At 61.0% G+C, this 57,671-nt stretch carries 34 protein-coding genes, 1 rRNA gene and 1 pseudogene (1 of these 36 running past the window's edge); 11 read left to right on the top strand and 25 right to left on the bottom strand.

What is annotated here, in order from left to right; translation table 11 throughout:
* From AC0Z5Z_RS21535 to AC0Z5Z_RS21440, 20 genes are all read right to left on the bottom strand, one after another.
* Positions 1-1,193, bottom strand: the 5' portion of a protein-coding gene (locus AC0Z5Z_RS21535; protein ID WP_016772258.1) for a YdgA family protein. Its footprint begins 313 nt before the window's first position; the window shows 1,193 of its 1,506 coding nt (coding positions 1-1,193); its start codon is at positions 1,191-1,193; its stop codon lies beyond the left edge, outside the window.
* Positions 1,194-1,442: 249 nt separating this feature from the next.
* Entirely contained in the window at positions 1,443-2,078 is a 636-nt protein-coding gene (locus tag AC0Z5Z_RS21530) for an NADH:ubiquinone oxidoreductase subunit N (protein ID WP_150637846.1), read from the bottom strand.
* Positions 2,079-2,171: 93 nt separating this feature from the next.
* Positions 2,172-3,614 (bottom strand): efflux transporter outer membrane subunit, encoded by a 1,443-nt coding sequence (locus tag AC0Z5Z_RS21525; protein WP_150742986.1) that lies wholly within the window; start codon positions 3,612-3,614, stop codon positions 2,172-2,174.
* Positions 3,611-4,498: an efflux RND transporter periplasmic adaptor subunit gene (locus tag AC0Z5Z_RS21520; RefSeq protein ID WP_056786955.1), complete on the bottom strand. Its 888-nt coding sequence runs from the start codon at positions 4,496-4,498 to the stop codon at positions 3,611-3,613. Before AC0Z5Z_RS21520 ends, AC0Z5Z_RS21525 begins: the two co-directional genes overlap by 4 nt.
* Positions 4,495-4,704 (bottom strand): DUF1656 domain-containing protein, encoded by a 210-nt coding sequence (locus AC0Z5Z_RS21515; RefSeq protein WP_016772264.1) that lies wholly within the window; start codon positions 4,702-4,704, stop codon positions 4,495-4,497. The genes AC0Z5Z_RS21520 and AC0Z5Z_RS21515 overlap by 4 nt, the downstream gene beginning before the upstream one ends.
* Positions 4,701-6,764 (bottom strand): FUSC family protein, encoded by a 2,064-nt coding sequence (locus tag AC0Z5Z_RS21510; protein ID WP_150637842.1) that lies wholly within the window; start codon positions 6,762-6,764, stop codon positions 4,701-4,703. Before AC0Z5Z_RS21510 ends, AC0Z5Z_RS21515 begins: the two co-directional genes overlap by 4 nt.
* A complete protein-coding gene (locus tag AC0Z5Z_RS21505; protein ID WP_016772266.1) occupies positions 6,761-7,189 on the bottom strand; it encodes a MarR family winged helix-turn-helix transcriptional regulator in 429 nt (142 codons plus the stop codon). Before AC0Z5Z_RS21505 ends, AC0Z5Z_RS21510 begins: the two co-directional genes overlap by 4 nt.
* Positions 7,190-7,552: 363 nt before the next feature.
* Positions 7,553-7,834, bottom strand: a complete 282-nt coding sequence (locus AC0Z5Z_RS21500) for a type II toxin-antitoxin system RelE family toxin (protein WP_071174010.1) — start codon at positions 7,832-7,834, stop codon at positions 7,553-7,555.
* Positions 7,824-8,069 (bottom strand): type II toxin-antitoxin system Phd/YefM family antitoxin, encoded by a 246-nt coding sequence (locus AC0Z5Z_RS21495; RefSeq protein ID WP_041477418.1) that lies wholly within the window; start codon positions 8,067-8,069, stop codon positions 7,824-7,826. The genes AC0Z5Z_RS21500 and AC0Z5Z_RS21495 overlap by 11 nt, the downstream gene beginning before the upstream one ends.
* An 89-nt stretch (positions 8,070-8,158) precedes the next feature.
* The gene (locus AC0Z5Z_RS21490; protein WP_252887101.1) at positions 8,159-8,404 is read right to left on the bottom strand and encodes a DUF2789 domain-containing protein; all 246 of its coding nucleotides are present in this window, start codon (positions 8,402-8,404) and stop codon (positions 8,159-8,161) included.
* A gap of 77 nt (positions 8,405-8,481) precedes the next feature.
* Positions 8,482-10,077, bottom strand: a complete 1,596-nt coding sequence (locus AC0Z5Z_RS21485) for an efflux transporter outer membrane subunit (protein WP_485611609.1) — start codon at positions 10,075-10,077, stop codon at positions 8,482-8,484.
* The gene (locus tag AC0Z5Z_RS21480; protein ID WP_150637840.1) at positions 10,074-11,141 is read right to left on the bottom strand and encodes an HlyD family secretion protein; all 1,068 of its coding nucleotides are present in this window, start codon (positions 11,139-11,141) and stop codon (positions 10,074-10,076) included. The genes AC0Z5Z_RS21485 and AC0Z5Z_RS21480 overlap by 4 nt, the downstream gene beginning before the upstream one ends.
* A gap of 27 nt (positions 11,142-11,168) precedes the next feature.
* Entirely contained in the window at positions 11,169-12,707 is a 1,539-nt protein-coding gene (locus tag AC0Z5Z_RS21475; RefSeq protein WP_485611608.1) for an MFS transporter, read from the bottom strand.
* Positions 12,708-12,931: 224 nt separating this feature from the next.
* The gene (locus tag AC0Z5Z_RS21470; protein ID WP_016772273.1) at positions 12,932-13,849 is read right to left on the bottom strand and encodes a LysR family transcriptional regulator; all 918 of its coding nucleotides are present in this window, start codon (positions 13,847-13,849) and stop codon (positions 12,932-12,934) included.
* A 174-nt stretch (positions 13,850-14,023) separates the two neighbouring features.
* Positions 14,024-14,890, bottom strand: a complete 867-nt coding sequence (locus tag AC0Z5Z_RS21465; protein WP_041477414.1) for an ABC transporter permease — start codon at positions 14,888-14,890, stop codon at positions 14,024-14,026.
* 20 nt (positions 14,891-14,910) lie between these two features.
* A complete protein-coding gene (locus AC0Z5Z_RS21460) occupies positions 14,911-15,771 on the bottom strand; it encodes an ABC transporter ATP-binding protein (RefSeq protein ID WP_095181150.1) in 861 nt (286 codons plus the stop codon).
* Between the two features lie 17 nt (positions 15,772-15,788).
* Complete coding sequence (locus tag AC0Z5Z_RS21455; protein ID WP_095181151.1) at positions 15,789-16,685, bottom strand: TauD/TfdA dioxygenase family protein; 897 nt, start codon at positions 16,683-16,685, stop codon at positions 15,789-15,791.
* Between the two features lie 333 nt (positions 16,686-17,018).
* On the bottom strand, positions 17,019-18,386 hold the full coding sequence (locus AC0Z5Z_RS21450) for an HlyD family type I secretion periplasmic adaptor subunit (protein WP_024011116.1): 1,368 nt from the start codon (positions 18,384-18,386) through the stop codon (positions 17,019-17,021).
* Positions 18,376-20,532, bottom strand: coding sequence for a type I secretion system permease/ATPase (locus AC0Z5Z_RS21445; protein WP_051600365.1), 2,157 nt, complete (start codon positions 20,530-20,532; stop codon positions 18,376-18,378). Before AC0Z5Z_RS21445 ends, AC0Z5Z_RS21450 begins: the two co-directional genes overlap by 11 nt.
* A 33-nt stretch (positions 20,533-20,565) precedes the next feature.
* Complete coding sequence (locus tag AC0Z5Z_RS21440; RefSeq protein ID WP_095181152.1) at positions 20,566-21,918, bottom strand: TolC family outer membrane protein; 1,353 nt, start codon at positions 21,916-21,918, stop codon at positions 20,566-20,568.
* A 361-nt stretch (positions 21,919-22,279) separates the two neighbouring features.
* On the opposite strand from AC0Z5Z_RS21440, the gene AC0Z5Z_RS21435 reads away from it, so the two are divergent.
* Both AC0Z5Z_RS21435 and AC0Z5Z_RS21430 read left to right on the top strand, forming a co-directional pair.
* Positions 22,280-39,118, top strand: a complete 16,839-nt coding sequence (locus AC0Z5Z_RS21435; RefSeq protein ID WP_485611607.1) for a LapA family giant adhesin — start codon at positions 22,280-22,282, stop codon at positions 39,116-39,118.
* A 149-nt stretch (positions 39,119-39,267) separates the two neighbouring features.
* Positions 39,268-39,606 (top strand): hypothetical protein, encoded by a 339-nt coding sequence (locus AC0Z5Z_RS21430; protein WP_016772279.1) that lies wholly within the window; start codon positions 39,268-39,270, stop codon positions 39,604-39,606.
* Between the two features lie 209 nt (positions 39,607-39,815).
* Here the strand turns inward: AC0Z5Z_RS21430 and lapD are convergent, their stop codons facing one another.
* Positions 39,816-41,762, bottom strand: a complete 1,947-nt coding sequence (gene lapD, locus AC0Z5Z_RS21425; protein ID WP_485611606.1) for a cyclic di-GMP receptor LapD — start codon at positions 41,760-41,762, stop codon at positions 39,816-39,818.
* Positions 41,763-41,776: 14 nt separating this feature from the next.
* The gene (gene lapG, locus AC0Z5Z_RS21420) at positions 41,777-42,469 is read right to left on the bottom strand and encodes a cysteine protease LapG (RefSeq protein WP_056786901.1); all 693 of its coding nucleotides are present in this window, start codon (positions 42,467-42,469) and stop codon (positions 41,777-41,779) included.
* A 196-nt stretch (positions 42,470-42,665) separates the two neighbouring features.
* On the opposite strand from lapG, the gene AC0Z5Z_RS21415 reads away from it, so the two are divergent.
* The 5 genes from AC0Z5Z_RS21415 to AC0Z5Z_RS21395 all read left to right on the top strand — a co-directional run bounded on the left by AC0Z5Z_RS21415 (position 42,666) and on the right by AC0Z5Z_RS21395 (position 49,671).
* Positions 42,666-43,376 carry a GntR family transcriptional regulator gene (locus AC0Z5Z_RS21415; RefSeq protein WP_056786898.1) on the top strand — a complete coding sequence of 237 codons (711 nt, stop codon included), beginning with the start codon at positions 42,666-42,668 and terminating at the stop codon, positions 43,374-43,376.
* A 699-nt stretch (positions 43,377-44,075) separates the two neighbouring features.
* Positions 44,076-44,852, top strand: a complete 777-nt coding sequence (locus AC0Z5Z_RS21410) for a DUF3050 domain-containing protein (protein WP_348970407.1) — start codon at positions 44,076-44,078, stop codon at positions 44,850-44,852.
* Positions 44,849-45,778: a diiron oxygenase gene (locus AC0Z5Z_RS21405; protein WP_310219486.1), complete on the top strand. Its 930-nt coding sequence runs from the start codon at positions 44,849-44,851 to the stop codon at positions 45,776-45,778. The genes AC0Z5Z_RS21410 and AC0Z5Z_RS21405 overlap by 4 nt, the downstream gene beginning before the upstream one ends.
* Positions 45,779-45,788: 10 nt before the next feature.
* Positions 45,789-49,181, top strand: a complete 3,393-nt coding sequence (locus tag AC0Z5Z_RS21400) for a non-ribosomal peptide synthetase (protein ID WP_485611605.1) — start codon at positions 45,789-45,791, stop codon at positions 49,179-49,181.
* Positions 49,182-49,203: 22 nt separating this feature from the next.
* Complete coding sequence (locus AC0Z5Z_RS21395; protein ID WP_485611604.1) at positions 49,204-49,671, top strand: SRPBCC family protein; 468 nt, start codon at positions 49,204-49,206, stop codon at positions 49,669-49,671.
* A 127-nt stretch (positions 49,672-49,798) separates the two neighbouring features.
* On the opposite strand, the gene AC0Z5Z_RS21390 is transcribed toward AC0Z5Z_RS21395, so the two are convergent.
* Together AC0Z5Z_RS21390 and AC0Z5Z_RS21385 are read right to left on the bottom strand one after the other, a co-directional pair.
* Positions 49,799-50,584: a methyl-accepting chemotaxis protein gene (locus tag AC0Z5Z_RS21390; protein ID WP_370593577.1), complete on the bottom strand. Its 786-nt coding sequence runs from the start codon at positions 50,582-50,584 to the stop codon at positions 49,799-49,801.
* Positions 50,585-50,653: 69 nt separating this feature from the next.
* Positions 50,654-51,679: pseudogene (locus AC0Z5Z_RS21385) on the bottom strand (HAMP domain-containing protein); the annotation flags it as partial.
* 311 nt (positions 51,680-51,990) lie between these two features.
* On the opposite strand from AC0Z5Z_RS21385, the gene AC0Z5Z_RS21380 reads away from it, so the two are divergent.
* From AC0Z5Z_RS21380 to AC0Z5Z_RS21365, 4 genes are all read left to right on the top strand, one after another.
* On the top strand, positions 51,991-52,491 hold the full coding sequence (locus AC0Z5Z_RS21380; RefSeq protein ID WP_041479723.1) for a sigma-70 family RNA polymerase sigma factor: 501 nt from the start codon (positions 51,991-51,993) through the stop codon (positions 52,489-52,491).
* Positions 52,491-53,492 carry a FecR domain-containing protein gene (locus AC0Z5Z_RS21375; RefSeq protein ID WP_375122952.1) on the top strand — a complete coding sequence of 334 codons (1,002 nt, stop codon included), beginning with the start codon at positions 52,491-52,493 and terminating at the stop codon, positions 53,490-53,492. The genes AC0Z5Z_RS21380 and AC0Z5Z_RS21375 overlap by 1 nt, the downstream gene beginning before the upstream one ends.
* Before the next feature lie 87 nt (positions 53,493-53,579).
* Complete coding sequence (locus AC0Z5Z_RS21370; protein ID WP_150637821.1) at positions 53,580-56,081, top strand: TonB-dependent siderophore receptor; 2,502 nt, start codon at positions 53,580-53,582, stop codon at positions 56,079-56,081.
* Positions 56,082-56,156: 75 nt separating this feature from the next.
* Positions 56,157-57,335 carry a PepSY-associated TM helix domain-containing protein gene (locus tag AC0Z5Z_RS21365; RefSeq protein WP_150637819.1) on the top strand — a complete coding sequence of 393 codons (1,179 nt, stop codon included), beginning with the start codon at positions 56,157-56,159 and terminating at the stop codon, positions 57,333-57,335.
* Positions 57,336-57,401: 66 nt separating this feature from the next.
* Here the strand turns inward: AC0Z5Z_RS21365 and rrf are convergent.
* A 5S ribosomal RNA gene (gene rrf, locus AC0Z5Z_RS21360) occupies positions 57,402-57,517 on the bottom strand.
* Between the last annotated feature and the right edge of the window lie 154 nt (positions 57,518-57,671).

The following is a 57,671-nucleotide window of genomic DNA, read 5'->3' as shown; positions in this document are numbered from 1 at the left end:
CCGAGTTGATCCGGCGGCAGATCCATCGATTGCGGCTTGGTCAGGTCGATCACCAGATTGGCGCGGCTTTCACCGTTGGCGGTGTTGAACGACAGGTTCTCCAGCGCCAGTTGCGGGCCGGCCGCCAGCAACTTCTGCAGATCGGCTTTGACCTGGGCGTTTTCCGCTTCGGTCAGATTCAGCTCCGGTGCCGGCAAACCCTGCGCGGCGGCCTCGGCGGCAGCTTTTTCGTATGGCTGCAATTTGGTCTGGTAGATCTGCATCAGCGACATGGTCGACGGAATGTCGAGGTTCTTCAGGCTCATGGCCATGGCCGCCGAACCGACTTTCTTGTCGTTGAGCGTCACTTCGCCGATTTTGTAGTCGGCACGCCCCGAGGCGTTGCTGCCGCTTTCTTCGGTGCGGTTCTTCATTTCGAAGTTCTTCACGCCCAGCACCATCGGCTTGGCACCGAAGGTGGTTTTGCTGCTGGTCACTTCCAGGGTGTTTTCCCCGGTGTAGTAGCCGTAGCTGCTCTTGGCGAGGTTGCTGGCCAGGGTCAGACCGTTGAGCTCAACCTGCACCGGCGCCTGGTCTTCCGACACGGTGACCAGTTTCAGGTTGTCCATGTAGCCGTCGGCCTTGACCTTCTGCGCCTGGGCGCTGGCGGCGATGTCCATGCTCAGACCGGAAAACTTCAGGCTCGACTGCTCATCCAGCGCGGTTTCGAACGGCACCAGGTTGAGGGTGCTGGTGGTCGATTCGTCGTAGCCGATGTTGGTCACGCCCTTGAGCGGCGCGGCGCCGTTGGTGGCGGCGAACCATTTTTCCGTGGACGGGCTCTTTTCCAGCTCGTAGTTGCTGGTGGCCATGACCGGCAGCCACTTCAGCGAAACCAGGCGCGAGAACGGCAGCGGGCCGTGTTCGATGTGGTCGACGAACAGCAGCTCGACCGGCGCATCGCCGAACATCTCGCCCTCGCCCTTGAGACGATAGTGCGCGGTGCTGGTGAAGGTGTGGCGCTCCAGCGATACCAGTTCCAGCGACGCGGTGCCGTTGGAGCCGGCCATGGCGGTCTGCAGCTCTTTGTTGGCGTTGGTCACGGCGTTGTTCAGTACGCCTTCGATCTTGGTCCCGGTGTACCAGGCCCCGCCTGCGCTGATCGCGCCGATGGCAACAACAATTCCGAGAAGCACGCCTGCTGATTTATTCATGAATGACCTGATCGGTTTCCGTGGCTGTGGATGAAGTCGTCTTCCTTGAACCCGGGATCGGGTCGCGGCTCGACTGTGCGCAATTAAGCGATGGAGATTAGCACCGGGCGCGGGCGACGGCCCAATGTTTAAAGGTTAAAGAGTGTCTATGGACACTTGGGAGAGCAAAAAGATCGCAGCCTTCGGCAGCTCCTACATTTGCAATCCGATTGTCCTGTAGGAGCTGCCGAAGGCTGCGATCTTTTGATTTCAGGAATACTGAACCTCGATTTCATCCAGCTGATGATCAAAGCTCTTCAGCCGCGCGGTCCAGGTATACACCAGCACTTCGAAGTCACGATCGATCACCGCTCCGCCGGTGGTATCCGCCCGCACATCGCAGAAATCCAGTTGATAGCGTTCACGAGCCATGGCCGTGGCGACGTCGGACAGCTCGCGGGCGTTGCTCAGCCAGTGCCAGCCGTCATCGGCGATCTGCTTGTCGAGTTCCAGGCATTGCTTCTTCAGCGCTTCGAGGCTTTTTTCCAGCGGCGTGCCGGTGAGCTCGCCCATGACTTCGGCGAAGGTTCGCCCGGGCTGCCAATAGCTACCCCAGAAGTAGCGGTCGAACACGGTTTCGACCCGGCGCAGGGCGACTTTGGTGTCCCAGATCAGGACGAGCATCCTGCCCCGTTCGAGCTGGCGCTTCTTGACCCGTTGCAGCTGAATCGAGGTCCACGCGACGACGACGATCGCCATCACCGCGATCAACGCAACGGCGCTGTCGAGGAAAACCATTGCCGTGTCGATCTGGTGGGCCAGCATGATCCCGTAGAAATACGTGGCCGAGAGCAGCACCAGTGCGACCAGAGCGCACCAGAAGCCGAGAGCGTAAGGGTTTTTCATTATTGGTTTCCCCTGGGCCAGCACGAGCAATGTGCATTGCAGGAGCGCTTGGCATGGGGCGCCCCTCCAACACTTCAAAGCATAGCAACGGCCTCAGGGTTTGCTGGCGCTCGAGGTGTTCGTTCGTCCGCTTTCCCAGCCACCGCCCAGGGCGAGGAACAAATCGATCTGGCTCATTGCGACCTGGGTGTTGGCGGCGGCCAGTTGCGCGGTGACATCGGTGTAGGTGCGGGTTGCCTGCAGGTCGGCGAGGAACGACTCGCGGCCGGCCTGGAAGAAGCGGTGCGTCTGCTCGGCGGCGAGCTTGGCCGACTGTTCGGCTTCGGCTAGGGCATCGCGGCGTTGCAGCAAGGCGCTGTACTGGGCCAGACCGGTCTGCGTCTCGCGGATCGCGTTGAGCACCACGCCGTCAAAATGCGCCAGCGCGCCTTGAGTGTTGGCCTCGGCTTCACGGATGCGCGCGCGGGCGCCGTTGGTCGGTACTTTCCAGCTCAGCGACGGGCCGAAGCCCCAGCGGTTGGTCGACGGGTCGCCAAGGTCATCAATGATGCCGACGGTGCCGATGGTCGCGCCGATGCTGATGTCCGGGTACAGCTCACCGGTGGCGATGCCGATGCCGGCGGTTGCCGCAGCAAGACGCCGCTCGGCCTGACGAATATCCGGGCGGCGCTTGAGCAGCGCAGCGCCGTCACCGACCGGCACCAATTGCGCGATCTTCGGCAACTCGGCGCAACTGGCGGTACCTGCCGGCAACTGCTCGACCGGTTTGGCCAGCAGCATCGACAGACGGAACAGCCCGGCCTGACGCGCCGCTTCATAACGCGGCAAGTCGGCGCGCAGGGATTTGAATTGGGTCTGCGAACGGGTGACCTGGGTCTCGTCACCACGCCCGGCGTCACGTAGACGCTGGATCAGCGTGGTGCTCTGCGATTGCAGGTCGAGAGAATGCTCGGCGATTTCCCGCTCTTCGTTGGCTGCGCAGACCTGGGTGTAAGCACGAACCACGTCCGCCACCAAGGTAATACGCGCAGTGTCGGCTGCGGCCTGAGTAGCATCGGCATTGGCTTTGGCCGCTTCGATGCCGCGCTGCAAGGTGCCCCACAGGTCGAACTGATACGAAGCGCTGATGCCGATATCGGCGATGTTGGCCACCGGGACTTTTTCCGGCAGCAGGAACGCCTGACCGGACTCCTGCAAACGTTGCGCACCCATTTTCACCCCGCCGCTCCAGCCGCCAGCGGCCTCGGCTTCATCCACCTGAGCGCGCGCCCGCGACAGGTTCGCCGCCGCTACACGCAAATCGGTGTTGGAAGCCATGGCCTGCTGTACCAGTTGATCGAGGCGCGGGTCTTTATACAGCCGCCACCAGTCCGCTGGCACCGGCGCCGAGACCACCGGTTTGCCGGCGACTGCCAGCTCACCCTGAATATCCTTGCGCTGCACCGCCGCGTCGGCGGGCACCTGATAATCCGGGCCGACCATCTGACAGGCCGAGAGCATCATGCCCAACCCGGCGATCAACCAGGCCCTGCTCATGGCTGCGGCTCCTCATGCTGATCGTCGATGATCGACACAGTGGCGGTACGCCCGGCAATCATGCGGAAGTCGGCCGGTACATCATCGAATGCGATGCGCACCGGAATCCGCTGCGCCAGGCGCACCCAACTGAACGCCGGGTTGACGTTGGGCAGCAGGTTGCTGCCGCTGGTGCGGTCGCGGTCTTCGATGCCGGCGACGATACTTTCGACATGCCCGCGCAACCTGGCGCGGTCGCCGATCACGCGGATATCCACCGATTGCCCGACGTGGATGCCGTCGAGTTTGGTTTCTTCAAAATAGCCGTCGATGTGAAAGGAGTTGCTGTCGACCACCGACAACACCGGGCGCCCGGCGGTGACGAATTCCTGCGGACGCGGCGCGCGGTCGTTGACGTAACCATCGACCGGGCTGCGGATCACCGAGCGATCGAGGTTGAGCTGCGCACTGTCGACCGCCACCAAGGCTTCGGCCAATGCCGACTGCGCACGGGCGACGCGCGACTGGCTTTCTTCCAGTTGTTCGGCCGGCACCAGGTTGCCGAGGCCACGGTTACGCTTGGCTTCACGCTGCGCCTGGGCGAGGGTTTCTTCGCGATCGGCAACGGCGGCCTTGGCCTGGCGCAGAGCCAGTTTGAAGCGATCCTGGTCGATGCTGAACAGCACCTGACCGCGCTTGATCAACTGGTTGTCCTTTACCTCGACCTGCTGGATCAGCCCGGACACGTCCGGAGCGATCTGGATGATGTCGGCACGAATGTGGCCGTCGCGGGTCCACGGCGCGAACATGTAATACATCACCATGCGCCAGACGAGGACAACGGCAAAAGTCACGATCAGCAGGGTCAGAACCACGCGACCGATGGTCAGAAACGGTTTTTTCATGTCATCAGGTATCGACTGAGTGAGTCCACGCCGTACAGCAGCACGGCATAGAGCGCCACGTTGAACAATGCCCGGTGCCAGACCAGACGGTAAAAGTGCAGGCGTTGCAGCACGCCATGCACCAACAAAAACAGCACGTAAGTGATGCCCATCAGCACCAGCAGGGTCGGCAGGAAGATGCCGCTGATATCCAGATCACCGATCATAGGGGCGCTCCATCGGGCAGCGGTTCTTCGGGCTCGGCGCTGGAGACGAACTCGACGCCGGGCAGCAAGGCCAGACGCAGACCGCTCAAGGCGTGCAACAGGTGCAGACGGGTTTCATCGTCACCCTGGCCGTTCAGCGCTCGGCGCGTGCGATCGAGGGTCATCAGCAGACCGCTTGGCGCCGGCAGGCGTTCGTCGGCTTTGAGGCAGGCACGGAAATATTCGCCAACCTCGCCCACCACTTGTCGCAGCAGGGCATTTGGCACGCCGGTGACGCGCGGGGTGTAGGCAAGCAGATCGAGCATATTCAGACCGACACGCACTTCGCGCATGGCGATGCCGGTGTCCTGACCTGTCAGGGCCAGACGCGGCAGGTGCTGCATCAGCCGATCGAGCAGCTGCACGCCCAACTGCCGATGCTCGGCGAGGCTGGCCGGCTCGGTCATGCTGACGATGTCTTTCCAGCTGAATCGGGTCAGACGCTTGGCCGCCAGTTCGGCACCGAATGGCCGCGCCACCAGCGTCCAGATGAAGGCGAACAACAGCCCCAGCGGTCCAGCCAGATTGGAGTTGGCGAAGGCGAAAAAGTCCGCGTCGTAGGCACCCTGAATACTGATGAACGACGAGGTATTGACCAGCGTCAGCAGCATGCCGAGGTAGAAACGCGGCTGCACGGTCAGCGTACCGATGCAAATGAACGGCACGGCAAACGCCAGCACGAGCATCGGGAAATCGTGCAGGTTGGGCAGAATCAGGAACAGATAAAGACTGGCGAACAGCACCGACATCCCGGTCCAGAAAAAGAACCGGTAAATCTGCGGCGCCGGGTCGTCCATCGAGGCAAAGAAGCTGCACGCCACCGCTGCCAGGATCACCGCGCTGCCGCCGTCAGGCCAGCCGAGCAGGATCCACAGCACCGAAGCAACGATGATCGCCAGAATGGTCGAGGTCACCGAGTAGAGCATCAGCCCGCGATCGATGAACGGCGTCAACCGGCCCAGGCGCCAGTGCCGGTACACCGCGCGCCAGCTGTCCTGGCGCTCGCAAAGAATCGCATCCTGCAGGCTGCGGCAGTCCTGCCACAGATCGATGAATTCACCGAGGCGGTAGATCGCATTGGAGAACAGCAACTGTTTGCGCTCCTCCAGCGCTTCGGCGCTCGGTTGCAACGCGTCGAGTTGATCTCTCAGTGCTTGCCAGCGCTCGAGATTGGCGTCTGCGTGGTCCAGCCATTCCCGGGTCGCAGTCAGCAATGGCTGGAATTTCTCCACCAGTTCCGGGGTGCGGCGTTCGAGGGCGTACAGCGAATCCTCTAGGGCATCGATCACTGGCAACAGGTGAATCATCCGGCCGCGCAGTTCCTTGGTGTTACGCACGGTTTGTGGCCGCGCGCCTTCGTGGGGCAACTGGCCGATCATCAACTCGAGGCTGTTGAAATTGGCGACCATGGCCATGCGCAGCGCGGTGACCTCTTCCGGCTGCACATCGCGGCTGAGAAACTTCAGGCTGTAGCTCGTCGCATCGGCGAACCATTTGCTCACGGCATCATTGAACACCGGCGCCAGGCGTCGCGGCCAGAACATCGCACCGACCACCGCAGCGACGGCGATGCCAAGGAAAATCTCTTCGGTACGCGCCTCGGCCACGTCCCACACCGCCAGCGGATTATCGACCACCGGCAGGGCAATCAGCGGCAAGGTGTAACCGGCCAGCATCAGCGCATAACTGTTGGCGGTGCGCAGATGCAGGGACATGAACAGCAGAATGCCGGTCCACAACGCGATCACCACCACGAGCACATACGGGCTCTGCACGAACATCGGCACGAACAGCACCGCCGCCGCTGCGCCGAGAAATGTACCGGCCGCGCGGTACAGCGCTTTGGAGCTGGTCGGGCCGAGAAACGGGCTGGAGACGATGTACACCGTGGCCATCGCCCAATACGGACGCGGCATTTGCATGAGCAAGGCGATGTACAGCGCAATCATCGACGCGGCAAAAGTACGGACCCCGTAAAACCAGTCACGGGCCGGCGGCATGCCAGTGAAAAAACCGTTCAAGAATTGACCACCACAGGCGAACTCGCCGCCTCAAAAGCCCTGAGTACCCGAAGCGTAGCTTCCAGATCGCTGCGCTCGATGCCTTCCAGCACCTCATGCCGCAAGCGCACCAGCTCGGCCTCCACCGCTTGCACCAGCTCGCGGCCGGTATCGGTCAGGCTCAGGCACTTGGCCCGGCGATCCTGGGCATCTTCGGTGCGACAGACGTAACCGGCGTGGCACAGCTGATCGAGCAAACGCACCAGCGAAGGACTCTCCATCCCCGCAGCCTGGGCGACTTGCACCTGACGCACGCCCTCGCCCAAACGCCCGATCATCAACAAGGGCACGGCGCAGGCTTCGGAAATTCCATAGTTGACCAGCGTGGTCTGGCAGATCTTCCGCCAATGCCGGGCGGCCACCACCATGGCGCTGCTGATGTTCATCTGGAGACTGTCGAGGGAATCGGACACGGGATAACGGACACTGTTAGTTTGCTAACTATCAATATCGCATTGGAGGGGAATTTCAGTCAAGTTTTGAAACAAATCTCCCTACGCTTGGCCGAGGCGTACCACGAGTTGGATTTGTAATTTTTCGAAGAAAAAATCTAATGCGACGGACAAAACGAAATTTTTTTTACAGTAAGGAGGTTTTTTTTACATCTGAGCCTTTTCGCGCAATTTTTTTTACATGCTGCGCCTCATGCCAGACGATACATCAACTGATCCCGCACTTTGGTGGCCCAGTCCGGTCACTCAAGAATCTCATCGACAAACATCGGCCACTTGAATGAAGCGGGGGCTCGTTCAACGGTTCCTGGCAGCATCGTAAACGCTGCTGCGTTCGCGCTTGCCAACCGCTAGCACGGAAACCACGACTCGTTCGTCGATGACTTGGTAAACCAATCGATATCCCGAGGCTTTGAGTTTGATTTTGTAGCAGTCGGGCATGCTGTGGAGGGCGTCAGCCGGGATTCTGGGAAGCTTCAGCCTCTCACCCAGCTTCTTTTTGAACTGCTCCCGCAACGTATGACCCAGCTTGTTCCACTCTTTGTGCGCAGACGGCAGAAACTCAAGCTTATAAGTCATCCAGGCTTACCGAAATGGGCGTTTCGTGGAGGCGGGAACGAACAATGTCAGCCAGCTCAAGATCATCAAGCCGCTCCATCATTGCTTCATAAACTTCGGCCGGCACCATATAGCCCATGACGCGATTGTGGTTGAGGACAGCGACGGCCCCCCCATGTGCACCGTTCAACACGGCAGTAGGATTTTTCTTCAGTTCAGAGACACTGACAGCCATATCGGCGAGAACGCTTTGCATAATAAGAACCTCAAATTAGGACGTGATTTTGGTCTATTTATGCCATGTGGACAACTGTGGCGTTCAACGAGGATACAACTTCGCGATGATCACCCCACCCGCCCCTTCCGCAACATCACATTCAACTGATCCACCACCTCCGCCCAATCCGCATCATCCAGAATCTCCTCGCGCAGAAACTGCGCCTGACTTTCCGTCCAGAAAAACGCGTCAGCCAGATGCAAATCCGGTTTGAGCGGCGAATGGCTGGCGATGAATTGGTCGATGCCGGTCGGATCATCTTCGAGGCCGAGCTGTTTGAACAGGGCCGGTAGGCTGTGCTGCGGATTTTCCATGATGCAACTCCTCTGCAATTCAGGTCCGGCGTTGCGCCGTTGCTGCAATGGAGTTGATCATAGCTGGCGCTGCGGGTTCAGGGTCTGGCGACGTCAGGTGAGCCTGCGGCCAGTTGCGCTGCCGGATAGACCGATTGCCACCCGCCGCCCAACGCCTTGTACAAACCGACCATCGCCAGGGAGACGCCGGTCGAGCTTTCCACCCATTGCTCCTGCGTGGCGAGCAAGGCGCTCTGCACGGTGAGGACGTTGACGAAATCGACCACGCCTTCGACGTATTGCTGTTGCGCGGTGCGCAGGGCGATCTGGTTCTGGCGCACGGCTTCGGCGAGGCTGTCGCGCCGGCGCTGGCTGGCGTTGTAGGCGGTCAGTTGGTCGTCGATTTCATGCCAGGCGCGCAGCACGGTTTGCTGGTAGGCGATGGCCGCTTCTTGTTGCTGGGCTTCGCGCAGTTGCAGCATGCCGCGAAGGCGACCGCCGTCGAACAACGGCAAGCTGAATTGCGGGCCGATGGCAAAGGCACGCGAGCCCCATGAACCGAAATCGCTCAGCTGCATGGCCTGTGAACCGAGGTTGCCGGACAGGGTGATGCGCGGATAGAAATCGCCCTTGGCCACGCCGATGTTGGCGGTGGCGGCGTGCAGACGCGCTTCGGCCTGGCGGATATCGGGGCGGCGTTCGGCCAATTGCGACGGCAGGCCGATGGCGACTTGCAGTGGTGACTGCGGTACTGCCGCGTCTGTGGATAACGTTTGAGCGAGAGCTTGCGGTGGCTCGCCCATCAACAGACTGATCGCGTTGATCAGTTGCGCCTGACGCTGCTCGAGCGCCGGCAGCCGTGCCTCGATGGCGGCGACTTGCGCGGCGGCTTCGGCGACGTCCAGGTCGGTCGCCACGCCATCGGCCAGCCGCAGCTGCGAGAGTTTCAGGCTGTGGCGAGCGACGTCGAGGTTCTGCTCGGTGACGGCGCGGGTGTTCTGCACGCCGCGCAGCTGAATGTAGTTTTGCGCGGTGTCGGCGAGCACGGTCAGCAGTACGTCACGACGGTCGTTTTCTGCCACTTCGAGATTGGCATCAGCGGCTTCGGTTTCACGGCGCACGCGGCCCCAGAAGTCCAGTTCCCATGATGCCGAGAAGCCGGCATCCCACAGGTTGAAAGCCTCATCGCCGTTATTTCCCGATGGATCGTTCAAGCCTTTGCCACTGTTGCGTTTACGTGCGTAGCTGCCGCTGGCGGCGCTGTTCGGATAACGCTCGGCGGTGATCACCTGGCGCGCGGCGCGGCTTTGTTGCAGGCGGCTGCTGGCCAGTTGCAGGTCGAGGTTGCTGTTCAGCGCGCGCTGGGTGAGCGCGGAAAGTTGCGGGTCGTGGAAGGTTTCCCACCAGCGTTCGTTCAGGGGTTCGCTGACGGCCTTGCTTGGGGCAGACCGCGCCGGTTTGGCCCAGTCGGCAGTTTGAGGGGCTTCGGGTTTCTGGAAGTCCGGGCCGACGGTACAAGCGCTGAGGCTGACTGCAAGCAAGGCACTCAGGGTGAACTGCTGCCTATGCCCCCATCGCTGGCAAGCCAGCTCCCACAAGGATTGTGCAGATTGTGCAAAATGGTTCAGCCTGCCAATGACCCCTGTGGGAGCTGGCTTGCCAGCGATGAGGCCAACCGATTTAACACCGATCATCGCTGCGTCACCTCGCGCCCGGACGCCTTCGAGCTGGCGGTATCAATACTCGCCTCGACCGACATCCCCACCCGCAAGCGCTCGGCCAGTGGCTGGCCCGGTTCCAGCATGATCTTCACCGGAATCCGCTGCACCACTTTGGTGAAGTTACCGGTGGCGTTATCCGGTTTCACCGCAGCGAAGGTCACGCCGGTCGCTGGCGCAATGCTCTCGACGCGGCCGGTCAGGGCTTCGCCGCCCAAGCTGTCGACCCGCACTTGCACATCCTGACCCGGCTGCACGTCGGTCAACTGGGTTTCCTGAAAATTGGCGACCACATAAGCCTGCTGCAACGGCACCACCGCCAACAGTTTGCTGCCCGGGGTGACGTAGGCACCGACACGCACCGCGCGCTCGCCGATCATGCCGTCCTGCGGCGCGGTAATGCGCGTGTAAGAGAGGTTGAAACTGGCGATTTCCAGTGCCGCCTGCGCGTGTTTCAGATTGCCTTCAGCGGCGTTGCGCTGGGCAGTGAGGATTTCGACTTGTTTGCGTTCGGCCGCCAGTTTCGCGGTCGCGGTGTCGAGACGCGCCGAAGCCTGATCAATGCGCGTGCGCGCCTGTTGCGCGTTCTGCACGGTGCCGGCACCGACTCCGGCGAGATGGTTGTAGCGGTTCAGTTCCTGCTGCGCAAAAGCCATTTGCGCTTTGGCCGAGACCACGGTGGCCTGCGCCTGAGCGATCAGCGACGCCTGCCGCTCAAGGGTCGCATTGGCGTTCTGCAATTGCGCCCGCGCGACCAGGGTTTGCGCGTCCGCCGCTTCCGCCGCTGCGCGCAAATCACGGTCATCGATCAGCGCCAACAATTGCCCGGCCTTGACCTGCTGGTTGTCTTCGACCAGCACCTGCTTGATGAACCCGGCCACGCGGGGCACCACCAACGTGTAGTCGGCGGAGACGAAGGCGTCATTGGTGGTTTGCTCGGTGCGTTGGCCGAACAGCCCGGGCATCGCCAGGTACACCAGCACGCCCACCGCCAGCGCGGCAGCCACGGCCACCGCGAGTTTTTGCTTGGATTGAGTCATAAAAAACCTTCAGTTTCAGTACAGCGATCAGGTCGGCGCGCGCGGCGGATAAATCCGCGTCGGCAGCCAGAAAATCAGCAGGATCAACGCCACGGCGACGCCAGCCATGCACAGGTACAAATCGGACGAAGTCAGCACCACCGCCTGCTCGTGCACGCGGTGAGCGAGGCCCGGATCGCTGTGATCGGCCAGCGGCGAATTGCCCAGGCTGTCGACCAACATGGTCGAATGGAAATGCAGGCGCGCGGTGGTCAGCGCTTCGATCACGCCGGTGGCGACCACTGCGGCGAGACCTTTGACGGTGTTGAACCACGCCGACGCGAACGGCCCTTCCATCGGCGTGATACTGCCGGTCGACAACATCAGCAGCGGCAACACCGCCATCGGCTGGCCGAAAATCTGCAGCCATTGCAGGACGTAAAAGTCATCGCGAATCCACGCCGAAGTCAGGTGTGAACCGCCGAGGCAGGACAGCGCGAGCATGCTCAGACCAATGCCAAGCACCCAGCGGCAATCGACCCAGCGCAAGTTGCATAGCGCCGCCACCAATGGCAGCGCGATCAACTGCGGCAGCGCGGCAATGAGCATGATCGGCGCGGTTTGCGCCGGACGATAACCCTGCACCTGGGCCAGATAACTCGACGGAATCAACACCACCGCCAGCAGCACGATCAGCACCCCGGCGAGGGTGATCAGGGCGAACAGCAGGTTGCGGATGCCGAGCATCTGCAGCTTGAAAAACGGAATCGGCTGCGACCATTCATTGATCATAAAAGCCACCAGCAGCAGCGAACCGGCACCGAGTAATCCACAGATCAGATTCGACTCGAACCAGTCCAGTCGATTGCCCTGCAACAGACCGATCACCAGCATGCAGATCGCTGGAAAGCCCAGCAGCAGGCCTTTCCAGTTGAACGACTTGAGGCGCTCCAAGCGCAGCGGATCCTGGGGCAATCCGTAAGCCACTGCGGCCATGGCGATCAGGCACGGCACGATGATCTGCCAGAAGGTCCATTGCCAGCCGACGTATTCGGTCCACAGCCCGGCCAGCGGCGTGCCGAGTCCCGGGCCGAAAGTCGCAGTCAGTGCGTAGCCGGCCAGTCCGTAAAGTTTGATGTTCGCCGGGAGGAAGCGCAGTGCAACGGTCATCAGCATCGGCGGCAATGCACCGCCGGCGAGGCCTTGGAGGATGCGCATCAGCAGCAGACTTTCGTAGTTCGGGGCGAACGGGCACAGCACGCCGAGCACGGTAAACAGACCGATGACGCAGAGGGTGAAGCGACGCAGCGAGAAGGTCACCGAGCACCACGGCGCAAAGGCCATGGCCGCGACCGACGTGGCGGTGTAGCTGGCGACCAGCCAGGTGCCTTCGTCGTAGCCGATGTGCAGCGCGCCGCGAATATCGGCGAGTGCGACTTTGGTGACCATCTCGTTGAGGCCCGAGACCAGCACGGCCAACAGCACGCCGACCAGACCAATGATGATCCGCGCCCCGAACACCGGTGGCGCAGCCGCCGTCGCCGGGCTGGTCGCGGCGAGAGGCGCCGAGACCGTCAGGAATGTCATGAATGAAAAGCTCCGGGGGTGAAATACCGGAGCATTTTAGTGGGGCTTGATGCTGACGAAAATTGACTTATTGGCAGGTTATAAGTGCATCAGACACAACGGTGAATGCCTATGTGGGAGCGAGCCTGCTCGCGAAAGCGGTGGACCAGCCGCCATTGAGGTGACTGACTCGACGCCTTCGCGAGCAGGCTCGCTCCCACAGGGATTCGATGGTGCCTGATGATTTACGGCTGTGCCGCCAGCCATGTTTCATCGCAGCAGGTCTTGAGGGTTTCACGCAGCCAGCGGTGGGCCGGGTCCTTGTCGAAGCGCGGGTGCCAGGCCTGGGTCAGCATGAGCATGGGCAGCGGAATCGGCAGGTCGAACGAACGCAGTTTCAGGCCCAGCCGCCGCACGCTGAGCAGGGCTTCTTTGGGCACCGGCAGGATCAGGTCGGAGTCGGGCAAGGCAAACATCGCCGCGTGGAAGCTCGGCGCGATCACCGCCACCCGGCGCTCCAGCCCCAACGCATTCAACGCCGTGTCGATCGGGCCGCGAGCGATGCCACGCCGCGACATGCTGATGTGGGAAAAACCGGCGTAGCGCTCGGCCGTGATTTCGCCGTCGAGCAAAGGATGGTTCTCGCGCACCAAGCCGACGAAATGCGTGGAGAACAGGTTCTGTACCTTAACCTCCGGCGTGAGCGGACGGGTGTTGCTGACGCTCAGATCGATGCGTCCTTCGCGCAGCGCCTCATCGTCGCCATCGCCTTCCGGGACGAAGCGCAATTCGCAATGCGGGGCGAGCTGGTCGAGGGTGTCGAACAGCTTGCCGCCGTAAACGCCGACGAAGAAATCATTGGCGCGAATGCTGAAGCGCCGGCGCAAGGTGCCCAGCTCGACGCTGTCGGCGGAGCGGAACAGCAGCGCCGCCTGCTCGACCACGTCGCGCACCTGTTCGCGCAGTTCGAGGGCTTTGGGGGTCGGCACCAGGCCACGCCCGGCGCGCACCAGAATCGGATCGCCGATGGCTTCGCGAATCCGCGTCAGCGTGCGGCTCATGGCCGCCGGGCTGAGGTTCATCCGCCGCGCCGCGCCGACCACACTGCCCTCGTCGAGCAAGGCATCGAGGGCGACCAGAAGGTTCATGTCCGGGAGTTGCATGCTGAGCACTCTTGGCTGATCTGGATTGATCCGGGCGCAATGCTAGCAAACATCCCTAAAGAGTGACGATGCCAGCGCTGGCCTCTTCGCGAGCAGGCTCGCTCCCACCTTGGAATGCGTTCTCATGTGGGAGCGAGCCTGCTCGCGAAGAGGCCGGCCCAGCCAACGAAGATCTCAGCGCTGCATACCCCAGCGCTTGACGGTCACGCGCTCAAGGGTGGCAAACACCAGATTTTCCACCAGCAGACCAATCAGGATCACCACCGCCAACCCGGCAAACACCTTGTCGGTGTACAGCTCATTGCGATTCTGGAAGATGTACCAGCCCAGCCCGCCCTTGCCGCTGGTCGCGCCAAACACCAATTCGGCCGCGATCAAGGTGCGCCAGGCAAACGCCCAGCCAATCTTCAAACCGGCGAGAATCGACGGCAGTGCCGCCGGGATCAGGATGAACAACACAAGGCGCAAACCCTTGAGGCCATAGTTGCGCCCGGCCATGCGCAGCGTCTCGGACACACCGAGAAATCCGGCATAGGTGTTCAGCGCCAGCGCCCACAACACTGAATGCACCAGCACGAAAATCAGACTGTTCTGCCCCAATCCGAACCAGAGCAGCGCCAGCGGCAGCAGGGCAATCGCTGGCAACGGGTTGAACATCGAGGTCATGGTGCTGAGCAGATCACGTCCCAACTGGGTCGAGACCGCCAATGTCGTCAGGGCGAACGCGAGGACGATGCCGATCAGGTAGCCTTTGATCAGCACCACCAGCGAGATCCACACCTTGGCCAGCAGCTCGCCACTGAGCAGCCCGTCGAACAGGGCCTGCGCGGTTTGCAGAAAACTCGGCAGCATCAGGTCATTGTTCTGAATCCGCGCGACCACCTCCCAGATGATCGCCAGCACAATCAGGATCAGGCTTTTGCGCAACCAGCCCTGTTGCCACAGGCGCGTGCCAAGCGGCAACTCGCGCTCGACCGGCACTGCGGTCAGCGGCTCGAGCACGGTTTCGAATTCTTCACGCACGGATGATGAATGGCTCATCGGGTAGTCCTCCTGGCCGCTCAATAGGCGATGCGAATGTCGTTGAAGTCGTGATCACGTTCGGTCTCCGGCGTCTGGCCCTCATCGAACAGCAGACGATGAATGCGCCGCGCCGACGCCTGAAACGCCACGCCGCCGAGGCTGTGCAGGTCGTATTGATGGCTGTGCACTTCGGCGCGCACCCGGCCCGGATGTGGCGACAACAAGAGGATGCGATTGCCCACCACCAGGGCTTCTTCAATCGAATGGGTGACGAACAACAAGGTGAAGCGCACCTCTTCCCAGAGGAGCAGCAACTCCTCCTGCATCTTGCGGCGGGTCAACGCATCGAGTGCAGCGAAGGGTTCGTCCATCAAAAGAATTTTTGGTTGCATGGCCAACGCCCGGGCGATCGCCACCCGCGCCTTCATGCCGCCGGACAAGGTGTGTGGATAGGCGTCGGCAAACGCTGCCAGACCGACCTTTTCCAGGTAGTGCAGCGCACGCTCTTCGGCGTCTTTCTTGTTCAAGGTGCGCGAGGCCAGCAGCGGGAACATCACGTTCTGCTTCACGGTTTTCCACGGCGGCAACTGGTCGAATTCCTGAAACACCACAATGCGGTCCGGCCCCGGCGCATCGACGCGCTGGCCTTGCAGGCGGATCTCGCCTTCGCAGGGCTGGATGAATCCGGCGACCGCTTTGAGCAGGGTCGATTTACCGCACCCGGACGGGCCGAGCAGGACGAAACGATCAGCCGGGTCGACGGCGAAACTGACTTGATGGGTAGCGCGCACCACTCGCTGCGGCGTGCGGTATTCGAGGCTGACGTGATCGACGGCCAGCAACGCTTCGCTGTGGGCGATCGGGTTGCTGACCGCGCGGCCTGGCAAAGGGGCGTTCATGATCGATCTCCGGCAAATCAGAAAGGCGCGTCGCCCTGAATGGTCGTGCGATACAGCTTGCGGCGCAGGTGCGCAGGACAGCCGGCGGCGAGATGGATCAGCGAGCGGTTGTCCCAGAACACCAGATCATGCGGCTCCCACTGATGGCGGTAGATGTTTTGCGGCAGCACGCTGTGGGCGAAGAGTTCGCCGAGCAGCTGACGACTTTCGTCTTCCGGCAGACCGACGATGCGCGTGGTGAAGCCTTCGCTGACGAACAAGGCTTTGCGGCCGTTTTCCGGATGGGTGCGCACCACTGGGTGCACCACTTCGGCGACTTGGGCCAGTTGTTCCGGGGTCAGGGTCGGGCGCCAGTTACCTTCGAACTTGGTTTCGCTGTAGCGCGCGGTATAGGAATGCGCAGCGGAACGTCCTTCGACCGCAGTGCGCAAGGCAGCGGGCAAGTCGTCCCAGGCTTTGTGCATGTCGGCGAACAGCGTGTCGCCGCCCTCGGCGGGCAGCTCTTGGGCGTGCAGCATCGAGCCGAGACTTGGCAGCTCTTTATAGGAGAGATCGGAATGCCAGAACTTGCCGGCGTCACCGAGACCGATGTTCTGGCCGTTCTCGATAATGTTGGAAACGATGAGGATTTCCGGGTGATTGGCCAGCAGGAACTGCTTGAGCACATGGATCTGCAACACGCCGAAACGGCGGCTGAAATCGATTTGCTGTTGCGGGGTAATCTGCTGATCGCGGAAGACCACGACGTGGAAATCCAGGTGCGCGCGGTGAATCCGCGCGAAGTCCTGATCATTGACCGGCCGGCGCAGGTCGAGGCCAACGATCTCGGCGCCGACGGCACCGCTGAAGGGGCGAATTTCGAAGATTTGCGGCGCGGCAGTTGCGGCGCTTTCGGTGGCAGTAGCGGCGGACATCAATCATCTCCCACGCACGGCGCGCTCATGGCCGCGCTCGTCGATCAGACACTCACGCTGGATTGCGTGTCGGTTCAGGTCGTGCGGCGCGCCGATTGGTCGGCAGGTACGCAGGTGGGTGACTTTATAGCTATAAGAACTGGAGATTAAATACCGTTATTGAATAACGATATGGCGAATGGTGAGGGGGTGGGTGACCATTTGTGTCACTTACCGACGGATATGTAGCGCTTCGGAGGACGCCTTCGCGAGCAGGCTCGCTCCCACAGTTGGAATGCAATCTCCTGTGGGAGCGAGCCTGCTCGCGAATAGGCCGTCACCAGCGCCGAAGATCTAGCGCTCGTGCAACGCCTCAGCCCGCGCCCGAATGATCGGCTTGAGCAAATAGCTCAACACCGACTTCTTGCCAGTGATGATATCCACCGAAGCGACCATCCCGGGAATGATCAGCAAAGGCTTTTCATCCGTGCCCAAGTGGCTGCGCTCGGTGCGCACTTTGATCACGTAGTAGGTGGTTTTCTTGTCTTCGTCGGTGATGGTATCCGCACCGATCTGCTCCAGCTGTGCCTTCAGGCCGCCGTAAATCGTGTAGTCATAGGCGGTGAATTTGACGATCGCTTCCTGACCCGGATGCAGGAACGCGATGTCCTGCGGGCGGATCTTGGCTTCGACCAGCAGGGTGTCGTCCAGCGGCACGATTTCGACCATGTCGCTGCCCGGCTGGATCACACCGCCGATAGTGTTGACCAGCAACTTGTTGACGATGCCCCGCACGGGTGAGGTAACCAGCGTACGGCTGACGCGGTCTTCCAGCGCCTTGCCGGTGGCCTGGGCCTTGTTCAGATCGGTGCGCGCTTCGTTGAGTTGGGTCAGCGCTTCGCTGCGGAATTTGCCGCGGGTTTCGTCGATCTTGCGCTGCACTTCCTTGATCGCCGATTCGGCGCGTGGGATGGCCAGCGTGGTCGCGTCGAGCTGGCCACGGGTTTCCACTTCGGCACGCTTGAGGCGCAACACTTCCACCGGCGAGACCGCGCCCTGCGCCACCAGCGGCTCGGACATGTTGATTTCCTGACGCTGCAAACCGAGTTGCTGACGGTACTGCGCCTGCTTGGAGCTGAACTCACGCAGCTCTTGCTGACGCTGGATCAACTGCTCCTGCAAGCCGCCGATTTCATCGTGCAACTGCTGACGGCGGCTGATGTACAGCGACTCTTCGCTTTTCGCCTGGCCCGGCACGGCTTTGAGCACGTCCTCGGGGAAATTCAGCGGACGATCATCGACTTCCGCGCTCAGACGCTCGACCCGCAGCAGCATCGACAGGCGATCGGCCTCGGTTTCGCCGACGTTCGAGGCAAAACGTGTGTCGTCGAGACGAATCAGCGGCGCGCCGGCCTCGACGATCTGGCCTTCCTTGACGAACAGCTCGGAGACGATACCGCCCTCCAGGTTCTGGATTTTCTGAATCTTCGACGACGGAATCGCCTTGCCGTCGCCCTTGGTCACCTCGTCGATCACGGCGAAGTTGGCCCAGAGCATGAGGAACACGAAAAAGCCGATGATCGCCCAGATGGTCAGGCGCACGACGCGCGGGGCGTCTTCGATCAGCGCCTTGTTGACCTCCGGCAGCGGCTGACCCTGCAGCGAGGCAGAGCCCTTGAAGTAGCGACGGATCGACTCCTTGACACCGGACTTAAGCAACACTGATCTGCCCCTTCTTCAACGCTTCCATCACGGCGGCTTTCGGGCCGTCGGCGAGAATCTGCCCGCGATCGATCACCAGCAGGCGATCGACCAGCGACAACAGCGATGCCCGGTGCGTGACCAGCACCACGGTCTTGTTTTCAATCACTGCTGCGAGGCGTTGCTTGAGGCGTTCTTCGCCGGTGTTGTCCATCGCACTGGTTGGCTCATCCATCAGCAAGATCGGTGGATTGAGCAACAGCGCCCGGGCCAGGGCGACGTTCTGCCGCTGGCCGCCGGAGAGGTTTTGCCCACGCTCGCCGACTTGCAGCTCGTAGCCTTGCGGGTGCAGACGGGCGAATTCGTGGACGCCGGCCAGTTCGGCGGCTTGCAGCACCAGCTCGTCTTCGACGTAACGCGCGCCGGACACCAGGTTGTCACGCAGGGTGCCGGACAGCAGCTGGATGTCCTGCGGTACGTAGCCGATGTTGTAGCGCAGTTCGCTGACGTCGATCTGGCGGATGTCCACGCCGTCGACCAGCAAGGCACCGTCGTCCGGTTGGTACAGGCCCACCAGCAGTTTCGCCAGCGAACTCTTGCCCGAGCCGCTGCGGCCGATGATGCCGATCTTCTCGCCGGGACGGATGACCAGGTTGATGTTCTTCAGCGCAGGGTTCTGCTGGTCCGGATAGGTGAAGCTGAGCTGACGGCATTCGATCGCACCCTGCAAAACCTTGCGGCTTAGCGGACGCTCTTCGAAATTGCGCTCCTGCGGCAGCTCCATCATCTGGTCGACCGAAGTCATGGTCACCCGCGCCTGTTGATAGCGCGTGAGAAGGCCGGACAGCGACGCCAGCGGGCTCAGCGCACGACCACTGAGCATGTAGCAGGCAATCAGCCCGCCCATGCTCAGGTTGCCGGCGATGATCTGGTATACGCCGAAGACGATCATGATCACCCCGGCCAGTTGCTGGATCAGCAAGGTGATGTTCATCGCCAGACCGGAGAGCATTTTCACTCGCAGCTCTAGGCGGCTGAGGGTGCCGATGGTCTGCTCCCACTGATACTGGCGCTCGCTTTCGGCGTTGTTGACCTTGACCGCGTCCAGACCGGCGAGGGTTTCGATCAGGCTCGACTGGCGCTCGGCGCCCAGCGCCATGGTCCGTTCCATGGTCGCGATCAACGGCTTCTGCAAGGCGTAGCCGATCAGCAGGGCAATCGGGAAAGCCAGCACCGGAATCCACACCAGATGCCCGCCGAGAATGGCGATGACGATGAAAATCAGGATGGTGAACGGCAGGTCGATCAGGCTGGTCAGGGTCAGCGACGCGAGAAAGTCGCGCAGGCTCTGAAACTCATGGATGTTCTGGGCAAAGCTGCCGACCCGCGCCGGGCGGTATTTCATCGCCATGCCGACAATGCGCTCGAACAGCGTGGCGGAGATGATCAGGTCGGTTTTCTTCCCGGCCAGATCCAGGCACAGGCTGCGCAGGCTCTTGAGGATCAAGTCGAAGATGTAAGCGCCGGTGATGCCCAGCGCCAGCACCCAAAGGGTTGCTTCGGCCTGGTTCGGCACTACGCGGTCGTAGACGTTCATCACGAACAGCGGCGCGGCCATGGCGATGATGTTGATCAGGAAACTGGCGGCGATCGCATCGGCATACAGCCAGCGCGAACGCTTGAGGGTGTCGCGAAACCACGAGCGTGCGCGCGGGATCAGCGTGCCGTGGTTGACGTCGAACTTGTGCTGCGGCTGGGCGAAGAACACTTTGCCGGTGTAATCGTCGCTCAGCAGTTCGCGGCTGACCACCGATTCGCCGCCATCGCTTTCGCTCAGCAGCACGCGTGCTTCGTTGTCGCCCTGCCAGCCGAGCAGGACGGCGCTGCGGCCATCCTTGAGCAGCAAAAGCGCGGGCATGGCGATCGCCGGAATTTCTTCGAGTTTGCGCTGCAACACCCGCCCCTGCAGCCCGGCGCGAGCCGCTGCGCGCGGCAGCAACTCGACACTCAAACGTTGTTTGGGCAGCGGCAGGCCGGTGGTCAGCATCGCCGCGCTGGCAGGCTTCTGGTGCAGCATGCACAGGGCGAGCAGACCATCCAGCAACGGATCGTCATGCAACGCGCGTGGATCATGGCTGAGTTGAACTCGACTGACTTCTGATTCCACGCTCGACACTCTTTAACAGTTGGAAGGGATAACTCAGTTCATCCCAGGCAGCTGGACCTTGGGCTTCACGTCGTTCTGCACAACGGATGCCAACGGCGCGACCACTCCCTGGCTTTTGAGCAATTGGCCCATGGTCGCCTTGATTCGGTACTGAGTAAATAACTGAATGTTCTTGATTTCCGCCAGACGCCGCGAGGCGGTGAACAGCTCGTTCTCGCTGTCGAGCAAGTCCAGCAGGGTGCGTTCGCCGAGGCTGAATTGACGCTGGTAGGCGGTACGCACCGAGGTGCTGCGATCGACGTACTGCTGAGCGATCGGCACTTGGGCGTTGGCATTGTTCAGCGCGTTCCAGGCGAGGCCGAGCTCTTCATTCAACTGACGCAGGGCGTTGTTGCGGATGTCCAGCGCCTGGTTGGCCAGGTACGACTTGGATTCCAGATCGGCCTTGTTGCTGCCGCCGGAATACAAGTTAAAACGCATGCGCAGCATGGCCTGCCATTCGTTGTTGTGGCCGTTCTGACCATCGAGATCGTTGTCGGCGGAGCGGCCCAGTTCGGCGTCGAAACGCGGGTAGAAGGTCGATTTGGCGGTGGCGAACTGCTTCTCGGCAGCGGCGATGTCCGACTCGGCGGAACGCAGGATCGGGCTGTTTTCCAGCATTTGCGCGCGGGCTTCATTGAGGTTGGCCGGCATCATCGCCATGAACGGCGCCGGGCGCTCGAGCTGGTCGGGCATCTGGCCGACGGCGCTGAGGAAGTTGGTTTCCGCGTCGGCGAGGTTGGTCTGTTCGGTGATCAGGTTGTTGCGGGCCTGGGCCATGCGCGCTTCGGCCTGATCAAGGTCGGCACCGCTGCCGACGCCGCGCTGGGTGCGCAACTGGATCTGGTCGTAGATGCGCTGGTGGCTCTTGAGGTTCTCCTCGGCCAGACGCACGAATTCGCGACGGGTCAGCACGTCCAGATACACCTGGGCGACGGTCAGTGCAGTACGCTCGGAAGTGCCCAGCAGCGAGTAAGCACGGGAGCTGACGTTGGCTTGTTGACGCGCAACTTCGTTGGACGTCGCGAAACCGTCAAAAACCATTTGCGAGAGACGTAAACTTGACTCGCTGCGGTTCAACGTCTCCCAGTGATTGCTTCCACCGTTCGCTCGCGTGGTCACACTGTCAGTGCCTTCACGGCCATAACCGCCCAGCAGATCGACCTTGGGCAGGTATCCCCCTTTCGCAGCCTTTAACTGATAATCCGCCGCCAATCGACTGTTGACCCCCGCCTGAATCTCCGGATGGACATCCAGCGCCTGTTGCATGGCTTCTGGTAAGGATTGTGCTTGTACAAAAGAGGCGGCGAGAGCGAAGGGAGCGGCAAGGAGCAAAAGCGAACGCATGGTTGGAATTTTCCCGGAACTTCTTGTCTTGAATCACAGCAGAAACGTGGTGCTGCGTCGGATGATGGCAACCCGAAAGACCGTATGTCGGAAAGTTCAAAACAGGAACTGGATGACAGGCTGAAGGACAGGTCGCCGCGGAAATATCAATGTGACATTAGTGGGGCGATTGTTTAGGATGGCTCCCAGAAGGTCAATAGTTTGGCATAAAGTTAATCGCGATAATTTATAGCCAGATTATTGACGGAAATACAGCGTCAATAAGTTATCCATTTATAGAAAGTACGTCCAGACTGAAGTGGCGCCGACGCCCGTCAGGTCCATGGAAGTCAACTGAATGTGACACCCCGGAGAGTCTTCAATGAGCAGTGTTGTTGCCGTCGTCAAAAGCATTGTCGGTCAGGTTTTCGTGGTGTCCCCAGAGGGCGTGCGTCGCGTACTCGTTGAAGGCGATCGCCTGTATGTCGGCGACCAGATCGATACCGGTCTGTCCGGCGCGGTGTCGCTGGAACTGGCCGATGGCCGCATGCTCGATCTGGGCCGTGACACCCAGTGGAGCGCCAGCTCGCCTGACTCCAGCACTGACCTGGCCGAAGCCACGGCGCAGGCCGCGCCTTCTGTAGAAGAACTGCAGCAAGCCATCGCCGCCGGTGTCGACCCGACCACCGCACTCGAGTCCACCGCGGCCGGCCCGACCGCCGCAGGTACCGGTGGTGCTGCCGGCGGCGGTCACAGCTTCGTCATGCTCGACGCCACCGCTGGCCGCGTCGATCCGACCATTGGCTTCCCCACGGCGGGCATCAATTCTGCCGGGCAAGTCGCGCAGGACACCACGGGCGGCCTGACCACCGACACCACCACCAACGCACTGCGTGACTCGACCCTGAGCCTCAGCGCCACGCCGACCATCACCGAAGCCGGCGGCGTGCTGGTGTACACCGCGACCCTGACCCAGGCGCCGCTGACCGACCTGACTATCACCCTGTCCAACGGCGCAGTCATCGTCATTCCTGCCGGCGCCACCACCGGCACCGTCAACGTGCCGCTGGCGCCGAACGACACTGTCTATAACGACCCGACCCAGATCGACGTGACCGTCACTGGCACCAGCGGCGGCAACGGCATCACCGTGACCCCGCCGACTATCCCGGCGACCACGCAAGTCACCGACACCGTCGACACCACTACCGTCACGTTGACGGCTGGTTCGAGCGTGACCGAAGGCGGCCAGATTACCTACACCGCGACGCTGACTAACCCGGCGCAAACTCCGGTCACCGTCACGCTGTCGAATGGCTCGACCATTACCATTGGCGCTGGCCAGACTACCGGCACCGTCAACGTGCCGACCCCAGCCAATGACGTTTACAACAATGGCAGCACCGTTACGACCACGATCACCGGGGCTACCGGCGGCAACTTCGAAAATCTGGTGCCGAACCCGACACCAGCCGTTACCACCATCACAGACTCGGTTGATAACACCGGCCTCACGCTGACCGCGACCAACAACATCGTCGAAGGCGGCCAGATCACCTACACAGCGACACTGACTAATCCAGCGCAAACGCCGGTTACCGTCACCCTGTCCAACGGTTCGACCATCACCATTGCGGCAGGCGAAACCGTGGGCACCGTCAACGTGCCGACTGCGGTCAACGACGTCTACAACAATGGCGGCACCGTCAGCACCACGATCACTGGCGCTACCGGCGGCAACTTTGAAAACCTGGTGCCAAGCAACACGCCTGCGGTCACGACGATCACCGATTCGGTCGACAACACCGGCCTGACCCTGACTGCGACCAATAACATCGTTGAAGGCGGTCAGATCACTTACACCGCGACACTGACCAATCCGGCACAAACCCCGGTAACCGTCACTCTGTCGAACGGTTCGACCATCACCATTGCGGCTGGCGAAACCGTGGGCACCGTCAACGTGCCGACTGCGGCCAATGACGTCTACAACAATGGCAGCACCGTCAGCACCACGATCACTGGCGCTACCGGTGGCAATTTCGAAAATCTGGTGCCAAACACCACACCAGCCGTGACCACCATCACCGACTCGGTCGATGACACTGGCCTGACTCTGACCGCGACCAACAACATCGTTGAAGGCGGTCAGATCACTTACACCGCGACACTGACCAACCCGGCGCAAACCCCGGTAACCGTCACTCTGTCGAACGGTTCGACCATCACCATTGCTGCGGGCGAAACCGTCGGCACCGTCAACGTGCCGACTGCAGCCAACGACGTCTACAACAATGGCAGCACCGTCAGCACCACGATCACTGGCGCTACCGGTGGCAATTTCGAAAACCTGGTGCCAAACACCACACCTGCCGTTACCACGATCACCGATTCGGTCGACAACACCGGTCTGACCCTGACTGCGACCAACAACATTGTTGAAGGCGGTCAAATCACTTACACCGCGACACTGACCAACCCGGCGCAGACGCCGGTGACCGTCACCCTGTCGAACGGTTCGACCATCACCATCGCGGCTGGCGAAACCGTGGGCACCGTCAACGTGCCGACTGCGGCCAACGACGTCTACAACAATGGCAGCACCGTCAGCACCACGATCACTGGTGCAACCGGTGGCAATTTCGAAAATCTGGTGCCAAGCAACACGCCTGCGGTCACCACGATTACCGATTCGGTGGATGACACTGGCCTGAGCCTCAGCGCCACCGGTTCCGTGGCCGAGGGTGGCCAGATCACCTACACCGCCACGCTGACGAATCCGGCCGGCACCCCGGTAACCGTGACCCTGAGCAACGGCTCGGTGATCACCATTGATGCCGGCAAAACCACCGGCACCGTTACCGTTCCAGCGCCTGCCGATGACGTCTACAAGGACGCCGGCCAGGTCGAAGTCAGCATCAAGGACGCCACCGGCGGCAATTTCGAAAATCTGGTGCCGAACGCTACGCCGGCAGTGACCGAAATCACTGACACCGTCGATACCTCGACGGTGAAGCTGAGCGCAGACACCTCGGTTGCCGAAGGCGGCACCGTAACTTACACCGCCACCGTCGGCGCGCCAGTCACCGGCTCGCCTGTGGTCGTGACGTTGGCCAACGGCCAGAACATCACCATTGCCGTCGGCCAGACCACTGGCTCCATCACCTACACCGCACCGAACGATGCCTTGACCGGCAACGCTCCGCTGACCAATTCGATCACTGGCGTAAGCGGTGGCAACTACGAAAATCTGGTGGCGGACAAAACTCCAGTTTCGACCACCGTCACCGACGTTGCCGACACCACCAATCTGTCGCTGAGCGCGACCGCTTCCGTGGCTGAAGGCGGCCAGATCACTTACACCGCCACCTTGACCAATGCTGCTGGCTCGCCAGTGACCGTGACCTTGTCGAACGGCGCCGTCATCACCATCAAGGCAGGCGAAACCAGCGGTAATGTGACCTTCCCGGCTCCGTCCGACGACGTTTACAAAGACTCCGGCTCCGTGCAGGCCACCATCACCAGTGCCACCGGCGGCAACTTCGAGAACCTCGTCTCGAGCAGTGCTCCCGCCGTGACGACAGTCACCGACACCATCGATACCTCGACGGTCAAATTGACCGCCGACACCTCGGTCGCTGAAGGCGGCACCGTCACATACACCGCCACTGTCGGCGCGCCCGTCACCGGCTCGCCAGTTGTCGTGACCCTGGCCAACGGCCAGAACATCACCATCGCCGTCGGCCAGACCACCGGCAGCGTTACCGCCCCGGTATCGAATGACGTGCAGATCGGTCACGCACCACTGACCAACTCGATCACCAACGTCAGCGGCGGCAACTACGAGAATCTGGTCGCCGACAAGACCCCGGTCAGCACCACCGTGACCGACACCGTCGACACCACGAGCGTCGCGCTGACTGCCACCGGCAACGTCAACGAAGGTGGGCAGATTACCTACACCGCGACGCTGAGCAACCCGGCCGGCGCGCCTGTGACCGTGAATCTGAGCAACGGCTCGGTCATCACCATTGAAGCCGGCAAGACCACCGGCACCGTGACCGTTCCGGCACCTGCCGATGACGTCTACAAAGACGCCGGCAAAGTCGAAGTGACCATCAAGGACGCCACCGGTGGCAACTTCGAAAATCTGGTGCCGGATACTACGCCTGCGGTGACCAATGTTGCCGACACGGTCAACACCACGCACCTGACCCTCAGCGCAGAAAGCTATGTGCTCGAAGGCTCTACGATCACTTACACCGCAACGCTGACCAACGCCGCGCAGACGCCGGTGACCGTCAACCTGAGCAATGGCCAGACCATCACCATCGAAGCCGGCAAGACCAGCGGTTCGGTGACGATTGCCGCACCGAGCGATGACGTCTACAAGGACGTCAGCAAGCTCACCGTAACCATGACCGATGCCAGCGGCGGCAACTTCGAGAAACTCGACGTCAGCAAGACCCCGGTCAGCACCACGGTCAACGACACCGTCGACACAACCGCACTGACCCTGACTGCCAGCGATACCGTCAGCGAAGGTGGCCAGATCACCTACACCGCGACCCTGAGCAATCCGGCCGGCACTGCGATGACCGTGACCCTGGCCAACGGCGCGGTGATCAACATTGCCGCTGGCGCGACCAGCGGCTCGGTGAATTTCCCGGCGCCCGCCAACACCCCGTACATCGATGGCAGCAACGTGCGGACGGCGATCGCCAGCCACAGCGGCGGCAATTTCGAGCGCGTTGAGGCCGATCGTTCGGCTGTGGTGACCAAAGTCACCGACGCCGTCGACACCACCAACATCAGCCTGAGCGCCACCGGCAGCGTTGCCGAGGGCGGCTCGATCGTCTACACCGCCACCCTGAGCAATCCGGCCGGCACCGCCATGAGCGTGACCCTGAGCAACGGCGCGGTGATCAACATTGCCAAAGGCGCGAGCACCGGCAGCGCAACCGTCGCCGCCCCCGCCGATGACGTGTACAAGGACGCCGGCAAGGTCGATGCGAGCATCACCAAGACCAGCGGCGGCAACTTTGAAAACCTGGTGATCGACAAGACGCCTGCGGTAACTGATGTCACCGACACCATCGACAACAGCACGGTTTCGCTGACCGCCAGCGCCAGCGCGGTAGAAGGCGGTGTGGTTGTCTACACCGCGTCCGTGACCGCCCCGGTCACCGGTTCGCCAGTGCTGGTGACCCTGTCCAACGGCCAGACCATCACCATTCCGGTCGGCGCCAGCAGCGCCAGCGTCAACTTCACCGCGCCGAACGACGCACAGGCCGGCGGCAACACCCTGAGTGTGAAAATCGACGGCGCCAGCGGTGGCAATTACGAAAATCTCGTCGCCGACCAAACCCCGGCGGTGACCTCGGTAACCGACGTCGCCGACACCACCAACCTGTCGCTGTCCGCGACCGGCTCCGTGGCCGAGGGCGGTTCGATTGTCTACACCGCGACCCTGAGCAACCCGGCCGGTACCCCGGTGACCGTTAATCTGAGCAACGGCGCGGTGATCACCATCGAGGCCGGCAAATCCACCGGCAGCGTCACCGTTCCGGCACCTGCCGACGACGTCTATAAAGACGCTGGCAAAGTTGAAGTCACGATCAAGGACGCCACCGGCGGCAACTTCGAAAACCTGGTGCCAAGCACCACGCCAGCGGTCACCGATGTCACCGACACCGTCGACACCTCGACGGTCAAACTGACCGCCACCGAAACCGCGGCCGAAGGTGGCACCGTCACCTACACCGCCACCGTCGGCGCGCCGGTCACCGGTTCGCCTGTGGTCGTGACCCTGGCCAATGGTCAGAACATCACTATCGAAGTCGGCAAGACCAGCGGCAGCGTGAGCACCACCGCGCCGAACGACGTCCTCTCCGGCCACGCGCCGCTGACCAACTCGATCACCAACGTCAGCGGCGGTAATTTCGAAAATCTTGTCGCCGACCAGACCCCGGTCACCACCACCGTGACCGACACTGTCGACACCACCAACCTGTCGCTCAGCGCGACCGGCGCGGTGAACGAAGGCGGCCAGATTACCTACACCGCAACCCTGAGCAACGCCGCCGGCACACCGGTCATCGTGACCCTGTCGAACGGTGCGACAATCCTCATCGAGGCCGGCAAATCCACCGGCACCGTGACCGTCGATGCACCGAAAGATGACGTCTACAAAGACGCCGGCAGCGTTGAAGCGACCATCCAGAGCGCAACCGGCGGCAACTTCGAAAACCTCGTCACCAGCACAGCGCCGGCGGTGACCACGGTCAACGACACCATCGACACCACCACCGTGTCGCTGAGCGCCACTGCGAACGTCGCTGAAGGCGAAACCGTGGTCTACACCGCGACCGTGGGCGCGCCAGTGACCGGTTCGCCGGTCACCGTCAGCCTGTCCAACGGCCAGACCATCACCATCGCCGTTGGCGAAACCACCGGCAGCGTCAACTACGTCGCGCCGAACAGCCCGCTGGCGGGCGGCAGCTCGTTGAGCGTGACCATTGATGGCGCCACGGGTGGCAATTACGAAAAACTGGTGGTCGACGGCAAGTCCGCAGACACCGTGGTTTCCGACACTACCGACACCACCAATCTGAACCTGAGCGCCAGCGACTCGGTCGCCGAAGGCGGCCAGATCACCTACACCGCAACCCTGACCAACCCGGCCGGCACACCGGTGACCGTGACCCTGTCGAACGGCGCCACCATCACTATCGATGCAGGCAAAACCACCGGCACCGTGACCGTCGACGCACCTAAAGATGACGTCTATAAAGATGCCGGCAAAGTCGAAGTGACCATCGAGGGTGCGACCGGCGGCAACTTCGAGAACCTGGTGCCAAGCGCGGTTCCAGCGGTGACGAATGTCACCGATACCATCGACACTTCGACGGTCAAACTGACCGCCGATACCTCGGTCGCTGAAGGCGGCACGGTCACCTACACCGCCACTGTGGGTGCTCCGGTCACCGGCTCGCCTGTGGTCGTGACTCTGGCCAACGGCCAGACCATCACCATCGGTGTCGGCCAGACTACTGGCACTGCAACCGCTGTTGCTGCGAACGATGCGTTGACCGGTAATGCTCCGATCACCAACTCGATCACTGGCGTGAGCGGCGGCAATTTCGAAGATCTGGTGGCGGATAAAACACCGGTTTCGACCACTGTCACCGACGTTTCCGACACTACCAATCTGTCGCTGAGTGCGACCGGTTCGGTAGCCGAAGGTGGCCAGATCACTTACACCGCGACATTGACCAACGCCGCTGGCTCGCCAGTGACCGTGACCTTGTCGAACGGCGCTGTGATAACCATCAAGGCTGGTGAAACCAGCGGCACCGCAACAGTTCCTGCACCGTCTGATGACGTCTACAAAGATGCCGGCTCTGTGCAGGCGACGATCACCAGTGCTACCGGTGGTAACTTCGAGAACCTGGTACCGAGCACTGCTCCAGCCGTGACGACTGTCACCGACACCATCGATACGTCGACCGTCAAATTGACCGCCGATACATCGGTGGCTGAAGGCGGCACCGTGACTTACACCGCCACCGTCGGCGCGCCAGTCACCGGCTCGCCTGTGGTCGTGACTCTGGCCAACGGTCAGACCATCACCATCGGCGTCGGCCAGACTACTGGCACTGCAACTGCTGTTGCTGCGAACGATGCGTTGGCCGGTAATGCTCCGATCACCAACTCGATCACTGGCGTGAGCGGCGGCAATTTCGAAGATCTGGTGGCGGATAAAACACCGGTTTCGACCACTGTCACCGACGTTTCCGACACCACCAATCTGTCGCTGAGCGCGACCGGCTCCGTGGCCGAAGGTGGCTCGATCGTTTACACCGCGACACTGACCAACGCCGCTGGCTCGCCAGTGACCGTGACCCTGTCGAACGGTGCTGTCATCACCATCAAGGCTGGCGAAACCACCGGCACCGCAACCGTTCCGGCCCCGTCCGATGACGTCTACAAAGACGCCGGTTCCGTCCAGGCGACGATCACCAGTGCTACCGGTGGCAACTTCGAAAACCTGGTGCCGAGCACTGCTCCGGCCGTGACGACAGTCACCGACACCATCGATACCTCGACAGTCAAACTGACCGCCGATACATCGGTGGCTGAAGGCGGCACCGTGACTTACACCGCCACCGTCGGCGCGCCAGTCACCGGCTCGCCTGTGGTCGTGACTCTGGCCAACGGTCAGACCATCACCATCGGCGTCGGCCAGACTACTGGCACTGCAACTGCTGTTGCTGCGAACGATGCGCTGACCGGCAACGCCCCGATCACCAACTCGATCACAGGCGTAACTGGCGGCAATTTCGAAGATCTGGTTGCAGACAAAACTCCAGTTTCGACTTCTGTCACGGACGTTACCGACACCACCAACCTGTCGCTGAGTGCGACCGGTTCCGTGGCCGAAGGTGGCTCGATCGTTTACACCGCTACGCTGACCAACGCCGCTGGCTCGCCAGTGACCGTGACCCTGTCGAACGGCGCCGTGATCACCATCAAGGCTGGCGAAACCACCGGCACCGCAACTGTTCCGGCCCCGTCCGACGACGTCTACAAAGACGCCGGTTCCGTCCAGGCAACGATCACTAGCGCTACCGGTGGCAACTTCGAGAATCTGGTACCGAGCACAGCTCCGGCCGTGACGACTGTCACCGACACCATCGATACCTCGACAGTCAAACTGACCGCCGATACATCGGTGGCTGAAGGCGGCACCGTGACCTACACCGCCACCGTCGGCGCTCCGGTCACCGGCTCGCCAGTTGTGGTAACTCTGGCCAACGGCCAGACCATCACCATCGGCGTCGGCCAGACTACTGGCACTGCAACCGCTGTTGCTGCGAACGATGCGCTGACCGGCCATGCGCCGATCACCAACGCCATCACCAACGTCAGCGGCGGCAATTTCGAGAATCTCGTCGCCGACAAGACCCCGGTCAGCACCACCGTGACCGACACCGTCGACACCACCAATCTGTCTTTGAGCGCCACCAACTCGGTGGCCGAAGGTGGCCAGATCACCTACACCGCGACCCTGACCAACGCCGCTGGCTCGCCAGTGACCGTGACCCTGTCGAACGGCGCCGTGATCACCATCAAGGCTGGCGAAACCACCGGCACCGCAACTGTTCCTGCACCGTCCGACGACGTTTACAAAGACGCCGGTTCCGTCCAGGCAACGATCACTAGCGCTACCGGTGGCAACTTCGAGAACTTGGTACCAAGCACAGCTCCGGCCGTGACGACTGTCACCGACACCATCGATACCTCGACCGTCAAATTGACCGCCGATACCTCGGTGGCTGAAGGCGGCACGGTCACCTACACCGCCACTGTGGGTGCTCCGGTCACCGGCTCGCCTGTGGTCGTGACTCTGGCCAATGGCCAGACCATCACCATCGGCGTCGGCCAGACCACTGGCACCGCAACCACTGTTGCTCCGAACGATGCGCTGACCGGCAACGCGCCGATCACCAACTCGATCACAGGCGTGAGCGGCGGCAACTTCGAAGAACTGGTGGCGGACAAAACACCGGTTTCGACCACTGTTCCGGATGTCAACGACACCACCAATCTGTCGCTCAGCGCCAGCAACTCGGTGGCTGAAGGTGGCCAGATCACCTACACCGCGACCTTGACCAACGCCGCTGGCTCGCCAGTGACCGTGACCTTGTCGAACGGCGCCGTGATCACCATCAAGGCTGGTGAAACCACCGGCACCGCAACCGTTCCTGCACCGTCCGATGACGTCTACAAAGACGCCGGTTCCGTCCAGGCGACGATCACCAGTGCCACCGGTGGTAACTTCGAAAATCTCGTGCCGAGCACCACTCCAGCGATCACTCAGGTCACTGACACCATCGATACTTCGACCGTCAAACTGACGGCTGATACTTCGGTGGCTGAAGGCGGCACCGTGACTTACACCGCAACCGTCGGTGCGCCAGTTACCGGTTCTCCTGTCGTCGTGACATTGGCCAACGGCCAGACCATCACCATTGGCGTCGGTCAGACTACTGGCACTGCAACCGCTGTTGCTGCGAACGATGCGCTGACCGGCAACGCGCCGATCACCAACTCCATCACTGGCGTAACCGGCGGCAACTTCGAAGATCTGGTGGCGGATAAAACACCGGTTTCGACCACTGTTCCGGATGTCAACGACACCACCAATCTGTCGCTCAGCGCCAGCAATTCGGTGGCGGAAGGTGGCCAGATCACCTACACCGCGACCCTGACCAATGCCGCTGGCTCGCCAGTGACCGTGACGCTGTCGAATGGCGCCGTGATCACCATCAAGGCTGGCGAAACCACCGGCACCGCAACCGTTCCGGCCCCGTCCGATGACGTCTACAAAGACGCCGGCTCCGTCCAGGCGACGATCACCAGCGCCACCGGTGGCAACTTCGAGAACCTGGTACCGAGCACTGCTCCAGCCGTGACGACTGTCACCGACACCATTGACACTTCGACCGTCAAACTGACCGCCGATACTTCGGTCGCTGAAGGCGGCACCGTGACTTACACCGCCACCGTCGGTGCGCCTGTTACTGGTTCGCCTGTGGTTGTGACTCTGGCCAACGGCCAGACCATCACCATCGGCGTCGGCCAGACTACTGGCACTGCAACTGCTGTTGCTGCGAACGATGCGTTGGCTGGTAATGCTCCGATCATCAACTCGATCACTGGCGTGAGCGGCGGCAATTTCGAAGATCTGGTTGCAGACAAAACTCCAGTTTCAACTTCTGTCACGGACGTTACCGACACTACAAATCTGTCCTTGAGCGCCAGCAATTCGGTGGCGGAAGGTGGCCAGATTACGTACACCGCGACCCTGACCAACGCCGCTGGCTCGCCAGTGACCGTGACCTTGTCGAATGGCGCCGTGATCACTATCAAAGCAGGCGAAACCACCGGCACCGCAACCGTTCCTGCACCGTCCGATGACGTCTACAAAGACGCCGGCTCCGTGCAGGCGACGATCACCAGTGCCACCGGCGGCAATTTCGAGAACCTCGTTCCGAGCACTGCTCCAGCGGTGACGACAGTCACTGACACCATCGACACGTCGACCGTCAAACTGACCGCCGATACTTCGGTGGCTGAAGGCGGCACCGTGACTTACACCGCCACCGTCGGCGCGCCGGTAACCGGTTCGCCTGTCGTCGTGACTCTGGCCAACGGCCAGACCATCACCATCGGCGTCGGCCAGACCACTGGCACCGCAACCGCTGTTGCTGCGAACGATGCGCTGACTGGCAACGCTCCGATCACCAACTCGATCACTGGCGTAACCGGCGGCAACTTCGAAGATCTAGTCGCCGACAAAACTCCGGTTTCGACTTCTGTCACCGACGTTACCGACACTACAAATCTGTCGCTCAGCGCCACCAACTCGGTGGCCGAAGGTGGCCAGATCACCTACACCGCGACCCTGACCAACGCCGCTGGTTCGCCAGTGACCGTGACCTTGTCGAACGGCGCTGTGATCACCATCAAGGCTGGCGAAACCACCGGCACCGCAACCGTTCCGGCCCCGTCCGATGACGTCTACAAAGACGCCGGTTCCGTCCAGGCAACGATCACCAGTGCCACCGGTGGTAACTTCGAAAATCTCGTGCCGAGCACCACTCCAGCGATCACTCAGGTCACTGACACCATCGATACTTCGACCGTCAAACTGACGGCTGATACTTCGGTGGCTGAAGGCGGCACCGTGACTTACACCGCAACCGTCGGTGCGCCAGTTACCGGTTCTCCTGTCGTCGTGACATTGGCCAACGGCCAGACCATCACCATTGGCGTCGGCCAGACTACTGGCACTGCAACCGCTGTTGCTGCGAACGATGCGCTGACCGGCAACGCCCCGATCACCAACTCGATCACAGGCGTAACTGGCGGCAATTTCGAAGATCTGGTTGCAGACAAAACTCCAGTTTCGACTTCTGTCACGGACGTTACCGACACCACCAACCTGTCGCTGAGTGCGACCGGTTCCGTGGCCGAAGGTGGCTCGATCGTTTACACCGCTACGCTGACCAACGCCGCTGGCTCGCCAGTGACCGTGACCCTGTCGAACGGTGCTGTGATCACCATCAAGGCTGGCGAAACCAGCGGTAATGTGACCGTTCCGGCACCGTCCGATGACGTCTACAAAGATGCCGGTTCCGTCCAGGCAACGATCACTAGCGCTACCGGTGGCAACTTCGAGAATCTGGTACCGAGCACAGCTCCGGCCGTGACGGCTGTCACCGACACCATCGATACCTCGACCGTCAAACTGACCGCCGACACTTCGGTGGCTGAAGGCGGCACCGTGACTTACACCGCAACCGTCGGTGCGCCAGTTACCGGTTCTCCTGTCGTCGTGACATTGGCCAACGGCCAGACCATCACCATTGGCGTCGGTCAGACTACTGGCACTGCAACCGCTGTTGCTGCGAACGATGCGCTGACCGGCAACGCTCCGATCACCAACTCGATCACTGGCGTGAGCGGCGGCAATTTCGAAGATCTGGTTGCGGACAAAACTCCAGTTTCGACTTCTGTCACGGACGTTACCGACACCACAAACCTGTCGCTGAGTGCGACCGGTTCCGTGGCCGAAGGTGGCTCGATCGTTTACACCGCTACGCTGACCAACGCCGCTGGCTCGCCAGTGACCGTGATCCTGTCGAACGGTGCTGTGATCACCATCAAGGCTGGCGAAACCAGCGGTAATGTGACCGTTCCGGCCCCGTCCGATGACGTCTACAAAGACGCCGGTTCCGTCCAGGCAACGATCACTAGCGCTACCGGTGGCAACTTCGAAAACCTGGTACCGAGCACCACGCCAGCAGTGACCAGCGTCACCGACACCATCGACACCACCACCGTAAAACTGAGCGCAACCGCCACAGCGGCAGAAGGCGGCAACGTCGTCTACACCGCGACCGTCGGCGCTCCGGTCACCGGTTCGCCAGTGGTGGTCACTCTGGCCAACGGCCAGAACATCACTATCGCGGTCGGACAGACCACCGGTACCGTAACTGCCGTCGCACCGAACGATGCGCTGACTGGCAACGCTCCGATCACCAATGCGATCACCAACGTCAGCGGCGGCAATTTCGAAAACCTCGTCGCCGACAAGACTCCGGTCAGCACCACCGTGACCGACACCGTCGACACCACCAATCTGTCACTGAGCGCAACCGGCTCCGTGGCCGAAGGTGGCCAGATCACTTACACCGCAACGTTGACCAACGCCGCAGGATCGCCTGTGACCGTGACCCTGTCGAACGGTGCCGTGATCACCATCAAAGCGGGCGAAACCACCGGCACCGTGAACGTTCCAGCGCCAGCTGACGACGTCTACAAAGACGCCGGCACCGTGCAGGCGACCATCAGCAGCGCCACCGGAGGCAGCTTCGAAAAACTGGTACCGAGCACCACGCCAGCGGTGACCAGCGTCACCGACACCGTCGACACCACCACCGTCAGCATCACCGGCAGCAGCTCGGTGACCGAAGGCCAGACCGCCAGCTATACCGTGAGCCTCAATCACCCGGCGCAGACCGAAGTGACCCTGAAAATCGTCTACAGCGGCACTGCTGCCGACGGTTCGGACTTCACCGGCGTGTACACCGTGAAGATCCCGGCGGGCGCCAGCAGCGCGCAGTTCAACGTCGCCACCCTCGATGACAAGATCACCGAAGGCACCGAGAACTTCGTGGTCAAGATCGATTCGGCTACCGGCGGCAACTTCGAGAACCTCGCGGTCAGCAGCACCAATGGCAGCGTCAGTACCTCGATCATCGACAACGATGCGCCACCGGTGCTCGATCTGGATGCCAACAACTCCAGCGGAGCGACCGGTGCCGATTACAAAGTGACGTTCACCGAGAACACCCCGGGCGCCGGCGTATCGATCGCTGACACCGACATCAGCATCACCGACCCGGACAGCACGATGCTGACCGGCGCCACTGTGGTACTGACCAACCGTCAGGACGGCGATGCGCTGAATCTGGGCAACAGCGTCAACGGCATCACCATCAATGCCAACAGCACCAACGGCACGGTGACCCTGACCCTCTCGGGTAACGCGACCCTGGCCGACTACATGCAGGCCATCAAGAACATCAGCTTCACCAACAGCAGCGAAAACCCGAGCACCGTGCCGCGCGTCATCACCGTGACGGTGACCGATGGCGGCAACTACTCGAACACGGCGACGACCACAGTCAACGTGGTGGCGGTCAACGATGCACCGGTCGCTGCGCCGAGCAATGTCAGCGGCACCGAAGACACGCCGCTGGTACTCGGCTGGTCGACCTTTGGCGTCAGCGATGTCGACAGCCCGGCGAGCAGCCTTGGTATCAAGATCACGCAGCTGCCGGGCGAGGGCAAACTGCAGTATTTGGACGGCTCGACCTGGAAGGATGTTGCCAATAACCAGACCTTCAGCAAGGCCGACATCGATGCCGGCAAGCTGCGCTTCCTGCCGGATGCCAACGAGTCGGGCACCAACGGTTACGGCGGCACCGGTCTGGGCAACAATCAGGCGGACTACGCACAGATCAAGTTCCAGCCTACCGATGGCCAGGCGCTGGGCAGCACCGGCACAGTGAAGATCGACATCACGCCAGTGGCGGATGCGCCGACCGTAGCCGTGGCTGACAACAGCGTGAAATCCACTGGCCTGATCAAGGAAGTCTGGACCGGTCTCTCGGGGCTGGGCACTGACGGCAGCGGCGCTAACTCGACCACCCTGAAAAACGTCATCGATGCGGCCGGCAAACCGAACTCCAGCGCCAACGTCACCAACGTGCAGTCTGACGGCAGTGTCGCCGCCGGTACGGCGTCGAAGACCTCGGGCCTGATCTACCTGGAAGCCGGCAAGACCTACAGCTTCAGCGGCGTGGCCGATGACAGCCTGCTGATCACCATCGGCGGCAAGAACGTGGCGTCGGGTACCTGGGGCGCGGGCGGTGCGATCAACGGCTCGTTCACCCCGACCACCAGCGGTTACTACACGCTCGACATCTACCACCACAATCAGAGCGGCCCGGGCAGCTACGACGTCAACCTGTCGGTCAACGGCGGCACGCCAATCGATCTGAGCAACGCCGGCGTGCCGATCTACACCGGTGTGCAGGACCTGATCAACTCGGGCGTGACCGTCTCCGATCTGCACGGCACCAACGGCGAAGGTTATTACGACGGCTACAAGCTCAACACCGGCGCTGAAGGCACCACGGTGAAACTGTCGGCAATCAGCACCGCGCTGACCGACACCGACGGCTCGGAAACCCTGAGCGTGAAGATCAGCGGCGCACCGGTCGGTTCGGTGCTCAGCGATGGCGCGGGGCATACCTTCACCGTTACCGCGAGCAATGGCGAAGCCAACGTCACCGGCTGGAACCTCGGCTCTCTGACCGTGACTCCGCCGACCTACTACAACGGCCAGTTCAACCTGACCGTGACCTCGACGTCCACCGAACAGGTCGGCGGCTCCGCGAGCAGCACCGCGACCATTCCGGTCACGGTAGTGCCTGCGGTGTACAACGCGGTCACCGCCACCTCGGGTGATGACAACGTCATCGGCACCGACGCCAACGACATCATCGTCGCTGACATCGGCGGCCTGACCGTGGTGCCGGGCACCAACTACAACATCGCGTTCATGGTCGACAGCTCGGGCAGCATGAGCACTTCGTCGCTGAACGCCGCGAAAGACTCGCTGACCTCGGTGTTCAACAGCCTCAAGCAAAGCCTGGGCGGCAGCAACTCGGGCACGGTGAACATATTCCTGGTGGACTTCGATACCCAGGTCAACAAATCGGTGTCGGTGAATCTCAACGACCCGAACGCGCTGACGATGCTCAAAGCCGTACTCAACTCGATGGGCTCTGGCGGCGGTACCAACTACGAGGACGTGTTCAAGACCACGGCCAACTGGTTCCAGAGCGCCGACGCAGTGGCCAACACCGGGGCGAAGAACCTCACGTACTTCATCACCGACGGCCAGCCGACTTACTACCAGACCGGCGAGCAGACCAACCCGACGCTGTATGGCAACGTGAAACTCGACAGCGTGGTGAATACCAGCAACTACAAGCAGGGCGACACGTTCAGCACCTACATCGACAACTCGCACTACCTGACCATCAACAGTGCCGGCAGCGTTGTGCTGCAAACCTACAACTCGTGGTGGGGCTGGAGCAGCGAGACCCTGGGCACGATTCATGCGCAGGGCGACGGTACTTATGAATTGTCGAACCTCGCGGGTACCGGCAACAGCACCAACTCGTCGACGACCAGCAACTCGACCAGCGGCTTTGCCTTGTTGAGCGGGTTGTCGAGCGTCGAAGCCATTGGCCTGAACAACGACGTCAGCCTCAACGACCTCAAGCCGTATGATTCGGACAAAACGCCGCAAACCAACATCGATCCGAAGGATCTGGCCAACTCGATCATCGGCCATACCGAAGCGACGATGCCGGGTAACGACACCGTCAACGGTGGCGAAGGCAACGACATCCTGTTCGGCGATCTGGTCAGCTTCAACGGCATTGCCGGCGAGGGTTACCAGGCGATGCAGGCGTTCGTTGCCAAAGAGACCGGCGTCGACGTCAGCAAAGTCAGCACCAGCAACGTGCACCAGTACATCACCGAGCACTATCAGGCGTTCGATGTATCCGGCGCGCACGATGGCAACGACACGCTGCTCGGTGGCGCGGGCAATGACATCCTGTTCGGCTCGGGCGGCAACGACCTGCTCGACGGCGGCAAAGGCAATGACATCCTGCTCGGCGGCACCGGCAACGACACGCTGATCGGCGGTCAGGGCAACGACATCCTCATCGGCGGTTCCGGTGGCGACACCTTCGTCTGGAAATCGGGCGACACCGGTAACGACGTGATCAAGGATTTCAAAGCCAGCGAAGGCGACCGCATCGACCTGCGCGACCTGTTGCAGGGCGAGACCGGCAGCACGATCGACAACTTCCTGAAGATCACCACAGTGGATGGCACGTCGTCGCTGCAAGTCAGCTCGGCGGGCAAATTCAACTCGGGCGATGCCGCTGCGGCCACGCCGGACGTGACGATCAAACTGGAAGGCAACAACTGGGCGAGCGCCAACCTGCACAACCTGATTGCCGGCAGCGATCCGACCATCAAGGTCGATCACAACAACAGCTGAGGCTGAAACAACAACGGCCGCCTCTTGTGAGGCGGCCGTCGCGTTTGCGGGCAATGTAGCGGTGACGATTTCATCGGCGCCCCGCATACTGGCGCGCAGTTGGCTATGCTGCTGACAGCATGACGCTGTTCATTTGTGAGGGATGCTCAATGTTTTACGTGCAACGCGATGCGCAAGGCCAGTTGATTCGCGTGGAAGCTGCGGCGTACGCCGAGGCCACGGAAACGCTGCCCGCCGATAACCATGAGATTCAGGCGTGGTACGCCAACGAAGCCGTGGAAAACAGCCTCAAACAGCTCAAGCAGAGCGACTTTGAAATGATTCGGGTACTCGACGACCTGATTCAGGTGCTGACCCAGAAAGGCGTGATCCGCGTCACTGACCTGCCAGCGGCGGCCCAGGCCAAACTGATGGACCGCACCCAGGCACGTGAAGCGTTGGGCGGGTTGAGCCAGTTGATAGATGAGGATGAGGGTGGGTTGATCTGATCCTCCCAGGATCCAAAGCTTACCCTCACCCCAGCCCTCTCCCTGAGGGAGAGGGGGCCGATCGAGGTGTCTTGCGCTATCCATCGACCTGAGAGATCGAGTCGATTTTGGATTCAGTGGAGCTCTTGCACGTCGGCGTATCTCGTAAATATCCCACGGTCAGTCCCCTCTCCCTCTGGGAGAGGGTTAGGGTGAGGGCGCTTATTGGCTCACCCCCAAGGCTTCGGCTCACCGAGCAACTGCCCCTGCACGCCATACAAGCCCATCTCGCGAATCACTGACAACTCCCCTTCAGTCTCGACCCGCTCGGCAATCAGCGGCAGATCGATGCTGTGCGCTGCACGTTGGATCGCTTCGATGAACAGGCGCTTGTCGCTCTCCTGATCGATCGCCCGAATGTAGCTGCCATCGATCTTCAAATACGCCAGACCCAACCGCGCCAGGTTGCCGATCATGCTGAAGCGCCCGCCGAAGCGCTGCAGGCTCAGCGAGAAGCCAAGCTCGCGCAGGCGTCGGGTCAACTGCTCCAGCACGGCCTGTTCAGGCAATTGCTCCTCACCGATTTCCAGAGTCAGACGCGCGCCGAGATTGGAATGCGCGCGCAGAATTTCGAAGACTTTGTTCAGCGCCTGCGGGTCGGCCAGCGTCGCCGAGGACAGGTTCAGCGCCAGCGAATCCTCGTGCCCTTTCATCTGATCAAGCACGCGTTCGAACATCAGCCGATCAAGCCGCGCGGTCCAACCGAAGCGCTCCAGCCACGGCAGAAAGCGCCCGGCGGGAATGGTCTGACCCTGCTCGTCGAGCAAGCGCGACAGGACCTTGTAATGCAGCACCAGTTGCGTGTCCTGCGCGGCGACCACCGGCTGGAAATACAACTCGAAACGCTGCTGACTCAAGGCCTGATCCAGCAGTCGATGCCAAGCGTGATGGTCGTCACCGACCTCCGCCACCAGACTCTGATCGATGCACGCCCAATTCTGCTCGCCCTGCCCTTCGGCCTGTGCGAGCGCCTGATCGCCCAGTGTCAGCACCGCTTGCGGGGAGTCGCCGTGAGAGAAGGGCGCCAGCCCGATCGAAGCCACCGCCGGCACATCGGTCGCGCCAGTGGCATGCAGGCTGCTCAATGCATTGTCGAGATTCTGCGCCAGTTGCAGCGCTTCCTCACGCACCAGCCCCGGCGCCAGCACGGCGAATTCACCGCCGCGAATACGCGTGACCAAGTCCTGGGTTTGTGGATATCTGGCGCACTCGCGGGTCAGTTGCTCACCGACAGCCTTGAGCAATTGGTCGGTACGCTGGCCGCCGAGACGCTGGTTGAGCCCGGCCAGATCCTTGACCCGCAACAGCAGCAAATAACCGGAACTGGCCTGCTCCGGGTTGCTCACACGGTTGTTCAGTTGCATTTCGAAATAGCGGCGGTTGGCCAGGCCGGTGAGGTTGTCCTGATAGGACTCGGTACGCAGTTTTTCACTGCGCTCGGCCTGCTCCTGAAACAGCGTCTTGAGCTTCTCGACCATCTGATTCATCGCCTGCACCACGCGACGCAATTCAGGCGTGCGCGGCAGATCCGGCAGGCTGAGAAACTCGCGGCGGGCAATCGCATGGGACTGCTGAACCATGTAATCGAGGGGCTTCAACTGCCGACGCAGCAACAGCGCGCCGAGCACCGCACTCAATGCACCGCAGATCAGCAACCAGCCAAGGCTGCCCAGTGCGCTCTGCCACAGCTTGGCCACGGCGAACATCGGATGGCTGACGACTTCGACCCGCGCCGCCTGCTCCCAGCCACGACTGACCAGTGCATCGCCACCAGCCGGCTCGAGGCCGATCAATTTGACGAACCAGTCCGGCACGTTGCTCACCGCCGGGGTACCGCTACGCTCGACAATGGTCTGCTCGGTCTTCACGTCGACCACGCGGATGCTCGCGTAATAACCGCTGTCGAAAATCGAACTGACCAGCAACTCGACCATCGCCGGGTCGTCGATATTCGGCGTCAGCGACAACGCCAGCGCCGTCGCCGCGTCCTGTGCGTGGGAGCGCAACTGGTTGACGTACTGGGTGCGCGAGCTCTCCAGGCTGACCATGAAGCTGCCGGTGAAGGCCACGACCAGGAACAGACAGATAGCGATCAACAGCTGTTTGAACAAAGACATCTGAGCGCGTGCTCCTAGTTAGTCGTCTCGACCGGGAAACCTTCGGCCTGCATTTTTTTCAGCACATCCTGCCAGCGTGACAGGCGTTTGGTGTCGCCGACCTTCTTGTTGCCCTTGGCGCCGGGCAAATACAGGCCTTCGGCATTGAAAGAGTAGACCGGCAGCAAATCGGTTCGCTGCGCCGCCGGCTGGATCGGATCGATCAGGCTGTCGAGCACCAGCGGCATGGCATCGGGGGTCGCATAGTACGTCAACACCATGTGCGCGCGGTTCTGCCGCAGCGCCTTGACGTAGGTGATGCGCAGCTTGTCACTGGAAACGCCGAGATGGCGCAGGCTGAAATACTTGGCGATGGCATAGTCTTCACAGTCGCCGGCGCCCTTCCACAGCGCTTCGATCGGGGTTTCCCAGTAATCCACTTCGCGCCACAGATCGATGTCTTCGACGTAACGCACCTGCTTGTTGAAGAACAGGTTCACCACTTTGAGCTTGTCCATCTCACTGGCCTGCTTCTGCGTCGCCAGCAGATTCTGCCAGGCATCGATGCGCTGCTGCCCGGCGCCCAGTGGCCCATAAAGAGCAGTGGCCTTGCGGCTGATCGCGGAAAAATCCCAATCGGCGTGCAGACCGCCCAGCATGACGCCGGCCAGCAGCAATGCGCAGCCAAGCCAGCGCAAGGTCCGAGGGATCGCGAAACGTACCGCCACTGCAGGTTTCCAGAAGGACAGAAAGGAAGCGTTTGATGGTGAAGCTTAGCCCGGCAAAAAACAATGGCACCGTGAGATCATCGAAGACCCGCTAGACTTGAGATTGCCGCGCAACGTTTTACAAGGTTTGACAACCTGTAGAGCAATCACTAGTGTCATTTGGATCCAAATATTGCGACCTACAGGGTGTGTTGTCGTGACTCAGAAGCCCAAACCGCTGCACAGCATCAAAGTCGAAGGACCGATTCCTGCGCATCTGGCCCGGTCGGTGATTGAAGAGACCCTGCGCTCGGCCATTCTCGATGGCCGCCTGCCCTGTGGCACTGCGCTGCGCCAGCAGGATCTGGCCGATCTGTTCGGGGTCAGCCGCATGCCGGTGCGCGAAGCCTTGCGTCAGCTCGAAGCGCAAGAGCTGCTCAGCGTCACCACGCACAAAGGCGCCGTAGTCGCGCCACTGATCCAGGGCGATGCCGCTGAAACCTACGAGTTGCGCATTTTGCTCGAATCGGAGGCATTGCGGCAGTCCATTCCGCTGCTGACTGAGGCCGAGCATCAACTCGCCGCCGGCTACATCGAAGAACTGGAAGCGCAGCACGACTACAACGAGATCGGCCGCCTCAACCGTCTGTTCCACATGGCCCTGTACAGCAAGGCGCCCAATCAGCGACTGCTGCGTCTGGTGGAAGACGGTCTGAATGAAGAAGAACGTTTTCTGCGTTTCAATCTGGAAGCCATGGGCCTGGGCAAGCTGTCCCAGGATGACCATCGCGCCATGCTCCAGGCCGTGATCGAGCGGGACATCCCGCGCTCGCTCGAAATGCTGGAGCAGCACCTCAACCGTGGCGTCGAGGTCATCACCCGCTACCTCGCGACTCCCGCCGCACAGAAGCGCCACACCGCACGCTGATATCTCGTACGTCGAATAATCCCCTTACAAATCTTCGCGACCGCTCTGCTGCCGGGTCTGGCAGCGGATCGGCGTGCCCGCTGGCGACCGCCCCGACCCTGCCGACGCGTTTCCGCTGCCCGCCGATGACCAATCGGTAATAGCCCTGACGGCAATTTACCCGCACTCTTCCAGCGCCACCCCTACAGAACGGGGACGCGCCGCCCTGACGGCACAGTCCCCGCAACAGGAACCTACGGAAGGAGCCTTGTCACGGGAAACAGGAAGTCATGGCGCCGGTCCCGGCCAACTTTCGCCCCCTTTGAATTCATAAACTTCCCTTGTTTAAAAAGTTGCTTCGAGTGAGGCATTCACTCTTGTTATCGATTTTGGCCGTTATTAGCCGAAAGGAGTAACTACGCCCAAATAAAACTTGATCCGAAAGTTTTATCGGCCACTCTCATATTCAAAAAACAGCCAACTTAAAATAATTGAAAATAAACTTGTTAAATGCATTTGCCCTGTATTAGTTTTTCTCTCGCCAGGTTTGAACGTCGCCGTTCAGCGCGGCATACCTCACGTAACAACCGCAGCACCCGTGGCGCCGCAACGGCGCCACAGCGCAATCAATATTTGCCCGACCAACTTGCTATCCAACTTGCTCGACCGCTTACAGCGACTGAAAAGAACCGTGCACTTCAATCAATGATAAAGGACATCATGATGCCCACTAAGCAGCAACTCGCCCTGAAGAAAGCCGAACTGAGTATTCACCCGATCTTTTCCGAGATTACTTCGTTATCGGTATTACGCCGTTTCATGGAAACCCATGTATTTGCCGTATGGGACTTCATGTCGCTGACCAAGCGCCTGCAACAGGAACTGACCTGCACGCGTTTGCCCTGGTTGCCGCCGCGCGATCCCCACGCCGCTCGGTTGATCAACGAGATCGTGCTGGGCGAGGAATCGGACGATCGCCTCGATGCCGGCCACTACAGCCACTTCGAGTTGTACCTGGATGCGATGCGCGAAATCGGCGCGAGCACCACGGCGGTAGAGCGTTTCGTCGCATTGCAGCAGGAAGGTGTGAGTTATGACGTCGCGTTGCAGAGCGTCGACGTCGACCCGGCGGCGGCGCAGTTTGTCCGCGATACCTTGCGCATTGCCCTGGAGGCGCCGGGACACAGTGTCGCTGCCGCGTTCCTGCATGGTCGCGAGAGCGTCATTCCGACGATGTTCCAGCGCATCCTCGATGACTGGGGCATCGGCATCGAACAGGCACCGACCTTTCGCTACTACCTGCAACGGCATATCGAGGTCGACTCCGAAGACCATGGCCCCGCCGCCGAACAGTTGCTGGAGCGTCTGGTCGATGGCGATCCGCAGCGCGCAGCCGAGGTTTACGCCAGCGCCATCGCTGCCGTGGAAAGCCGCATCGCCTTGTGGGACGGGCTGCGCTTGAGCATGGGCGCAAAAGTTGCCGAGGTGGCCCAATGAACGCTGCCGACTATCAATCCTTCGCCGACGCCTGGGAAAGCCGCGCGACCATCCGCACCCGTCCCCGGCGGTTGCTCGAAGACGATCAGCGCTTGATCTATCCACTCAGCCGCCAGCCGCTAGTGCTCAGCGAAACCTTCCTGCGTGAATGCCCGCAACAACGTGATTTCGCCCTGGTGCAGACGTTGTACAAATTCATAAACGACGTAGTGATTTTCGAGACTGAAATCGTCGACAAGACCGCCCGCAGCATTGCCAAGAATCGCTTCGCCGTGGCATTCCCGTTCGCCTGTCGTTACGACGCGATGACCGTGGTGGTCGATGAGGATTACCACGCGCTGGTGGCCATGGATTTCATGCAGCAAACGGTGGCACTGACCGGTATCGAACCGATTCCGTTGCCCGATGAAATCGAACTGAGCCGGGCGATTCCCGCCGCTGTTGCGCTGGCGCCGGAACACCTGCGCAGCGCGGTGGAATTGATCTGCGTGGCGATCGCCGAAAACACCGTGACCGGTGATGTCGCGGCGTTCGCCCGCGACGATTCGGTCAAGCCATCAATCAAGGGCCTGATGGCCGACCACTTGCTCGACGAGGGTCGCCACTCGAGTTTCTGGGCGCGGATGGTGCGCATCTATTGGCACACCGCCAGCGACGCGGATCGCGAAACCATCGCTCAGATTCTGCCGGTGTTCATCGGCCATTACCTGACCAATGATATCCAGAAATCCTTCGATTTGCGCCTGATCGATGCGCTGCCGGTCAGCGAAACCACGCGGTGCTCACTGCGCGAGGAAATCGCTGGATTCGCCTTCCCGATCAACCGCCACCACCCGTTGGTGGGCAACATCGTCAGGTTTTTCCACAACAGCTCGCTGCTCGCCACACCGTGCGTGCAGCACGCGCTGCGCGACTATCTGGTTTGAGGAGGCTGACATGAAACGTCTCGACATTTTGCTCACCGGCGCCAGCCAGGCCATGACCGATCTGGCCCGGGAGCTCGAACAGCATGGCCATGCTGTGACCCGCAGCGGCGTGGCTCAAACGGCGGTGGATCTGATCATCGACGATGGCTTTATCGCTGCCGGCGACTTCTGCGCGATCCCGCATCTGCACCTGCGCCTGGGTAACGCCGCGCAAGAGCATGGCGGCCTGCCGACCCTCGACTTGCTGTGCTTTCTCGGCTCGTCGCTGATCAGCCGTGTGCCGATTGGCGATGAGCCGTCCGGCAACGGTCAGTCGCTACGCCAACGAGCGCTTGCCCATGTGGTCGATGAGGTGGCGTTGCTGGTCAGCCGCTTTTCCCGCGATGCCGATTATTTCCGCCATGCTCCTGCGCTGATCGCGCCGGATTTCGAACGCCTGGAAGACCTGCTGTTCCTCGACAAACTGGCGTATGTCCACCGTCTCAATGACACGGCAAACCCGGCGCTGCTGGAGCAGGCGCAAATCCCGCTGATCGAGCGCCTGCAACAGAGCCTGATCGAGCATGCCGAACGACCGGCGCTGCATGTCGGCGGGAAGACCATCAGCTACGAGCAGCTGCACGCCCACAGCCGCGCGATTCAACAGCGCCTGCTGCCCTTGCTCGAGCAACATCCGCAGCCGTGGGTGGTCGGTGTCTGCCAAGGCAAAAGCCCGGCACTGTTCGCCTCGATTCTGGCGATTCTCGGCAGCGGCGCGGTGTACTTGCCGCTGGAGCCGAGCCATCCTTTGCCGCGCCAGCAATACATCCTGGAAAACGCGGGCGCGGTGCTGTTGCTTCACGATGGACAGCAGGCGCTCAGCGAATCGATAGCGGGGCTCGATGTCAGTGACATCGGGGCAATGGACGCCGCTCGTGATCGACCGCTGATGCAGCGCTGGCCCGAGCTCGAAGCGCCGTGCATGGCGCTTTATACCTCGGGCACCACCGGGCATCCGAAAGGCGTGCTGCTCAGCCAGGCCAATCTCGCCCACTTCACCGCGTGGTACGCCGACTACGTGCAGCTGCGCGCCGGAAGCCGGGTGTTGCAGTTCTCTTCGCTGAGCTTCGATTCGTCACTGATCGACATCTTCCCCAGCCTGCTCGCAGGGGCGGAACTGGTCGTGCCCGACGACACCCAGCGCTGCGATCCTTTGCAGCTGATTGCGCTGATTCGCCGGCGGCAACTGACCCACGCCTTCTTGCCGCCAGCGCTGTTGAGCATCCTGCCGCTGGAACAACTGGAGGGCGTGCAGGTGATGACCGGCGGTGATGTCTGCGAGCCGTACGTCATCGAGCAACTGACCCGCCAAGGCACCCTGCACAACCTGTATGGCCCGACCGAAGCCACCGTGCTGATCACCGCGCGCCAGCTCAAACCGGGCGACAGCAACCGCACGCTGGGAGGGCCGATCGCCAACAGTCGGGTGCTGATTCTCGACGACGATCTGCAACCGGTGCCCGATCAAACCGTCGGTGAGCTGTTCATCGTCGGCCCCGGTGTCTGCCTCGGTTACCTGAACAATCCGCAGCAGACCGCCGAGCGTTATCTGAGCCTGTCACTGCCCGGCGGCGAAACCCTGCGCGCCTATCGCAGCGGCGACATGGCCCAGTGGGGCGAGCACGGTATCGAGCTGTGCGGGCGGCGCGACAATCAGGTGAAAATCCGTGGCTTTCGCGTCGAGCCGGAAGAGATCGAGCGCTGCCTGCGCGAGAGCCGCTTGTATCGGCAGATTGCCGTGGTCATCGACAGTCAGCGACGCATTCTGGCGTTTATCGCCCAGCCACAAATCGAGACTGCCCGCGACGAATTGAAGGCTCACGCCCGGCAGTTTCTGCCGGACTACATGCAACCGGTAGCGTGGACTGAACTGGCGCAGATGCCGTTCGCCAGCAACGGCAAAGTCGATCGCAACGCGCTGCTTGCATTGCCGGTGACGGTGCAGGACAGCGCTGCGAAATGCCTGCCGGCCAATGCTGACGAAGCGCTGCTTCTGGAGATCTGGGCCGAATTGCTGGAGCTGCCGACCAGCGACATTTCCACTGACGAAAGCTTCTTCAATCTCGGTGGTCATTCGATTCTGCTGTCGCGGATGTTGCTGCGCTTGCGTGAGGAATTCGGCCGAAGCATTTCGATCAATCGCTTCATCGAACAGCCGACCATCAGCAAACTGGCGACGCTGGTGCGCGGCACCGACGACAGCGCGGTACTCAGCGCCCAAGCCATGACCGACGCCGAGCGCGAGCTGGATATCGAACCGTTACCGATCAGCCGCATGGGCGATGTGCACAAGGTCATCGTCACCGGTGCCAACAGTTTTGTCGGCGTGCACATCGTCGAAGCGCTGCTCGGTTGGGGCGCCAGCGAGGTCGCCTGTCTGGTACGTGATAGCGCCGGGCAAACGGCGACGCAACGCTTCGCTCAGGCACTGCGCGAAAACCGTCTGGAGCACCTCGATCTCAGCCGTGTGCGGGTTTACGCAGCTGATATCAGTCGCCCGCAACTGGGCCTGGGCGATGAGGATTATCAGCGCCTGGACCGCGAGTTCGGTGCGCTGGTACACAACGCCGCCAACGTCAACCACGTACTCGATTACGAGTCCCTGGCGGCGGACAACGTCGAGCCGATCTTCGCCCTGCTGAAGCTGTGCGAGGGGCGCAGTAAGAAGGTCTTTAACTTCGTCTCGACCCTGTCGGCATCCAGCACCGTGGATGATGCCGGTCGGGTGCTGGAACTGCCCGCCGCCGCGACGCCGCCGATCTACATTCGCAACGGCTACAACCTGTCGAAGTGGGTCGGCGAACGCATCCTTGAGCGGGCGCGCGAGCGGGGTGTACGGGTCAATCTGTATCGCCCCGGCAACATCAGCTTCAACAGCCTGAGCGGCGTCTGCCAGCCACATAAAAATCGCTTGATGTTGATGCTCAAAGGCTCGATCCAGCTCGGTCAGGTGCCGGCCTTTGCACTGAATTTCGACTTGATGCCGGTGGACTTTCTCGCCCGCTTCATCGCCTTCCATGCCAGCCGTTATTCAGCGGATCGCGCGGTGTTCAATCTGCACAACCCCGAGCCGCTGAGCTGGGATGCCTACGTCGCTTCGTTCCGCGAAACCGGCAGCGAGTTTGCGCTGGTCAGCGTCGCCGATTGGCAACAGCAACTGAGTCGGGTCGACGCCGACAACGCGCTGTTCGGCGTGCTCGGTTTCTACCTCAACGGCTTTGAAGAAGACATCGGCGACATCTCGCTGATCGGCCACGCCAACGCCGAGGCCGGCGTGCAGCAGATGGGCGCGCACTACCCGCAGAAATCCCCGGCGCTGCTGCGTCGCGGCTGCAACTACCTGAAAGAAATCAACTTCATCTGACTCATCCACAAGGAGCAACACCATGAGCAATCTGCAACCCGACACCCTGATCAAAAACCCGCAAGGCTGCCACGTTGTGTCGTCGGTGGAAGTGCCGGCGGACGCGGCAAAAGTCTGGGCGATCGTTGCCGATTTCGCTGGCTTCGAACGATTCATTCCGGCGCTGTCGCACACCGAAATGACCGGCGAGGGCGTGTCTTCGCTGCGCAAGAAAATCTTCAAGGACGGCAACGTCGTGGTCGAACAACTCAACTCGCGCGATGAACAGGCGCGGCGCATGACCTGGACGACGATTTACAACACCCTGGGGGTGGCGAACCTGTGGGCGGCAATGCAGGTGGAATCGCTGAGCGAAGGGAAGTCGCGAGCGACCTGGACGATCATTGCTGAACCAGCTTCCGGCGGAGAAGAGGCGTTGCCGGGATTCAGGGATTTCGTGCAGGGGTTTGCCGATGATGCGATGGGCAATGTCTTGAAGTTGTTTGTTTAAGGCATCGGTTTGGCGGTGATTGAACCGCCGCTTTCGCGAGCAGGCTCGCTCCCACATTTGGAATGCATTTTCCCTGTGGGAGCGAGCCTGCTCGCGAAGAACGATAACGCGGTCTGCGATCTGTGAATCAGATCTTGAAGCTGTCGACCAACTGCTTCAACCGGTTCGCCTGCTGCGACAACGCATCACAATCCTTCAACGTTTCGTTGAGGTTGGCCACGCTCTGCTGGTTCAACAGGTTTATCTGGTTGACGTCGACGTTGAGAGTTTCCACCACCGCAGTCTGCTCTTCAGTCGCAGCTGCCACCGACTGGTTCATACCGTCGATTTCGCCGATACGCTGAGTCACGCTGACCAGACGCAGACCGGCCTGATTCGCCACTTCCACGCTCTGCTCGCTTGACGCCTGGCTGGCGTTCATGGTGCTGACCGCCTCACGCGAGCCGACCTGCAGCGAGGTGATCATCTTGTGGATCTCTTCCGCCGATTCCTGGGTGCGATGCGCAAGGTTGCGCACCTCATCGGCGACCACGGCAAAACCGCGCCCGGCTTCACCGGCACGTGCGGCTTCGATGGCAGCATTGAGCGCCAGCAGGTTGGTCTGCTGCGAGATGCCTTTGATCACATCGAGAATGTGGCCAATGTTGTCGGTGCTGGCGTTCAGGGTTTCGATCTGTGTGCACGACAGGCTGATTTTCTGCGACAGCTCGGTCATCGCCTGAATGGTTTGCTCGACCACCTGACGACCGTCGTCAGCTTGCTCGCTGGCGCCACTGGCGTGCTGCGAAGCATCCGCCGCGTTGCGCGCGATCTCCTGAGTAGCGGCGCCCAGCTGATTGATCGCCGCCGCCACGCTGTTGGTGCGCGCACTTTGCTCGTCGGAACCGACGATCGAAGCGTTGGACGACGCCATCACCCGTTGCGACAAGTCGTGAACGTGACGAGTCGCCGACGACACTTCGGAAATCGAAGCGTGAATGCGCTCGACGAACTGGTTGAACGCGCTGCCCAGTTCACCGAACTCGTCTTTGCTCTCGACCACCAGACGCCGGGTCAGATCGCCCTCGCCCTGGGCAATGTCTTTCATCGCGCGGCCCATAGTGGTCAGCGGACGCATCAACACATTGATCAACAGGCTCAACAGCAACGCAATCGCCGCGACCGCGACAAACATCGCGATCAGCGCTGAGGTGCGGAATTGGCTGAGGGCGGCATAGGCCTTGTCGCGATCGATCGACAGACCGATGTACCACTGCGCATTCGGCAGATCGCTGACCGGGGTGAACGAAAGAATGCGCTCCTGACCGTTGAGCACGACGTTCTGGTTGCCCTTCTCGATGCGCACGCTGGTGTTCGGGTAGATGTCCTTGAGGTTTTTCATCACTTGGTCTTTGTCCGGGCTGACGATCACCTGACCGTCAGCACTGACCAGAAACGCATGGCCGAGGCCACCGAAGTCCACCGAGTTGATGATCTTGACCAGGGTTTCCAGGCTCAGGTCACCGCCGACCACACCGAGCAGTTCGCCGTCCTTCTTCACCGGCATGGCGATGGTCACCACCAAGCCGCCGACTGCCGCCATGTACGGCGGCGTCAGCATGGTTTTGTCGGCGGCCACGGCCTGCTTGTACCAAGGCCGCTGACGCGGATCGTAACCGTCCGGCATCTTCGCATCGGGGCGCTGGGTGAAGACACCGTTGGCCTGGCCGACGTAAGTGAACTGGAAGTTCGAAGTGAAGGCCGGTTGATCGACAAGGCCCGGCAAGTCGGCATTCCTGCCTTGATGGGCAACGTTCTGCGCGAGGTTTTCCAGCACCAGAATCCGTCCGCTCATCCAGTTCTGCACGCTGCTGGCGGTGAGGTCACCGGCCTGCTGCACAGAGGACTGCAGATTCTGGCGAATGGTGTTTCGCTGCAAGTAATCGTTGTAGAGCGTGAACAACGCGAACGCCAGGACGACGACGCCCGAAGCGGCCAGGAGGATTTTATGGCTGAACTTGAGATTCATTTCATGGGACTTCTTATGCCAAAAGTGGGGATGCGTTCCGGTTGCAACATTCCATGTACAGCGCAGGCAGCGTTCTTCTGGCCGCTCTACTTTGGTGCACGCATTTCTCACCAGTCTGTCGGCCAACGGCGGAGAAATCTTAGGGCCGCGTGAGAAATGGACGGTTTTAGGACAGGATTCCCGCCGAACGGCGTGCCAGAGCGGCTGCGAGGGAATTTTTCACAACCGCCATAGGGACGACAGTTGCAAAATCTGTAACCCTTGATGACAATGCGACTAATTATCATTTGTGACGTTCGGGCTGGCGTGTCATGTCTTCACCTGAGTTGGTCGTACAGGCGCTTTACGGTAGTCATCACGGCTGGCTCAATGCCTGGTTGCGCGCGCGGCTGGGCAACGCAGCGGATGCGGCGGATCTGGCTCAGGACACTTTCCTGCGCCTGCTGCAACGTACTGAACGCCTCGAACTCAAAGCGCCTCGCGCTTTCCTGCGGACCATCGCGCGCGGCCTGGTGATCGATCATTGGCGTCGCGAGGAAATCGAGCGGGCCTATCTGGAAACCATTGCTCATTTGCCTGAAGGCGAAGTACCTGACGCCGAATCGCGCGCGTTGGTGCTGGAACTGCTGGAAAGCATTGCGCGCATGCTTGAGGGGTTGAAGCCGAAAGTGCGTCAGGCGTTTCTCCTGGCGCAGTGCGAAGGTTTGACTCACAAACAGATCGCCGAGCAGTTGGGCGTGTCGGTACGTTCAGTGGAACGCTACGTCGCCGACGCGCTATATCACTGCTATGTGTTGCGGTATGAAAGCTGATGCCTGTGGATAACCTCTCACTCGCTCGCCGCGTCGAACCGCGCCAACAGGTGGTCAAGCAAGCGATTCACTGGCTACTGCGGCTGCGCAACAACCACGGCAATTCGCGGCTGACTCGCCAATGCGAGCAGTGGCGCGCCGAGCATCACGAACATGAAATCGCCTGGCAGCGGGTACAGTCGCTGCAAGCCGAATTGAGCTCCAGTCTGCGCGCCGTGCCGGGTGCGCAGGTCGCTTTCAATACCTTGGAAAACAGTGCGCAGGGGCTGGGCCGACGCCAGGCCTTGAAGTTGTTGTCGGGCGCGCTGTTGATGGGCTCCGCCGCGTGGCTGGCCAAGGACAGCGCCCCTTGGCAGCAATGGAGCGCCGACTACGCGACGGCGACCGGCGAACGGCGCGGTTTCCAGTTGCCCGACGGCACGCGGATCGAACTCAACACGGCCAGCGCCGTGGACCTGGATTACACCGCGCAGCAGCGCCTGATCAAACTGACCCGTGGCGAGATCATCGTTACCTGCGGCGGCTCTGACGAAGGCGCGGGATCCGATCGACCGCTGCGCGTACAGAATCGCCACGGGAGTTATGAACCGTTCGACGCGCGTTTCATTTTGCGTCAGGACGATCAGTGCACGCGGCTCAGCGTTACCCGCGGCCGAGTGTTGGTTCGCGCTGGCGGTCATTCCCTCGAAGCGCTCGCCGGGCAAAGTTTTCTGGTCGACCAAAGCGGTTTGCGCGCAGCGCCGACGCCGGATATGGATGCGGGCGCCTGGCTCGACGGTTTGATCGTCACGCGCAATATGCGCCTGGGTGATTTTCTTGCTGAAGTCGCCCGTTATCGCCCGGGGTTTCTGAGTTGCGCGGCGGATATCGCAGACTTGCGCCTCTCTGGGGTGTTCCGTCTGGAGGACACCGACAGGCTGCTGGCGGTCCTGCCGCAGACGCTGCCGGTGCAATTGCGTTATCGCACCCGCTGGTGGGTGACTCTGGAGCGTGCGGTCTGAACATTTTTTGGCGGGTTTTCGCAGGCAGTCCGGCTTAGTCAGTAAGCACTTCAACTCAGCCCCCGCGACTGCCTACGGAAATCCACAATGACTGTCCGCGCCACTTGTAAGAACCCTCTGAATTTCACTGCAGAATCGACACTGCTGCGCCATGCGGTTCGGGCGGCACTGCTGACCACCGCGCTGGGCGTCAGCGTGTTACCGAGCCTGAGTCTGGCCGCCAACACCGGCACCGAGATCAGCCACCGCTACAACATTGCTGCCGGGCCATTGGGCGAGGCGTTGAATCAGTTTGCCCGGCAGGCCGGTATCACCCTGGCGATGACACCGCAACAGACTCAAGGTCAGCAATCACCCGGCGTGCAGGGTGAATATTCGACCGACCAGGCCTTGAGCCATTTGCTCGGCAGCTCAGGGTTGGAAGCCGTCAGCCAGGACGGCAGCAGCTACATTCTGCGCCCACTCGCTGAAAGCGAAGCTCTGGCCTTGCCGACCACTGATATCAAAGGTTTTGCCCTCGGCAACGCGCTGGGCAGCATGGCCGGCTACAACGCCACGCACAGCCAGATCGCCACCAAGACCAGTACCGCATTGCTGGAAACCTCGCAAAGCGTATCGGTGGTCACGCGCGAGCAAATGGATGACCAAGGCTCGCAGACCGTCTCGCAAGCGATGCGCTACGCCCCGGGCGTGCTGACCAACCCGTATGGCGCTACGCACCGTTACGACTACGTGGCGATGCGCGGTTTCAACGACGGCTCGGTGGACAACATCTACCTCGACGGCCTCAAGTCGATGGGCGACAGCGGCACCTACAGCACCATGCAGGTCGATCCGTATTTCCTTGAGCGTGTGGACATTCTCAAAGGCCCGTCGTCCGTGCTGTACGGCCGTAGCTCGCCCGGCGGTCTGGTCGCGCTGACCAGCAAAAAGCCGTTGTATGAGGCCTACCATCAGGTGCAGGCGACAGTGGGGACGCAAGGCCAGCGTGGGGTTGGTTTTGACTTCAGCGGTCCGGTCGATGACGACAAGCGCATTGCCTATCGTCTGACCGGACTAAGCGATCAGTCCGACACGCAATTCGACCATAACAAGGAAAAACGCTTCGCCCTTGCGCCGACGCTGAGCGTCGATTTCAGCGAAGACACCTCGCTGACTCTGCAAGCCTATCTGCAGCACGATCCGGACGGCGGCTATCACGGCGGCGTTCCGGCGGACGGCACAGTCCATCAGCGCAATGGCGAGCGCATCTCACCGCGCTTCTTCGAGGGCGAGCCGGGGATCGATGGCTACTCCCGTGACCAGCAGTCGTTTGGCTATCAGTTCGAACATCGCTTCAACGATGTCTTCACGGCGCGGCAGAATTTCCGTTATCTCGATTCCAAAGTGAACATGGATCAGGTCTACGCCTATGGCTGGACCACTCCGACCAGCAATGAACTGAACCGTTATTACACCGGCGGTGATGAGCGCCTGCATGCGTTTATCGTCGACAACATGCTGCAGGCCGAATTCTTCACCGGCGCGACCAAGCACACAGTCCTGATGGGCGCGGATTATCAACGGCGCAAAACCGTGGTCGACTGGACCAGTGGTGGGCTGGCGCCGATCAATGCGTTCAATCCGGTATACGGCAACTCGGCGATCGAAATGTACGGCGACACCAGCTATCTGCGTCGCCTCGAACAGACCGGTGTGTACCTGCAAGACCTGATCGAGATGGACAAGTGGCGCTTCTCGCTGGGCCTGCGTCAGGACTGGGTCGAGACATCCGATGAAAACCGCATCGCCGAAGCGGGGCGTCCGGTTGGTACAGAAATCAATGATCGGCGCACGAAACTCACTGGCCGCGCCGGCGCGTTATACCTGTTCGATAACGGTCTGGCGCCATACATCAGCTACTCCGAGTCGTTTAACCCGAACTCCTATGCCGACAGCGCCGGTAATCCACTCGCCCCTACCGATGGCACACAGTGGGAAGTCGGTTTGAAGTATCAGCCGCCGGGCACCGATAACCTGTTCACCGCCTCGCTGTTCCGCATCGACCAGGAAAACCTCGCGACCAAACTGCCGCAGGAAAACTTCTATCGCGCGGTCGGCGCCGTGCGCTCGCAAGGTCTGGAGCTGGAAGCGCATATGCAACTGACCGATAACTTGAAAGTGCTCGGCAGTTACACCTTCACTGATATCGAATATTCCAAATCGATGATCAGCACCTTGAGCACGCCGACCGATGTCATCGAGAACAAGGGCAACTCGCCAACTCAAGCGCCGCGCCACATGGCCTCGCTGTGGGCTGACTACAAGTTCGACAGCGCCGCACTTGATGGGCTGCGCCTGGGTGGTGGGGTGCGCTATGTCGGCTACAGCTGGGCCGATGCGGAGAACACGATGAAGGTGCCGTCTTACACGCTGTTCGATGCCTCGATTGGTTATGACCTGGGCAAGGTCGGCTTGAAGGGTGTGGATGTACGGCTCAACGCGAACAACCTGACCAATGAATCCTATGTCGCGTCCTGCGCCAGCCTCAACTTCTGCTACATGGGCGAAGAACGCAACGTAGCGGCGACCGTCAGCTATCAGTTCTAAAGCATTGTTCTGTGCATAAAAAAGCCAGCCCCTGATATCAGGGGCTGGCTTTGTCGTTTCTTCGGGGTGTTTTGTATGCGTGCGTTTCTGGTTTTGTTGCATCGGTACATTGGCTTGGCCACTGCGACGTTTTTATTATTGGCCGGGCTGACCGGCAGTGTGCTGGCGTTCAATCACGAACTGGACGAGTGGCTGAATCCGCAGTTCTACGAGGCGACGTCAGTGGGTGAGCGCTTGTCGCCGGGCGCGTTGGTAGATGCAGTGCAGACAGCGCATCCGAAACTGCAAGTCTGGTACATGGAGTATCCGCAGGAGGCGGGGCATACGGCGCTGCTGGCGGCCGTTCCGCGTAAAGATCCGGCGACGGGCCAGCCGTTCGATGAGCGCAATCAGGTGTTCTATCTGGACCCGATCAGCGCGGAGCAAAAAGGCGCGCGCTACTGGGGTGAATGCTGTTTTCAACGAGAGAACTTCATCCCGTTCATTCTGGAGTTTCATTACAACCTGACATTGCCCGGTAACTGGGGATTGCTGTTGATGGGTGGGGTGGCGATCGCGTGGGTGATCGACTGCTTTGTCGCATTGTTCCTGACCTTGCCGCGCGGCAAGCCCTTCTGGAAGAAGTGGGCAACTGCGTGGAAGGTCAAAGGCGGGCATGCCTACCGCTTGAACTTCGATCTGCATCGCGCCGGAGGATTGTGGTTGTGGCTGCTGCTGTTACCGATCGCCGTCAGCAGCGTGGCGATGAACTTGCCGAGCCAGGTGTTCAAGCCTGCGGTTTCGTTGTTTTCGCCCATCGAGCCGAGCGTTTATGAAGCCAGAGGACGAATGCCCGCCAATCAACTGGGGACGACACAGTTGAGTTATCAACAGGCGTACGAAAGGGCATTGCAGGAAGGGGAACGATTAGGACTGACGGCCGCGATCGGCGAGTTGTATTACAGCTTTGAGTACAACTTCTACGGCGCAGGATTTGGACAGCACGATACGGACGCTCACGGTAAATCCTGGTTGTTCTTTCACGGTACCGATGGCCGATTATTGGGACAGGAGATCGCGGGACAGGGCACGCTCGGAGAGCAGTTCTATCGACTCCAGTTGCCCATACATGGGGGACGGATCATCGGGGTAACAGGGCAGGTAATGATCGCGGTACTGGGTGTGTTGATTGCGGGGTTGTCAGGGACGGGGGTTTATATCTGGTGGCGCAAGTGGCAGGCAAGACGCAACAGCAAGACTCGCAGAACGGCATGATCTTTCGTACACGTTTTAATGACAAAACCCCTGTCTGCGTTAGCAGACAGGGGTTTCGGAATTCAATCTTGACGATGACCTACTCTCACATGGGGAAACCCCACACTACCATCGGCGATACATCGTTTCACTTCTGAGTTCGGGATGGGATCAGGTGGTTCCAATGTTCTATGGTCGTCAAGAAATTCTTTATCTGGCCCGTCAACACGGTAACAAGCCAGCAAAAACAGGAACTTCTACTAAAACAAAACCCCAACTGCTTTCGCAATTGGGGTTTCGGAATTTAATCTTGACGATGACCTACTCTCACATGGGGAAACCCCACACTACCATCGG

It is taken from the genome of Pseudomonas sp. 1L-E-NC-VB-C3 (assembly GCF_057291535.1).
The sequence above is the reverse complement of the archived record's forward strand: the minus strand, read 5'-3'. Positions and strand labels throughout refer to the sequence as shown.

Bases quoted from the DNA above. Each gene is read 5' to 3' on its own strand.
- AC0Z5Z_RS21530 (WP_150637846.1), bottom strand. From the start codon at position 2,078: ATGAAAAACCCTTACGCTCTCGGCTTCTGGTGCGCTCTGGTCGCACTG.
- AC0Z5Z_RS21525 (WP_150742986.1), bottom strand. From the start codon at position 3,614: ATGAGCAGGGCCTGGTTGATCGCCGGGTTGGGCATGATGCTCTCGGCC.
- AC0Z5Z_RS21520 (WP_056786955.1), bottom strand. From the start codon at position 4,498: ATGAAAAAACCGTTTCTGACCATCGGTCGCGTGGTTCTGACCCTGCTG.
- AC0Z5Z_RS21515 (WP_016772264.1), bottom strand. From the start codon at position 4,704: ATGATCGGTGATCTGGATATCAGCGGCATCTTCCTGCCGACCCTGCTG.
- AC0Z5Z_RS21505 (WP_016772266.1), bottom strand. From the start codon at position 7,189: ATGAACATCAGCAGCGCCATGGTGGTGGCCGCCCGGCATTGGCGGAAG.
- AC0Z5Z_RS21500 (WP_071174010.1), bottom strand. From the start codon at position 7,834: ATGACTTATAAGCTTGAGTTTCTGCCGTCTGCGCACAAAGAGTGGAAC.
- AC0Z5Z_RS21495 (WP_041477418.1), bottom strand. From the start codon at position 8,069: ATGCAAAGCGTTCTCGCCGATATGGCTGTCAGTGTCTCTGAACTGAAG.
- AC0Z5Z_RS21490 (WP_252887101.1), bottom strand. From the start codon at position 8,404: ATGGAAAATCCGCAGCACAGCCTACCGGCCCTGTTCAAACAGCTCGGC.
- AC0Z5Z_RS21485 (WP_485611609.1), bottom strand. From the start codon at position 10,077: ATGATCGGTGTTAAATCGGTTGGCCTCATCGCTGGCAAGCCAGCTCCC.
- AC0Z5Z_RS21480 (WP_150637840.1), bottom strand. From the start codon at position 11,141: ATGACTCAATCCAAGCAAAAACTCGCGGTGGCCGTGGCTGCCGCGCTG.
- AC0Z5Z_RS21475 (WP_485611608.1), bottom strand. From the start codon at position 12,707: ATGACATTCCTGACGGTCTCGGCGCCTCTCGCCGCGACCAGCCCGGCG.
- AC0Z5Z_RS21470 (WP_016772273.1), bottom strand. From the start codon at position 13,849: ATGCAACTCCCGGACATGAACCTTCTGGTCGCCCTCGATGCCTTGCTC.
- AC0Z5Z_RS21465 (WP_041477414.1), bottom strand. From the start codon at position 14,890: ATGAGCCATTCATCATCCGTGCGTGAAGAATTCGAAACCGTGCTCGAG.
- AC0Z5Z_RS21460 (WP_095181150.1), bottom strand. From the start codon at position 15,771: ATGAACGCCCCTTTGCCAGGCCGCGCGGTCAGCAACCCGATCGCCCAC.
- AC0Z5Z_RS21455 (WP_095181151.1), bottom strand. From the start codon at position 16,685: ATGTCCGCCGCTACTGCCACCGAAAGCGCCGCAACTGCCGCGCCGCAA.
- AC0Z5Z_RS21440 (WP_095181152.1), bottom strand. From the start codon at position 21,918: ATGCGTTCGCTTTTGCTCCTTGCCGCTCCCTTCGCTCTCGCCGCCTCT.
- AC0Z5Z_RS21435 (WP_485611607.1), top strand. From the start codon at position 22,280: ATGAGCAGTGTTGTTGCCGTCGTCAAAAGCATTGTCGGTCAGGTTTTC.
- AC0Z5Z_RS21430 (WP_016772279.1), top strand. From the start codon at position 39,268: ATGTTTTACGTGCAACGCGATGCGCAAGGCCAGTTGATTCGCGTGGAA.
- lapD (WP_485611606.1), bottom strand. From the start codon at position 41,762: ATGTCTTTGTTCAAACAGCTGTTGATCGCTATCTGTCTGTTCCTGGTC.
- AC0Z5Z_RS21410 (WP_348970407.1), top strand. From the start codon at position 44,076: ATGATGCCCACTAAGCAGCAACTCGCCCTGAAGAAAGCCGAACTGAGT.
- AC0Z5Z_RS21405 (WP_310219486.1), top strand. From the start codon at position 44,849: ATGAACGCTGCCGACTATCAATCCTTCGCCGACGCCTGGGAAAGCCGC.
- AC0Z5Z_RS21400 (WP_485611605.1), top strand. From the start codon at position 45,789: ATGAAACGTCTCGACATTTTGCTCACCGGCGCCAGCCAGGCCATGACC.
- AC0Z5Z_RS21395 (WP_485611604.1), top strand. From the start codon at position 49,204: ATGAGCAATCTGCAACCCGACACCCTGATCAAAAACCCGCAAGGCTGC.
- AC0Z5Z_RS21390 (WP_370593577.1), bottom strand. From the start codon at position 50,584: ATGGCGTCGTCCAACGCTTCGATCGTCGGTTCCGACGAGCAAAGTGCG.
- AC0Z5Z_RS21380 (WP_041479723.1), top strand. From the start codon at position 51,991: ATGTCTTCACCTGAGTTGGTCGTACAGGCGCTTTACGGTAGTCATCAC.
- AC0Z5Z_RS21375 (WP_375122952.1), top strand. From the start codon at position 52,491: ATGCCTGTGGATAACCTCTCACTCGCTCGCCGCGTCGAACCGCGCCAA.
- AC0Z5Z_RS21370 (WP_150637821.1), top strand. From the start codon at position 53,580: ATGACTGTCCGCGCCACTTGTAAGAACCCTCTGAATTTCACTGCAGAA.
- AC0Z5Z_RS21365 (WP_150637819.1), top strand. From the start codon at position 56,157: ATGCGTGCGTTTCTGGTTTTGTTGCATCGGTACATTGGCTTGGCCACT.